Source organism: Aestuariimicrobium sp. p3-SID1156, from assembly GCF_025144225.1.
In the GTDB taxonomy this organism is placed as follows: domain Bacteria; phylum Actinomycetota; class Actinomycetes; order Propionibacteriales; family Propionibacteriaceae; genus Aestuariimicrobium.
Genome location: NZ_JALXXB010000003.1, coordinates 1 through 56,014, shown reverse-complemented (window position 1 = coordinate 56,014; position 56,014 = coordinate 1). Strand labels below are relative to the sequence as shown.

Annotated in this window: 55 protein-coding genes (1 of these 55 cut by a window edge); 27 read left to right on the top strand and 28 right to left on the bottom strand. The window is 66.7% G+C overall.

Annotated features, from left to right (window positions below):
- Positions 1-205: the final stretch of a DUF808 domain-containing protein gene (locus tag M3G03_RS05415; RefSeq protein WP_259808671.1), read on the top strand. It extends 746 nt beyond the left edge of the window; only the last 205 of its 951 coding nucleotides appear in the window; the start codon falls outside the window, past its left edge; it ends in the stop codon at positions 203-205.
- A 102-nt stretch (positions 206-307) separates the two neighbouring features.
- Positions 308-5,104, top strand: coding sequence for an NAD-glutamate dehydrogenase (locus tag M3G03_RS05410; protein ID WP_259808670.1), 4,797 nt, complete (start codon positions 308-310; stop codon positions 5,102-5,104).
- 145 nt (positions 5,105-5,249) lie between these two features.
- Here the strand turns inward: M3G03_RS05410 and M3G03_RS05405 are convergent, their stop codons facing one another.
- Positions 5,250-6,200 (bottom strand): hypothetical protein, encoded by a 951-nt coding sequence (locus tag M3G03_RS05405; protein WP_259808669.1) that lies wholly within the window; start codon positions 6,198-6,200, stop codon positions 5,250-5,252.
- Positions 6,201-6,286: 86 nt separating this feature from the next.
- Here M3G03_RS05405 and M3G03_RS05400 point away from each other — a divergent pair, with 86 nt between their 5' ends.
- From M3G03_RS05400 to M3G03_RS05390, 3 genes are read left to right on the top strand one after another with little or no spacing between them, the layout of a single operon-like run.
- Entirely contained in the window at positions 6,287-6,718 is a 432-nt protein-coding gene (locus M3G03_RS05400; protein ID WP_259808668.1) for a CrcB family protein, read from the top strand.
- On the top strand, positions 6,715-7,065 hold the full coding sequence (locus M3G03_RS05395; protein ID WP_259808667.1) for a CrcB family protein: 351 nt from the start codon (positions 6,715-6,717) through the stop codon (positions 7,063-7,065). The genes M3G03_RS05400 and M3G03_RS05395 overlap by 4 nt, the downstream gene beginning before the upstream one ends.
- A 57-nt stretch (positions 7,066-7,122) precedes the next feature.
- A complete protein-coding gene (locus M3G03_RS05390; protein ID WP_259808666.1) occupies positions 7,123-8,388 on the top strand; it encodes a cytochrome P450 in 1,266 nt (421 codons plus the stop codon).
- Here M3G03_RS05390 and M3G03_RS05385 read toward each other — a convergent pair.
- A complete protein-coding gene (locus tag M3G03_RS05385) occupies positions 8,385-9,152 on the bottom strand; it encodes an NAD(P)-dependent oxidoreductase (protein WP_259808665.1) in 768 nt (255 codons plus the stop codon). The genes M3G03_RS05390 and M3G03_RS05385 overlap by 4 nt on opposite strands.
- The gene (locus tag M3G03_RS05380; protein ID WP_259808664.1) at positions 9,149-9,436 is read right to left on the bottom strand and encodes a hypothetical protein; all 288 of its coding nucleotides are present in this window, start codon (positions 9,434-9,436) and stop codon (positions 9,149-9,151) included. Before M3G03_RS05380 ends, M3G03_RS05385 begins: the two co-directional genes overlap by 4 nt.
- Before the next feature lie 121 nt (positions 9,437-9,557).
- Here M3G03_RS05380 and M3G03_RS05375 point away from each other — a divergent pair, with 121 nt between their 5' ends.
- The 3 genes from M3G03_RS05375 to M3G03_RS05365 are packed head-to-tail and all read left to right on the top strand — an operon-like array spanning position 9,558 to position 11,790.
- Complete coding sequence (locus M3G03_RS05375) at positions 9,558-10,103, top strand: type 1 glutamine amidotransferase domain-containing protein (protein ID WP_259808663.1); 546 nt, start codon at positions 9,558-9,560, stop codon at positions 10,101-10,103.
- Positions 10,104-10,121: 18 nt separating this feature from the next.
- Entirely contained in the window at positions 10,122-10,865 is a 744-nt protein-coding gene (locus tag M3G03_RS05370) for a histidine phosphatase family protein (RefSeq protein ID WP_259808662.1), read from the top strand.
- Positions 10,858-11,790 carry an NAD(P)H-hydrate dehydratase gene (locus M3G03_RS05365; protein WP_259808661.1) on the top strand — a complete coding sequence of 311 codons (933 nt, stop codon included), beginning with the start codon at positions 10,858-10,860 and terminating at the stop codon, positions 11,788-11,790. The genes M3G03_RS05370 and M3G03_RS05365 overlap by 8 nt, the downstream gene beginning before the upstream one ends.
- Positions 11,791-11,889: 99 nt before the next feature.
- Here the strand turns inward: M3G03_RS05365 and M3G03_RS05360 are convergent, their stop codons facing one another.
- The 3 genes from M3G03_RS05360 to M3G03_RS05350 all read right to left on the bottom strand — a co-directional run bounded on the left by M3G03_RS05360 (position 11,890) and on the right by M3G03_RS05350 (position 14,011).
- Positions 11,890-12,894, bottom strand: coding sequence for an MFS transporter (locus tag M3G03_RS05360; protein ID WP_259808660.1), 1,005 nt, complete (start codon positions 12,892-12,894; stop codon positions 11,890-11,892).
- 81 nt (positions 12,895-12,975) lie between these two features.
- Entirely contained in the window at positions 12,976-13,440 is a 465-nt protein-coding gene (locus M3G03_RS05355; RefSeq protein ID WP_259808659.1) for an MFS transporter, read from the bottom strand.
- Between the two features lie 85 nt (positions 13,441-13,525).
- On the bottom strand, positions 13,526-14,011 hold the full coding sequence (locus M3G03_RS05350) for a MarR family winged helix-turn-helix transcriptional regulator (protein ID WP_259808658.1): 486 nt from the start codon (positions 14,009-14,011) through the stop codon (positions 13,526-13,528).
- A 69-nt stretch (positions 14,012-14,080) separates the two neighbouring features.
- Between M3G03_RS05350 and M3G03_RS05345 the strand changes: the two genes are divergently transcribed.
- Positions 14,081-14,398 carry a multidrug efflux SMR transporter gene (locus tag M3G03_RS05345; protein ID WP_259808657.1) on the top strand — a complete coding sequence of 106 codons (318 nt, stop codon included), beginning with the start codon at positions 14,081-14,083 and terminating at the stop codon, positions 14,396-14,398.
- A gap of 69 nt (positions 14,399-14,467) precedes the next feature.
- Here M3G03_RS05345 and fmdA read toward each other — a convergent pair whose 3' ends face one another.
- Positions 14,468-15,724 carry a formamidase gene (fmdA, locus tag M3G03_RS05340; protein ID WP_259808656.1) on the bottom strand — a complete coding sequence of 419 codons (1,257 nt, stop codon included), beginning with the start codon at positions 15,722-15,724 and terminating at the stop codon, positions 14,468-14,470.
- A gap of 117 nt (positions 15,725-15,841) precedes the next feature.
- Here fmdA and M3G03_RS05335 point away from each other — a divergent pair, with 117 nt between their 5' ends.
- Positions 15,842-16,129, top strand: a complete 288-nt coding sequence (locus M3G03_RS05335; protein WP_259808655.1) for a zinc ribbon domain-containing protein — start codon at positions 15,842-15,844, stop codon at positions 16,127-16,129.
- An 85-nt stretch (positions 16,130-16,214) separates the two neighbouring features.
- Here M3G03_RS05335 and M3G03_RS05330 read toward each other — a convergent pair whose 3' ends face one another.
- Positions 16,215-16,604 (bottom strand): four-helix bundle copper-binding protein, encoded by a 390-nt coding sequence (locus tag M3G03_RS05330; RefSeq protein WP_259808654.1) that lies wholly within the window; start codon positions 16,602-16,604, stop codon positions 16,215-16,217.
- A gap of 130 nt (positions 16,605-16,734) precedes the next feature.
- Positions 16,735-17,199: an SRPBCC family protein gene (locus tag M3G03_RS05325; protein ID WP_259808653.1), complete on the bottom strand. Its 465-nt coding sequence runs from the start codon at positions 17,197-17,199 to the stop codon at positions 16,735-16,737.
- 164 nt (positions 17,200-17,363) lie between these two features.
- Here M3G03_RS05325 and M3G03_RS05320 point away from each other — a divergent pair, with 164 nt between their 5' ends.
- From M3G03_RS05320 to M3G03_RS05310, 4 genes are read left to right on the top strand one after another with little or no spacing between them, the layout of a single operon-like run.
- The gene (locus M3G03_RS05320; RefSeq protein WP_259808652.1) at positions 17,364-17,603 is read left to right on the top strand and encodes a FitA-like ribbon-helix-helix domain-containing protein; all 240 of its coding nucleotides are present in this window, start codon (positions 17,364-17,366) and stop codon (positions 17,601-17,603) included.
- On the top strand, positions 17,600-18,115 hold the full coding sequence (locus M3G03_RS12925; RefSeq protein ID WP_396121897.1) for a type II toxin-antitoxin system VapC family toxin: 516 nt from the start codon (positions 17,600-17,602) through the stop codon (positions 18,113-18,115). Before M3G03_RS05320 ends, M3G03_RS12925 begins: the two co-directional genes overlap by 4 nt.
- A 35-nt stretch (positions 18,116-18,150) precedes the next feature.
- Complete coding sequence (locus M3G03_RS05315; protein WP_259808651.1) at positions 18,151-19,101, top strand: hypothetical protein; 951 nt, start codon at positions 18,151-18,153, stop codon at positions 19,099-19,101.
- Positions 19,082-19,894: a hypothetical protein gene (locus M3G03_RS05310; protein WP_259808650.1), complete on the top strand. Its 813-nt coding sequence runs from the start codon at positions 19,082-19,084 to the stop codon at positions 19,892-19,894. The genes M3G03_RS05315 and M3G03_RS05310 overlap by 20 nt, the downstream gene beginning before the upstream one ends.
- Here the strand turns inward: M3G03_RS05310 and M3G03_RS05305 are convergent.
- The 5 genes from M3G03_RS05305 to M3G03_RS05290 all read right to left on the bottom strand — a co-directional run bounded on the left by M3G03_RS05305 (position 19,888) and on the right by M3G03_RS05290 (position 25,159).
- Positions 19,888-20,520, bottom strand: coding sequence for a ribonuclease D (locus tag M3G03_RS05305; RefSeq protein ID WP_259808649.1), 633 nt, complete (start codon positions 20,518-20,520; stop codon positions 19,888-19,890). The two genes, M3G03_RS05310 and M3G03_RS05305, sit on opposite strands and share 7 nt — an antisense overlap.
- Before the next feature lie 31 nt (positions 20,521-20,551).
- Complete coding sequence (locus M3G03_RS12920) at positions 20,552-20,734, bottom strand: type I restriction-modification system subunit M N-terminal domain-containing protein (RefSeq protein ID WP_396121896.1); 183 nt, start codon at positions 20,732-20,734, stop codon at positions 20,552-20,554.
- Between the two features lie 1,070 nt (positions 20,735-21,804).
- Positions 21,805-22,557 carry a succinate dehydrogenase/fumarate reductase iron-sulfur subunit gene (locus M3G03_RS05300; RefSeq protein WP_259808648.1) on the bottom strand — a complete coding sequence of 251 codons (753 nt, stop codon included), beginning with the start codon at positions 22,555-22,557 and terminating at the stop codon, positions 21,805-21,807.
- Positions 22,554-24,488: a fumarate reductase/succinate dehydrogenase flavoprotein subunit gene (locus tag M3G03_RS05295; protein ID WP_259808647.1), complete on the bottom strand. Its 1,935-nt coding sequence runs from the start codon at positions 24,486-24,488 to the stop codon at positions 22,554-22,556. Before M3G03_RS05295 ends, M3G03_RS05300 begins: the two co-directional genes overlap by 4 nt.
- A complete protein-coding gene (locus M3G03_RS05290; RefSeq protein ID WP_259808646.1) occupies positions 24,485-25,159 on the bottom strand; it encodes a succinate dehydrogenase cytochrome b subunit in 675 nt (224 codons plus the stop codon). Before M3G03_RS05290 ends, M3G03_RS05295 begins: the two co-directional genes overlap by 4 nt.
- Positions 25,160-25,279: 120 nt before the next feature.
- On the opposite strand from M3G03_RS05290, the gene M3G03_RS05285 reads away from it, so the two are divergent.
- Both M3G03_RS05285 and M3G03_RS05280 read left to right on the top strand, forming a co-directional pair.
- Positions 25,280-25,684, top strand: a complete 405-nt coding sequence (locus tag M3G03_RS05285; RefSeq protein WP_259808645.1) for an HTH domain-containing protein — start codon at positions 25,280-25,282, stop codon at positions 25,682-25,684.
- 15 nt (positions 25,685-25,699) lie between these two features.
- Positions 25,700-26,071 carry a PaaI family thioesterase gene (locus M3G03_RS05280; RefSeq protein WP_259808644.1) on the top strand — a complete coding sequence of 124 codons (372 nt, stop codon included), beginning with the start codon at positions 25,700-25,702 and terminating at the stop codon, positions 26,069-26,071.
- 58 nt (positions 26,072-26,129) lie between these two features.
- On the opposite strand, the gene M3G03_RS05275 is transcribed toward M3G03_RS05280, so the two are convergent.
- Positions 26,130-28,943 (bottom strand): cation-translocating P-type ATPase, encoded by a 2,814-nt coding sequence (locus M3G03_RS05275; RefSeq protein WP_259808643.1) that lies wholly within the window; start codon positions 28,941-28,943, stop codon positions 26,130-26,132.
- Positions 28,944-29,013: 70 nt separating this feature from the next.
- On the bottom strand, positions 29,014-30,336 hold the full coding sequence (locus tag M3G03_RS05270; RefSeq protein WP_259808642.1) for a DEAD/DEAH box helicase: 1,323 nt from the start codon (positions 30,334-30,336) through the stop codon (positions 29,014-29,016).
- 338 nt (positions 30,337-30,674) lie between these two features.
- Between M3G03_RS05270 and M3G03_RS05265 the strand changes: the two genes are divergently transcribed.
- Positions 30,675-34,277, top strand: coding sequence for a phosphodiester glycosidase family protein (locus M3G03_RS05265; RefSeq protein ID WP_259808641.1), 3,603 nt, complete (start codon positions 30,675-30,677; stop codon positions 34,275-34,277).
- A 100-nt stretch (positions 34,278-34,377) separates the two neighbouring features.
- On the opposite strand, the gene M3G03_RS05260 is transcribed toward M3G03_RS05265, so the two are convergent.
- The 3 genes from M3G03_RS05260 to M3G03_RS05250 all read right to left on the bottom strand — a co-directional run bounded on the left by M3G03_RS05260 (position 34,378) and on the right by M3G03_RS05250 (position 36,840).
- The gene (locus tag M3G03_RS05260; protein ID WP_259808640.1) at positions 34,378-35,628 is read right to left on the bottom strand and encodes a M23 family metallopeptidase; all 1,251 of its coding nucleotides are present in this window, start codon (positions 35,626-35,628) and stop codon (positions 34,378-34,380) included.
- A gap of 97 nt (positions 35,629-35,725) precedes the next feature.
- Positions 35,726-36,433, bottom strand: coding sequence for a DUF6882 domain-containing protein (locus M3G03_RS05255; protein ID WP_259808639.1), 708 nt, complete (start codon positions 36,431-36,433; stop codon positions 35,726-35,728).
- Positions 36,430-36,840, bottom strand: a complete 411-nt coding sequence (locus M3G03_RS05250) for a (deoxy)nucleoside triphosphate pyrophosphohydrolase (RefSeq protein ID WP_259808638.1) — start codon at positions 36,838-36,840, stop codon at positions 36,430-36,432. Before M3G03_RS05250 ends, M3G03_RS05255 begins: the two co-directional genes overlap by 4 nt.
- 104 nt (positions 36,841-36,944) lie before the next feature.
- Between M3G03_RS05250 and M3G03_RS05245 the strand changes: the two genes are divergently transcribed.
- Entirely contained in the window at positions 36,945-37,385 is a 441-nt protein-coding gene (locus M3G03_RS05245; protein WP_259808637.1) for a DUF2871 domain-containing protein, read from the top strand.
- Here the strand turns inward: M3G03_RS05245 and M3G03_RS05240 are convergent.
- Positions 37,366-38,253, bottom strand: a complete 888-nt coding sequence (locus M3G03_RS05240; RefSeq protein ID WP_259808636.1) for an aldo/keto reductase — start codon at positions 38,251-38,253, stop codon at positions 37,366-37,368. The two genes, M3G03_RS05245 and M3G03_RS05240, sit on opposite strands and share 20 nt — an antisense overlap.
- Positions 38,254-38,391: 138 nt before the next feature.
- Between M3G03_RS05240 and M3G03_RS05235 the strand changes: the two genes are divergently transcribed.
- From M3G03_RS05235 to M3G03_RS05225, 3 genes are read left to right on the top strand one after another with little or no spacing between them, the layout of a single operon-like run.
- Positions 38,392-39,462: a hypothetical protein gene (locus M3G03_RS05235; protein WP_259808635.1), complete on the top strand. Its 1,071-nt coding sequence runs from the start codon at positions 38,392-38,394 to the stop codon at positions 39,460-39,462.
- On the top strand, positions 39,459-40,394 hold the full coding sequence (locus M3G03_RS05230) for an ABC transporter ATP-binding protein (RefSeq protein ID WP_259808634.1): 936 nt from the start codon (positions 39,459-39,461) through the stop codon (positions 40,392-40,394). Before M3G03_RS05235 ends, M3G03_RS05230 begins: the two co-directional genes overlap by 4 nt.
- Positions 40,384-41,193: an ABC transporter permease gene (locus M3G03_RS05225; protein WP_259808633.1), complete on the top strand. Its 810-nt coding sequence runs from the start codon at positions 40,384-40,386 to the stop codon at positions 41,191-41,193. Before M3G03_RS05230 ends, M3G03_RS05225 begins: the two co-directional genes overlap by 11 nt.
- A gap of 97 nt (positions 41,194-41,290) precedes the next feature.
- On the opposite strand, the gene lpdA is transcribed toward M3G03_RS05225, so the two are convergent.
- Positions 41,291-42,691: a dihydrolipoyl dehydrogenase gene (gene lpdA, locus M3G03_RS05220; protein ID WP_259808632.1), complete on the bottom strand. Its 1,401-nt coding sequence runs from the start codon at positions 42,689-42,691 to the stop codon at positions 41,291-41,293.
- Positions 42,692-42,816: 125 nt separating this feature from the next.
- Between lpdA and M3G03_RS05215 the strand changes: the two genes are divergently transcribed.
- Positions 42,817-44,346 (top strand): UDP-N-acetylglucosamine 1-carboxyvinyltransferase, encoded by a 1,530-nt coding sequence (locus M3G03_RS05215; protein ID WP_259808631.1) that lies wholly within the window; start codon positions 42,817-42,819, stop codon positions 44,344-44,346.
- 104 nt (positions 44,347-44,450) lie between these two features.
- On the opposite strand, the gene pdxY is transcribed toward M3G03_RS05215, so the two are convergent.
- Positions 44,451-45,305: a pyridoxal kinase PdxY gene (pdxY, locus tag M3G03_RS05210; RefSeq protein WP_259808630.1), complete on the bottom strand. Its 855-nt coding sequence runs from the start codon at positions 45,303-45,305 to the stop codon at positions 44,451-44,453.
- Positions 45,306-45,355: 50 nt separating this feature from the next.
- Between pdxY and M3G03_RS05205 the strand changes: the two genes are divergently transcribed.
- Positions 45,356-46,135, top strand: coding sequence for a glycerophosphodiester phosphodiesterase (locus M3G03_RS05205; protein WP_259808629.1), 780 nt, complete (start codon positions 45,356-45,358; stop codon positions 46,133-46,135).
- Positions 46,136-46,200: 65 nt separating this feature from the next.
- Positions 46,201-46,539, top strand: a complete 339-nt coding sequence (locus M3G03_RS05200; protein ID WP_259808628.1) for an RNA polymerase-binding protein RbpA — start codon at positions 46,201-46,203, stop codon at positions 46,537-46,539.
- Positions 46,540-46,541: 2 nt separating this feature from the next.
- On the opposite strand, the gene M3G03_RS05195 is transcribed toward M3G03_RS05200, so the two are convergent.
- Positions 46,542-47,012 (bottom strand): FxsA family protein, encoded by a 471-nt coding sequence (locus M3G03_RS05195; protein ID WP_259808627.1) that lies wholly within the window; start codon positions 47,010-47,012, stop codon positions 46,542-46,544.
- Positions 47,009-48,607, bottom strand: coding sequence for an apolipoprotein N-acyltransferase (lnt, locus tag M3G03_RS05190; RefSeq protein ID WP_259808626.1), 1,599 nt, complete (start codon positions 48,605-48,607; stop codon positions 47,009-47,011). The genes M3G03_RS05195 and lnt overlap by 4 nt, the downstream gene beginning before the upstream one ends.
- A 27-nt stretch (positions 48,608-48,634) precedes the next feature.
- On the opposite strand from lnt, the gene M3G03_RS05185 reads away from it, so the two are divergent.
- Complete coding sequence (locus M3G03_RS05185; RefSeq protein WP_259808625.1) at positions 48,635-49,612, top strand: 5'-3' exonuclease; 978 nt, start codon at positions 48,635-48,637, stop codon at positions 49,610-49,612.
- Here M3G03_RS05185 and metW read toward each other — a convergent pair.
- Together metW and M3G03_RS05175 are read right to left on the bottom strand one after the other, a co-directional pair.
- Complete coding sequence (gene metW, locus M3G03_RS05180; protein ID WP_259808624.1) at positions 49,576-50,184, bottom strand: methionine biosynthesis protein MetW; 609 nt, start codon at positions 50,182-50,184, stop codon at positions 49,576-49,578. The genes M3G03_RS05185 and metW overlap by 37 nt on opposite strands.
- Complete coding sequence (locus tag M3G03_RS05175; RefSeq protein WP_259808623.1) at positions 50,181-51,242, bottom strand: homoserine O-acetyltransferase; 1,062 nt, start codon at positions 51,240-51,242, stop codon at positions 50,181-50,183. Before M3G03_RS05175 ends, metW begins: the two co-directional genes overlap by 4 nt.
- 63 nt (positions 51,243-51,305) lie before the next feature.
- Between M3G03_RS05175 and M3G03_RS05170 the strand changes: the two genes are divergently transcribed.
- Positions 51,306-51,941 carry an alpha/beta hydrolase gene (locus M3G03_RS05170; RefSeq protein WP_259808622.1) on the top strand — a complete coding sequence of 212 codons (636 nt, stop codon included), beginning with the start codon at positions 51,306-51,308 and terminating at the stop codon, positions 51,939-51,941.
- 6 nt (positions 51,942-51,947) lie between these two features.
- On the opposite strand, the gene M3G03_RS05165 is transcribed toward M3G03_RS05170, so the two are convergent.
- Together M3G03_RS05165 and M3G03_RS05160 are read right to left on the bottom strand one after the other, a co-directional pair.
- Positions 51,948-52,403 carry a hypothetical protein gene (locus M3G03_RS05165; protein WP_259808621.1) on the bottom strand — a complete coding sequence of 152 codons (456 nt, stop codon included), beginning with the start codon at positions 52,401-52,403 and terminating at the stop codon, positions 51,948-51,950.
- Between the two features lie 7 nt (positions 52,404-52,410).
- Positions 52,411-54,630 carry a glycoside hydrolase family 3 N-terminal domain-containing protein gene (locus M3G03_RS05160; RefSeq protein WP_259808620.1) on the bottom strand — a complete coding sequence of 740 codons (2,220 nt, stop codon included), beginning with the start codon at positions 54,628-54,630 and terminating at the stop codon, positions 52,411-52,413.
- 26 nt (positions 54,631-54,656) lie between these two features.
- Between M3G03_RS05160 and M3G03_RS05155 the strand changes: the two genes are divergently transcribed.
- Positions 54,657-56,014: peptide-N4-asparagine amidase (locus M3G03_RS05155; protein ID WP_259808619.1), on the top strand; the 1,358-nt coding region annotated here is incomplete at its 3' end.

The following is a 56,014-nucleotide window of genomic DNA, read 5'->3' as shown; positions in this document are numbered from 1 at the left end:
CTATGAGCTGGTTCACCATCTTGCGGCGCCTGCACACCACGTGGCTGGCCTCGGCGGCTTCCTGGGCTGGCTGGTGGAGACCTTCTTCTCCGCCATCGTCGGTCTGATGGTCGGGGCGGTGCTGGTGCTGGTGATGCATCTGTTGCCGATCCATCGCCACGGAGTCCACACCACATCCGAGAAGACGTCGGGGGCCAGTCACTAAGGGGCAGCACATCGGTCGCTAGGCTCATCCCAGGCACGAGCGAGATGTGGCGAAGGGGGTACATCTCGTGACGAGGATGCACCGAAAGGACGATGAAGTCACATGAGCGCGGCGGCTGATCGCGAGGCTGTTTTCGAATCCATTCTCCAGCGTTCCCGATCGGCCGACCTGGGCGGCGACGGGACGGTCGTGGACGAGAATTTTCTCCGCAGCTACTACCAGTTGGTCCCCACCGACAGACTGCAGGCGCGGCGCGCCGAGGACCTGGTCGGCAGTGCCTCCAGCCACCGCGAACTGGCGCAGTGTCGCCAGCCGGGGGAGGATCTGGTGCGGATCTCGAATCCGACGGTCAGCCGTGACGGGTGGTCGGTGGGGGCCACCATCATCGAGACGGTCACCGACGACCGGGCCTTCCTGGTCGATGCCGTACGAGGGCTGCTCGAGTCCCGGGGTCACCGCGTCCAGGAGCTGATCCATCCGATCTTTTCCGTGGACCGGGACGAGGAGGGTGCACTGGTGTCAGTGACCCATGCCCCGACCGCGGCCCATGACGACGTTCCCGCGGCCCATGCTGACACCCAGGAGTCCTGGATGCATGTGGAGATTCCCCGCGTTCAGGACCCGGCAGCGATGTCCGCGCTGCAGGAGGCACTCAAGACCAGCCTGCAGGACATCAGGATGGCCGTGGCCGACTGGGGAGAGATGTCCTCACAGATGTGGCAGGTCGCCAACTCCGTCCAGGACCGTGAGGAAGCCCAACTCCTGCGCTGGCTGACCGATGAGGAGTTCACCTTCCTGGGTCGGATGCGCTACACGATCGAGAAGGACGCCTCCGGCCAGCCCCGACTCGAGCCGGACGCCGAGAGCGCTCGAGGCATCTGTCGACGGCACCCCGAGTTCGCCTTCCTGCCGCTGGACACCGAGGACCGCCTGGGCGCCTGGAGCTCCCGCCAGGTGATGGTCCTCGAGGGCTCCCATCGCTCCGAGGTGCAGCGGTCCATGTACCACGACGTGGTCAGTGTGAAGGAGGCCGACGAGCAGGGGGAGTGGGTCGCCGAGGAACGCTTCGTCGGTCTGCTCGCCTCCACGGTGAGCAGCGGGTCCACCGCCCGCATCCCGATGCTGCGCCGCGTGACGACCACCGTTCTCCAGGAGTTGGGAATCGCCCGCGAGTCGCACGCCGGCCGGGAGGTGATGCAGCTGATCGACGACTACCCCCGCCGGACGCTCTTCCAGGTCGACCCCCGTGCGATGGCAGCCAATGCGCTGGAAATCCGCCAGCTCCGTGAGCACCCCCGGGCGCGGCTGTTCGTTGACATCGATCCGTTGCAGCGATTCGTCACCTTCGTGGTCTACCTGCCCCGCGATCGCTACTCCACGCAGTCCCGTCTCGCCATCACCGAGCTGTTGAGGGACGCAGTGAACGGCGTCGACGTCGACTTCCAAACCCAGGTCTCCGGTTCCCCGCTGGCCGCCCTGCACTTCACGATCCGAGTGCCCGAGGGCACGTCGGTCCCCGAGATCGACCGGGAAGCCCTCGAGCGGCGCCTGGACGAGATCGGCAGGGACTGGCGCGAGGAATTCCGCCTGGCCGTCGACGCAGAGTTCGGTGAGGAGGAGGGGGAGGGGCTGTCGGCGCGGTACGCGGCCGCCTTCCCCAGCAGCTACACCGAGACCACCTCCCCGCGCGTGGGAGCCTGGGACACCCGCCAGCTTGATCGCATCCACCACGAGGGGATGCAACTGAGCCTCTACCGCCCCGCCGGGGCCGTGGCCGGGGCACGTCGTCTGAAGCTGTACCTGCCCGAGGCTGCCACCCTCAGCACGCTGTTGCCGCTGTTCAACGACCTGGGTGTGGTCGTCACCGACGAACATCCCTACGAGGTACAGCCACAGGGGGGGCCTTCCCAGTACCTGCTGGATTTGGGCCTGAAGACTTCGGAGAGCAACTGGACGCGTACCGGGGATGCGGCCGAGCGCTTCCAGGAGGCCGTCCGTGCCGCCTGGACCGACCAGATCGAGTCGGACCCCCTTCAGGCGTTGGTGCTCAGTGCCGACTTGACCGCGCGACAGGTCGTGATCCTGCGAGCGATCACCCTCTACCTGCGCCAGCTGGGCGTCCCCTACTCGCCGAGCCACCTCCAGCAGGTCCTCAATGCCTACCCGGCCACGGCCACGGCCCTGGTGGAACTGTTCGAGGCCCGCTTCACGCCGGAGGGGTTCAGCTCGGAGGAGGAGCGCCAGAAGGCATGCGATGGCATCATCGAGCGGATCGCCGGGCAGCTGGAGGAGGTGCCGCTGCTCGACCACGAGCGCATCCTGGGGGCCTGCCGAGACATCATCCTGGCCTGCCTGCGCACCAGCTTCTACCAGCCGGACGCCGAGGGCCGGGTGCGCGACACCATCGCATTCAAGCTCGATACCGAACAACTCTCCTTCGCGCCCCCGCCCCGGCCCCACCGTGAGATCTGGGTCTACGGACCCAGGGTGGAGGGAGTCCACCTGCGTTTCGGCAACGTCGCCCGCGGCGGCCTGCGTTGGTCTGATCGCCGGGAGGACTTCCGCACCGAGGTGCTCGGCCTGGTCAAGGCCCAGGTGGTGAAGAACGCCATCATCGTGCCAGCCGGCGCCAAGGGTGGTTTCTACGCGAAGAGGGCCGGCTCGCCCGCGGGCGACCGCGATGCCAGGTTCGCGGAGGGCACTCATGCCTACAGGTCCTTCATCGACGCCCTGCTGTCGGTGACCGACAACCGCGAAGGTGTCGAGATCGTTCCACCCGCTGCGGTGGTGCGCCACGACGAGGACGACCCCTATCTGGTGGTGGCGGCTGACAAGGGCACCGCGACCTTCAGTGACACCGCCAACGGGATCGCCCTTGACCGTGGGTTCTGGCTGGGTGATGCGTTCGCCTCCGGTGGTTCGGCCGGCTTCGACCACAAGGGCATGGGCATCACCGCCCGCGGCGCCTGGGAGTCGGTGAAGCGACATTTCCGCGAACGTGACCTGGACACCCAGTCCGAGGACTTCACCGTCGTTGGCATCGGCGACATGTCCGGTGACGTCTTCGGCAATGGCATGCTCTGCTCCGAACACATCAGGCTGGTGGCCGCCTTTGATCACCGTCACGTCTTCGTCGATCCCAACCCGGACGCGGCCAACGGCTTCCAGGAGCGCCAGCGCCTCTTCGACACGCCGCGTTCCACCTGGGACGACTATGACCGCTCGCTGATCTCGGAGGGTGGTGGTGTCTGGAGCAGGAGCAGCAAGTCCATCACGATCACCAGCCAGATGCGCGAGGCCCTCGGCATCGAGGCGACCAGCCTCAGCCCTGCGGAACTCATCAGGGCGATCCTCCGGGCTCCTGTTGACCTGCTGTGGAATGGTGGCATCGGCACGTACGTGAAGGGCTCTGCGGAGCAGCACTCCGAGGTGGGCGACCGCGCCAACGATGCCGTGCGCATCAATGGTGAGGACCTGCGCGTCAAGGTCGTCGGCGAGGGCGGCAACCTGGGATTCACCCAGCGAGGCCGCGTGGAGGCGGCCCTCAACGGGGTGGCCATCAACACTGACGCCATCGACAACTCCGCAGGCGTCGACACCTCCGACCACGAGGTCAATATCAAGATCGTGCTCAGTGAGGCTGTGCGGGCCGGTGACCTCACCGGCAAGCAGCGCGACACGATGCTGGCTGACATGGTCGACGAGGTTGCTGGCCTGGTGTTGCGCACCAATTACGAGCAGAACGTCCTGATCGGCAATGCCCGTACCCAGGGCGTGCGGATGGTCTCCCCGCACATTCGGCTCATGCACCACCTGGAGCAGACCGTCGGCCTCAACCGCGATCTGGAGGCTCTGCCCACGGATGAGGCGCTGCGTACGCGTGCCAAGCGCGACCACAAGGGTCTGACCTCCCCGGAGTTCTCGGTGTTGGTGGCCTGGACAAAGATCGGTCTCAAGCAGGCGCTGCTGCAGGGCACTCTGGTCGACGACCCCTGGTGCGAGCGACTCCTGATGGACTACTTCCCCAAGACGGTGGTCGATCGTTTCGCGGACCTGGTGCGGCAGCACCCCCTGCGCAGGGAAATCATCGCGAATGTCATCGCCAATGAGGTGGTGAACCGTGGCGGCGTCACCTTCGTCTTCCGCGCCATGGAGGAGTCCTCGCACTCGGTCGAGGACATCGTCCGAGGCTTCCTGGTGGCCAGAGAGGTCTTCGGACTCGGCGACTTCACCCGCGATGTGGAGGCGCTGGACACCAAGGTCGCCACAGCCGTCCAGGCCGATCTCTACCTCGGTTTCCGGAAACTGCTCGACCAGGCCGCGCGCCGCCTCGCAGCACGTCGTGCCGCAGAGCTCGAGCCGGAGATAGCACGCTACGCCGATGTCAAGGGCTATTTCGGGGGCATCGCGAAGTACCTCAACGGTTCTGAGATCGAGGAGTTCGAGCGGCGCCACAACGAGCTGCTGGGGGCAGGGGTACCGGAGAAACTGGCCGTCCACGCTGGGGAACTGCCAGCAGCATTCGCGCTGCTCGACGTCGTGGACCTGGCCGAGGAACACGAGGTTGGACGAGACGTGGTGGCTCGAACCTGGTTCGGCCTGGTCGACCTGTTGCAGGTGGGCGACCTGCTCAGCACCATCTCGGCCCTGGAGCACGCTGACCAGTGGGATGCGATGGCTCGCAATGCGGCTCGCTCGGACGCGTACCAGATCCTGATGGCCCTGACCGACGCGGTGCTGGCCATCAAGAGCGAGGACCGACTGGCAACCTGGGCCGAGCAGCATGCCGCTGCTCGGGAGCGAGCCGTGGCCACGGTCAGGGGAGCGGTGGAGCGTTCCCGCGCGGACCTGGCCCCCGTCTCGGTGGCCCTGCGTGCCCTCCGCGACCTGCGCCGCTGACCCGGATCAGCCGACCTGCGTCAACCGGCTTGCGGACCCTGCGGCGGACCCTGCGGCGGGAAACCGCCCGGGCGGTGGGGAGGCGGGCCGTACGGGGGTTGCACAGCACCGTAGGGGGGTTGCATGGGCTGGTGCCCCCAGCCCATCACCTGCTTGACCTCACCGCGGTTGCGTCGGTGGGTGTCCACGTAGAGCAGGTACTGGAAGACCTTGTTGTAGGCGTCCGCCACCAACGCGAAGATGAACAGCACGATGTACCCGAGGGCGAGCAGCACCGCTGTCGTGCTCGATACGGCAGCGCTTGGGTCTTCGGAATCCATGAGCTGTAGCGGTAACGCTCCGAGTCCGGCCACCTGCTGCAGCACCACCTGCCCCCTCCTATGGCGACGCCGAGGAGCAGTGTCATTCCCAGCAGCCGCCAGAAGTGCCCGCGCGTCATGGTCCAGGACGCCCGCACGACATTGTCGCTCTGGTGCTCGAGGGCAGCGATCGGCAGCGCGAACAGAAGCCGCACCTGGAACACGAGGGAGGCGAGGATGACCAAGAGCCACGGCAGGATGAAGACCAGCATGGCCACGATGAATCCTCCCGCCATGGTGCTGTCCGGCGCCTCCGGATCACCTCGAAGCGCGGTGGCGACGACGATGCCGATGGGGGCGACCATGAGGACCATCACTGCCAGCACGAAGACGATCACTGCGCCGAACATCGGAAGGTAGCGCCCGAAGGAACCCCGCGTCCTGTCGGTGAGTTCAGCCCAGCCCACGCGTCGTCCCTGTGCCTCCGCCTCGGCCAGGGCCATGGTCATGCCGCCGAACTTGATGGTGGCCACCAGGCCTGCGAGCGTGATGGCCAGGACCATCGCGATCAGCGTCAGGATGAACGGCGTCGCTGAATCGCCCTCACGCATCCTCCGGGCGACCAGGAACGCACCCACTGTGAGCAGGAGCGCGCTGACCAGGATGATCAGGCTGGGCAGCACCGACAGCAGGGTGAACGATCCCCAGCGACTCTTGAAGATCCTGAACGCCCCGCCGAAGACGTCGCCGACCTCGAGCGGACTCTGGGGAATTGCGGGATACGGAGGCTGCGACATGGCTCCCACCATAGGTCTCGGTGATCTGCGCCGCGCGGGGCTGTGGACAACTCCCGCCGGGGGAGACAGCGAGTAGCCTCGTTCGGGTGAGCCACTCGTCGAACCGGCCCTTGCACCTGCGCCCCAGGTACTGGGCACTGGTGGGTGCCGGGGGAGCGGTCGGCACCGCCCTGCGCGCCGGCATCGCACACGCTGTTCCGACCGATCCAGGCACCTGGCCGTGGGCCACGCTCACCGTGAATCTCGTGGGTGCCTTCGTGCTGCCAGCCCTGCTCGAGGTGATCGCCGGCCTCCAACACCGCTTCGTGGCCTGGCGGCTCACGCTGGGCACTGGTCTGTTGGGTGGCTTCACCACCTACTCCGCCTTCGCCGTGGAGAGCGTGGGATTGCTGCGCGCCGGGCGGGCCGGGCTGGCCCTGGCCTATGTGGCGCTCACGGTGCTCGGAGGCTTCATGCTGGCCATGCTTTCGGCCAGCGGCGCGGCGCGAGCGATCCACCACGCGAGGCAGGCACGATGATCCTGTTCCTCACGGCCCTCGCTGGCGGTCTGGGGGCCATCTGCCGTTTCATCGTGGACGGCGCAGTGAACGCCCGACGGGGGGACCACGTCCCTGGTGGGACCTTTGTCGTGAACGTCGTGGGCAGCTTCGTGCTCGGCTGGTGCGTGGCCGCGCTGGTACGCCAGCCCGAGCCTCACCTCATTCTGGGCACCGGTTTTTGCGGCGGCTTCACCACCTTCAGCACTGCCATGCTGGAGTCTGCCCGTCTGTGCTTGGCGGGGCGCCGCTGGGAGGCGATCGGCCTCACCCTTTCGGTGCTGGTCGGCTCGCTCCTGGCCGCCGCGGCGGGCTACTGGCTCGGCTAGGTTGGAGGCCAGACCAGCCCGACCCCGAGAAGTCCAGACGCGTAGAGGTGGAGATCCGTGACCCAGAAACGTACCGACGAGTCCCTGAAGGTCCTGCGCGACGGGTACCTGTTCGCCAGCAAACTGCGGCAGGAGCGGACCCGTGCCGACGACGACAGGCCCATCGCAACCCGGCTGCTCGGTCGCCCTACGCTGCTCGTGCGCGGCGTTGAGGGTGTCAAACTTTTCTACGACCGCGACCTCATCAAGCGTGAGGGCGCCATGCCCCTGCCGATCCGAGGTTCACTGTTCGGGCACGGATCGGTGCACGGCATGGATGGTGAAGAACACCTGCATCGCAAGGCCACGTTCGTCCGCGTCTGCTACGCAGACGAGCAGGTCGAACGAATCAAGCCGCTGGTCGAAGCCGAGGTGCGCGAGGCGATGCAGCGCTGGAAGAAACACCCCGAAAGCGTCTACGACAGCTCCGTGATTGCCTTCGGTCGCGCCGGGATGCGCTGGGCAGGCATTCAGGGTTCCGACTGGGAACTCGACGTCCAGGCTCGGCGCCTCGGGGAGATCGTGGAGGGTTTCGCCCACCTCAACCTCGACCACCCGCGGGCCTGGGTGAACCGCAAGTTGACCGACCGCTGGTGTGCGAAGGTCATCCGCGAGCAGCGCTCTGGGAAGCGCCATGCCCCCGAGGGCACCTCATTGTACGAATGGGCCCGCCACCGCGAGCTGGACGGGAAGCTGCTCGACGACAAGACCGCAGGCATCGAGCTCCAGAACACCTTCCGCCCCCACATCGCGGTGGCCCGTTTCGCGGCCTTCGCGGTCAAGGCGCTCTACGAGAATCCGGACTGGCGCGAACGCATCCAGGCCGAGACCGCCGAGCGCGGCACCCTGGTCGACGGCCGCCTGGCCACCGCCTTCGCGCAGGAGGTGCGCCGTGTCTACCCATTCGTCCCGATGCTGCCGGCCTTCGCCAGCAAGGACTTCGAGTTTCAGGGCGAGCAGGTCAAGGAGGGCCAGTGGGTGATGATCGACATCCTCAACACCGACACCGACCCCCAGGCCTGGGAGCGCCCCGACGAGTTCGACCCCACGCGCTTCCTGGACGTCGACTATGAGCAGATCGACGCGTTCATCCCCCAGGGCGGCGGGAAGGTCGAGACCGGGCATCGCTGCCCGGGGGAGAAGATCGCGGTCAGCTCCCTGGCCACGATGATCTCGGCCGTGTGCGAGCCGGGCGTCACGATCAGCCCCGAGGGCCTCGACTTCCCGTGGACCACGATGCCCACCAAGCCGCGCAGTGGCGGGATCGTCTCGATGGACTCCTAGGAGTCCTCGGGCCAATTCGCCGGGGTCGGTTCGTCAGGGTTCTCCGGGACGTCGGAGTGCTCGGTGAAGGTGTCCTTGGGGCGGTATCCCAGTTCCAGCATGGTGTTGGTCATGTCCCAGCGCCGGTTCGGGTTGTCGGAAATCGCGTAGTAGAGCCCGAAGGTCACCTCCGCCTCGATGGCGCATTTCACCACCTGCACGGTGTCATCGTGGCTGAGCCACATCGCGCGGAGCAGGTCGACATCGGCCCCCTTGCTGTCCTGCGCGCTCCAGCCGATGCGCAGGGCAATGAAATCGACGCCGTACTTGTCGTGGTAGAAGCGCCCCAGTGTCTCGCCGAAGACCTTCGAGACGCCGTACAGCGAGTCCGGACGCGGCAGCATGTGCGGGTAGACCGGCCATTCCTCGTCACGGTCGTACATGCCCATGGCGTGGTTCGAGGAGGCGTACACGAAGCGGCGGACGCCCTTGGCTCGGGCAGCCTCCAGGGTGTTGCGCAGGCCGATGATGTTGGCCTCGAGCACGTCCTCCCACGACGACTCCGGGGAGGCCGAGCCCGCCATGTGGACCACGGTGTCGACGCCGTCCATCAGTTTCTCCGCGTCCTCGTAGTGGGCGACGTCGGCGATCACGATGCCCTCGGGGTCGCTCTCATCAGGGTGCCTACCCTGCAGGACCAGCTCGTAGTCTTCGGCCAGTCCCTCGGCGAGCACATTGCCGATGTCGCCGGTGGCCCCGGTGATCAGGACCTTGCGCCGGCTCATGCGCCATCCTCCGCTCCACGTTCACGCAGCTGGTCGGGCACGACGTCGGAGCCCTCCTCGGGAACCTCCTGCCGGATCCGCTCCTCAATGGTGTCCTCGTGAGCGGGGTCCATCAGGTCGGCTTCGTACTCGCGCCGCCCCATGTTTCCATGCTCGAGGTCCTCGGGCAGAGCGCCATTGTTGAACAGGTCATCGGTCGAAAGGTCCTGGTCGGTCACCGCAGACTCGGTGGGGGAGATCTCCTCCTCCGCGCGGCGGATCTGGTCCTGGTAGTCATCAGTCATGCCCACCAGCCCAGCACACGAGGACGCCGGGCGCAGGCGATCGTGCAGTGCTGTACGCCCGCCCGGGTGGTTTCTCGTCCACACGCCCCGGACGCCCAGCAACTCGCCTAGCGTGGCGTTCATGACTGACAAGCACATCCGAATTGCTTTCCTGACGGCCAACGAGGGGATCGAGGCCAAGGAGCTGACCGAACCGTGGGCTGCGGTGGAGCAGCAGGGCTGGACCCCGGAACTGATCAGCCCCGAGTCCGGCGAGGCAACCCTGTTCGACCACCTGACCGAGAAGACCAGCCAGAAGGTCGACCGCACCGTGGCCGAGGCCAAGGTCGAGGACTACGACGCGCTCGTCCTGCCCGGCGGCGTGGCCAATCCCGACGCCCTGCGCACCGACAAGGACGCCGTCGCCTTTGTCAAGGAGTTCCTCAACTCCGGCAAGCCGGTCGCCGCCATCTGCCACGCCCCCTGGGTGCTGGTCGAGGCCGACGTCCTCAAGGGCCGCACCCTGGCCAGCTGGCCCTCCCTGCAGACCGACATCCGCAATGCCGGTGGCCAGTGGCAGGATTCGGAGGTCGTCGAGGACGACAACCTGATCACGAGCCGCAACCCTGACGACATTCCCGCCTTCAATGAAGCCCTTGTCCGCGCGGTCACCCGCGCCCAGGCCTGATGCCCCCAGCCAGAGGCCATGACCACGCAGATCATCCTGGTCCGACACGGGCAGTCCGAGGGCAATCTCGCGGCCGAACTCGCCCAGTCGGAGAAACTGGAACGCATCGACGTTCCCGCCCGCGACCCTGACGTGGTCCTGTCCGATCTGGGCCGTGAGCAGGCTGAAGCGGTGGGTCGCTGGCTCTCGGAACTCCCCGAGCCCCAGCGCCCCACCGCGGTGTGGACCAGCCCCTACCGCCGCGCCCGCGAGACCGGCGAGATCGCCCTCCGGACGGCGTCGGTGGAGCTCGCTTTCCGGGTCGATGAGCGCTTGCGTGACCGCGACATGGGCATCACCGACACGCTCACCGCCGCGGGCATCCGGGCGAAATACCCGGAGGAAACCGAGCGGCGGCAGTGGATCGGCAAGTTCTACTACCGCCCGCCGGGCGGGGAGTCCTGGGCCGACGTGGCCCAACGCGTGCGAGCCGTGATGACCGACATCCGCCACGGCAAGGACGAGGTCATTCTGGTCACCGCCCACGACGTGGTGAACCTGCTGTTCTGCTACGTCGCCGAGGGCCTGGAGGAGGAGTCCGTGCTCGAACGCGCGAAGACCAACGGCCTGAAGAATGCCTCGATCTGCAGGCTGCGTGCCGATGACGACTCGCCCACTGGCTGGGTCGTCACCGACTACAACATCGACAGCCACCTTCGCGACCAGGGCACGTCGATCACCGATCAGCCCGGCGCGTCCGATGAGGTGGGCGCAGATGCCTGAAGGCGTTGACCTGTCGTTGGTGCCCGACCAGGTCCGCGGGGGGTCGCTGACAGCCCCGAGGCTGGTCACTCCTGCGCTCCTTCGCCAGTGGCCGCTGCCTGAGCCCTCCGGAAGCAAGTACAGCCGGGGCCAGGTGCTGGTGATCGGCGGGGCGCGGCAGACCCCTGGGGCAGCCATGCTGGCCGGGGAGGCGGCCCTGCGCATGGGCGCGGGCCGGCTCAGCCTCGGGGTCGCCGAATCCGTCGCGCCCGCCATCGCCGTCGCGATGCCCGAGTCCGGGACGACCGGTCTCCCCGAGGATGCGGCGGGATCCGTGGAAGGTGTCGGCGTCGGCGAGCTGCTCTCCAAGGAGCTGGGGCGCTGTGATGCGCTGGTGATCGGGCCGGGTCTCGACGAGCCCCAGGGCACGCTTCACCTGATGGGCGAGGTGCTGCGCGAAGTGCCTGACCACGTGCCGGTGGTGCTCGACGCTTTTGGCGCCACCATCCTGCCTGACCTGGATGAGGCGGTACGTTCCAGCCTGCGAGGACGCCTCGCGCTCACCCCGAACACCGGGGAGCTGGCCCACCTGCTCGAACAGGATTCGCTGGAGGAGCACGACGTTCCCCGAGGCGTGGCCAATGCCGCCGAGAAGTTCGGTGCCGTCGTCGCCTGCAACGCCTGGGTGGTGGGCGATGGTGGCGTGTGGCAGCTGACCACCGGAGACACCGGGCTGGGCACCTCGGGCAGTGGTGATGTCGTGGCCGGTGCCGTGGGCGGGGTGCTGAGCCGTGGCGCCGGACTTGTGCAGGCCGTGCTCTGGGCCAAGTACGTCCATGCAGCCTCAGGGGACAGCCTTGCCGCTCGCTTCGGTCGGGTCGGCTACTTGGCCTCCGAGATCGGTCCCGAGCTCCCACGCGTCATGCGCACCCTCGGCGGCGACTGAGCACCCCTTCTCGCTACTACGCGCCGTAGATACACACTCGGACCAGCGTTGTCGCTGGTCCGAGTGTCAACTTACGGTGCGTAGTAGTGGAGTGGGGGGTCATTCGTCCAGGGCGTGACGGGGCCGCGGTGCAGGTCCGTCCTGGTCGGTCTCCATCAGGGAGGTGCCGCCGACAGCGCCAGCGGACGCCTCCAGGGCGAATGCCTCCGATGCCTCCTCCGCCGACTCCGCAGTGGTGGAGTTCAGGTGGGCACGCTCCGCGGAGGCGGAACGGTGTGACAGGGTCAGGTTGGGCAGGAAGAGCAGCACGACCAGACCGATGGCGCAGGCGATCGCGCCCATCAGGAAGATGGTGGACATCGAGTCGGCGAAGCCCTGCTTGAGGGGATGCGCCAGCCGGGGATCCAGCTGGTTCAGGATCGAGGAGTCCTTCTGAATCTGCTCGAAGAACTCGCTGCTGCGAGTGGTCAGCGCCTTGATGAAGCTCGCATTGGCCGGATTGGCCTGCACCTGCGGGTCACGCAGGGCCTGCTGGAAGGCGGGCTCCTTGGCCGCAGCGACCAGGTTGGAGCTGATGTTGCCGCCCAACCGGTTGAACAGCACCGACAGGAAGATCGCCACGCCGAATGTGCCACCGATCTGGCGGAAGAAGGTTGCAGCGGAAGTCGCCATGCCGATCTCCCGTGGCGAGGCAGCCGCCTGCACCGCCAGCGTCAGCGGCTGCATGGTGTTGCCCAGACCGAAACCGAACACGGCCATGACCACCATGACCTGCCACAGCGGGGTGTCGGCGGTGATCCGGGTGAACAGCAAGAGGGCGATGACCATGATCGCCACCCCCACGATGGGGAAGATCTTGACCCGGCCCGTCCGGCTCATCAGCACACCGGAACCGATCGAGGCCACCATGAGTCCCAGCACCATCGGCAGCATCTGCAAGCCGGCCATGGTGGGGGAGGAGCCATGGATGATCTGCAAGTAGAACTGCGGGATCGTCATCATGGCGCCGAACATCCCTGCACCCACGACGAAGCCGCCGGTCAGGGCGATCAGGATGGTGCGGTTGCGGAAGATGCGTAGCGGGATCAGGGCCGAGTCACCCATGATCCCCTCCGTGACGACGAAACCGATCAGGCCAACCAGACCAATGCCGTAGCAGGTCCAGGCGCGTCCTGAGGTCCAGCCTCAGGCCTGCCCCTGTTCCGCGATCACCAATAGCGGGACCAGGCCGACGACCAGCGCCGCGGCCCCGCCCCAGTCGATGGTGGCGTGTTGACGGACGTGGTGCAGGTGCAGGGTGGCGTTGACGGTGAGCAGGGCGATGATGCCCAGCGGCACGTTGATCAGGCTCATCAGGCCACCGGCGCCCAGGCCCTGGACAGCGCGGAAAGCGGCCAGATGGTACATGGTGGTGGCGATCGTGCAGAGCAGGGAGCCGATCACGAAGAGGACGATGGCCAGCAGGAAAAACTTCTTGCGTCCATAGATGTCGGACAGCTTGCCGTAGATGGGCGTGGAGATCGTGCTGGTGATCAGATACGCGGTCGAGACCCAGGCCTGGATGTCGAGACCTTTGAGGTCGTCGGAGATGGTGCGGATCGCCGTGCTGACCACACTCTGGTCCAGGGATGCCAGGAACATTCCTGTCATCAGACCGAGAATGATGGTGACGATCTGTCGGTGCGTCAACTCACCGGTGCGTTGTGCCTCCAAGGAGCAGCAGAAGCAGTGGACATCAGTGGTTTCCTTGCTGGTTTTCGTCCCTGTGGGGAGAGTGCACATGGCGTTCGACGTCGTTGACGAACCTGGCGAGGTAGGCGTCGAAACGCCTGAGATCCTCCTCCTCCCAGTCGGCGAGGATCTGTGCGAAGAGCAGACCCCGCTGCCGGCGGATGGACTCGGAGAGTTCTGTGCCCTCGGGGGTGAGGGTCAGTAGTTGGGCACGTCGGTCCTCCGGGTCAGGCACCTTGGTGATGAGCCCTTGCTGGGTGAGGGAGCTGGCGTGGCGACTCGCGGTGGAGAGGTCCAAGTGGCAGAGCTCAGCGAGCTCACCGACGCGGACCTCCCTGCCCGACAACTTCATGAGCAGGACGAGCGCCGCCCTGTCGAGCCCCGGGACGCCGACGGGGGACTCACTCCTCAGGCGCCTGCCGGAGGCGAACACCTGGGTGAACCGCTGCACCAAGCTGGCGGCGAGTGTTGCGTGGGGGTTCGAATTCATTGGTTGCAGCATACAAGTGTTGAGCCTTCAACGACAACAGCCCTTGTGGTGGCCCGTTACTCTGGCGCCATGCTTGCCTGGGTGGTGCTGGTCGTGTCCGGTCTGTTCGAGGCCGTCTGGGCGACAGCCCTTGGACGCTCGGAGGGGTTCACCCGCCCCGGTCCTGTGCTCGTCTTCGCCCTGGGCCTGCTGGTCAGCATGGGCGGGCTCGCCTACGCGATGCGCACCCTGCCGACCGGCACCTCGTATGCGATCTGGGTGGGTATCGGTGCCGTCGCCACCGTGGCCTACGCCTTCGCAGTGGGGGAGGAGTCGATCTCCCTGGGCAAGGTGGTTTTCCTGTCGATGATCGTGGGTGGGGTGATCGGGCTCAAGCTGGTCCACTGACCAGCATCCCCACGAACGAAGGGGCCGGACGCGACCGGCGCCCAGCCCCTTGCGTCCTCGGCGAAGCTGTCAGTTGGCAGCTGCCTTGGGGGCACCGATCCCCGGGTCGATCGTGACGGGACCACCAGCGCTGGGAGCGATGGGGAAGTCGAAGATCGCGGTGGGCAGGTAGACGGTGGCGCAGGAGTTCGGGATGTCCACCACGCCGGACAGCCGTCCCTCGATCGGGGCGGAACCGAGCAGCAGGTAGGCCTGCTCGGGGGAGTAGCCGAACTTGGTGAGGTAGTCGATGGCGTGCAGGCAGGCGCGCTGGTAGGCGAGATCGGAGTCGAGGTACTTCTGCTCGCCCTCGAGGGTGACCGAGGTGCCGGAGAAGGCGATCCACTCCGAGTACTGCGGATCGGTGTTTCCGGGCAGGAAGATGGCATTCTCCTTGACCCCGTAGGTCTCCATGCCGCCCTTGATCAGGTCCACATGGAGGTCCATGAAGCCGCCCATCTCGATCGCGCCGCAGAAGGTGATCTCACCGTCACCCTGGCTGAAGTGCAGGTCGCCGAAGGAGAGATTGGCACCCGGGACGAAGACCGGGTAGAAGACGCGCGAGCCCTTGGTGAGGTTCTTGATGTCCTGGTTGCCACCGTTCTCGCGTGGAGGAGCTGTGCGGGCGGCCTCGGAGGCGACACGGTCGAACTCGGCACCGGAGAGCGAGCCCAGAACAGCACCTTCGGGCTCGGGCGGGAGCGCCAGTGGCGGAACGCGCTCGGGATCGGTGGCGATCAGCGCCGCCTCACGCTGGTTCCACTTGCCCAGCAACTCCTTGGAGGGAGCGGTGCCCATCAGGCCGGGGTGGATCATGCCGGTGAACTTCACGTGCGGCACGTGGCGTGAGGTCGCCGACTGCCCGGAGAAGTCCCAGATCGCCTTGTAGGCATCAGGGAACTGGTCGGTGAGGAAGCCTCCGCCGTTCTTCTTGGCGAAGATGCCGGTGTAGCCCCAGCCCTGGCCGGCAAGCGGGCCGGAGTCCTCCTGCGGGATCGGGCCCACGTCCAGGATGTCGACGATCAACAGGTCGCCGGGCTCGGCGCCCTCGACCGCGAAGGGCCCGGAGAGGGTGTGCACGTTCTTCAACGGCGCGTTCAGGATGTCCTCGGCGGAGTCGTCGTTGTGGATGGCGCCGTCGAACCACTCACGACAGTCAGCTCGGAAGGTGGTTCCGGGCTTGACGGTGACGGCGGCGGGGATGTCGGGATGCCAGCGGTTGTGGCCAATGATCTTCTGGTCGGTGAACTTCTTGCTCGAATCCAGCGGGAACAGCAGCTCGGGCATGGCGGTGGTCCTTCCGTGGTGGGTGGAGCCTTGGCACTTGGCATGAGAGTAGGGCCGGAGTCGGGCGTGCTGCGGGTTTTCGACAAACTTCGCGCCCGGCCGCCTATCCTTCGATGCATGCCGACCTACGCCTTCGCCTGCCGGGCCTGCGGGAACGCCTTCGACCAGCGCCATTCGATGGCCGAGATTCCTGACCAGGTGGAATGCCCCGAGTGCTCCGAACCCGCTCCCCGCGCCATCTCCAATCCCCGGCTTGGTGTCGGCAACACCACGGCAATGAAGCTGCAGGATGCCACCCGCGCCACCGCAGATGCCCCGCAGGTTGTCACCCAGCTTCCAGGCAGGCCCCGCAAGCCGACGCCGGTGAGCAGAAACCCACTCCACCAGAAGCTGCCGCGTCCCTGAGCCCTCAGCACGTCGGCCGTGCAGGCCACGCGATGGATCGAGGGGACGCCCAGCTCTGGGCGTCCCCTCGATCAAGAGCAGACGGTCAGCTGGCTGCTAGCAGCAGAGCCTCGCACGCGTCGGCACAAGCGCCGCACGCCTCGGCACAGATCTGACAGTGATCCATGTTGGCGTGACCGGCGCACTCATCGGCGCACTCGCGACACATCGCGGCGCACGCCTTGACGACCTCGCGCCAGGCATCGCCGGCCGGACCCGGTCGGGACAGGATGTTGGCGGTGGCGAAGCAGATCGCTGCGCACTGGTTGTCCATGGCGATGCAGCGCACCATGTGGTCGGCGTGCCCGCTGTGCAGGCAGGCGTCGGCGCAGGTCGCGCAGGTGGAGGCGCACGTCAACAGGGCGTCAATGGCCGCGCGAAGCTTGGCCTGGTCGAAGGTTTCCTTGGACGGATGGGTCTTCAGAATGTCTTCCATGACCCCACGCTAGGTGGTCGGCGCGCGAGTCGGGCAGGTTGGTGTGGGAACCACCCGAAGGGTTGGTCGAATCAGCGTCAACGCCGCCGCCCGGGTGGGCGGCGGCGTTCGTGGCATTGGGTGCCTCAGATCAGGCGACAGCCTCGGCGAGCTTGCCCAGCGAGTCCTCCAGCTGGGACTCCACGGCGAACTTCTCCTTGGCCAGCTTTTGCACCTCGGGGTTGTCGATCTCGGTGGGATCGTAGGTGAGCGTCACCCTGGTGTTGTCGGCATCGATGGGCTCCAGTTCGTAGAGCCACTTGGCGCCGACCTTGACGCCGTTGGCCAGATTCTCCTGATTCTGCCAGCCGATGACGCGGTCCTGCTGGTAGGCAAAGACCTCGTTCTGGGTCTTGTAGGGGCCATCGGCGTTGACCATGTTCATGGTGAAGGTGTCGCCCACCTCGCGGATGCCCTGACCCTTGTCGACCGACTGCACCGAACCGGTGGCATCGGTCTCGGTATGGCGCTCCGGGTTGCGAAGCAGCTCGAAGATCGTGACGGCCGCCACCGGGATCTCACGGGTGGCGCTCACCTTGCTCAGTTCGTTAGTCATGCCTTCCACACAAGCACAGGACGGGGGAGTGCGCAGGTGTTCAGGAGGAACCCTGCTCAAAGAGGTAGCTGGCCCAGAGGCTCGCGGTACTGGTCAGCCTGCCTGTGGAGGTATGGCGACACCAGCGAATCAGGCGAGCTGTGCAGCATTGATATCATTGCTGTATGACGGCGATCACGATCAGGCAGCTCCCTGAGGGCCTCAAGGACAAGCTGCGACTCCGGGCAGCGGCCAAGGGACACTCGATGGAAGCGGAAGCGCGAGCGATCCTCACCGAGGCATTGGAGCGCCCGGCGGCCGTTGACCTGACGTGGGTGAACCAGGTGATCGAGGTGGGGGAGCAGTTCCAGCCTGTCCACCTTGCGATCCCCGACTCCGGACCTGCGACGAGCGCAGAACTATGATCGTGCTCGACACCTGCGTGGTGTCGGAGCTCATGAGAGGGCCGGACGCTGATGCCCGCGTGCTGGCGTGGGTTCGTGGCCTCGAGGAGCAGCCCGTGACCACCGTGGTGACCAGAGCAGAGATCCTCAGCGGAATTGCCCTGCTTCCTGCAGGACGCCGACGGGACAGCTTGGCCCAGGCAGCAGCGGCGGCCTTGTCGTCCATCGAGATGGTCCTGCCGATCACAGCAGCCGCAGCCGACCGCTATGCGGAAATTGTTGCCCAGCGAGCGCGCTCAGGGCGGCCGATAGGCGCGATGGACGCCCTGATTGCCGCGGTGGCGAGTTCAATCGGTGCATCCGTAGCCACCAGGGACATCGCGGGTTTCGAGGGCGTCGGGGTAAATCTGGTGGACCCTTGGCAGCGGACGGCAGGTCTCAGCCCGTTGGCGTCATCGGGCCCTAGAGAACCCAGAATTGGAAGGACACTCGGAATGACCGTGTCTGAGGCGAAGGCCAAAGGCCGACGGTGATGATGGGATCCTCTGCGCTTCCAGATGATCCCCTCGTGCGCATTGATGTCACGTCATGGGTGGTTGACCGGGTCGAAGCCACGGGGTCGACAGAGTCGCTGTGGCTGCTGGAGCCAGACATCGGTGACCGGACGGTCCGATGGCTGCACAAGGATGTAAAGGTCCACGCCTGGGGTTCTCAAGGAGAAGACTGGGCCGAGGTCATCAGTACGGCGATTGGACGGGGCATGAAGGTCCCCTGTGCGGAAACGCGCCTGTGCATCAGGGGAGGTCGGATGGGTTCCCTCTCACGTTCGCTCAAGGAGCCCGGCTACACCTTCAACGACGGCGGGTTGGCGCTGGAGGAGGCGCATGCGCCCGGCTATGTGCGGCAGACAGACACTCACAAGGCGGTCGATCCCCAGCGTCCGAACGTGCTGCGGCCGGGTCATAACCTGAGAAATATCTTCGAAACTCTCCAGGCCTACTCGCCGCCTCACGGCTTCGAGGGACCTGCAGGGAGCTCGGCTTTCGATGTCTTCGCAGGAATGATGCTGCTGGACGCGATCATCGCCAACCAGGATCGTCACGAACAGAATTGGGCGGTACTTCGGGCCGAACTCTTCGGCAAGCCAGACATGCTCGCAGGCTCGTTCGACCATGGTGGGTCGCTGGCCTACAACTTGCAGGACACGAGGAGGGTCTCCTTGATGGCGAAGACGGGTGGCATCCGTGACTTCGCTGAGAAGGGCAGGGCCAACCGCTTCGAACACAGCACTGTGGGAGGAGCTTCGACCCTGACAGCACATGCCGCCGAAGCGCTTGCTATGTGCAATCCCGACATTCAGCGCTGGTGGAAGGATCGGCTCGTGGAGTTGGACCTAGGGCCCCTGCGTGAGCGTCTGGCTACCGGTGTCGTTGGGGTGTCGAGTGTGGCCTTAGACTTTTCGATGTCCTTGGCGGAAGTCAATGTGGAAAGGTTGCGGCGTGCGCTCTACTGTGCTTGATCGACCCATCCGGGGACTTCCCCAGCGGGGGGTCTCAGACCTCTTGGTGCTGTGGCAACACCCGGGGACCCGCGAGATCGTTCCTATTGGAAGGTTCGCATTCGATGGCGAGGTATACAACTTTGGCTACACGCGGGCCGCAGCTGAGGTCGATAGTTTCAGGCCTCTGCTGGGCTTCAACTCCCTGACGCAAAGCTATTCCTCGCGTGCAATGCCCGCCGTATTCAACCAGCGCATCATGTCCGTAGATCGCCCCGACTTCGCCGATTACCTCGCGACACTGGGATTGCCAACAGATGCAAGTCCCTGGGAGCAGATTGTGGAATCCGGCGGAGGGCGAGCCGGCGACACGCTGCAGTTCCTGCCGATGCCCCACGTGAGTGATGGAAGGGCTAGGGCAAGATTCTTTGCAAACGGAGTTCGTCATGTCCCCGGGCACCGGGCTGAGCTCGAAAATGGCGAGGTGATCGTGACGGGGGAGGAACAGGAGAGAGCCATCCGGCAACTCCACACGGGATCTTCCCTCGCGCTCAGTCCAGAGCTCTCGAACCCGGTTGATCCGGATGCAACACTTCTGACCTGTGAGGGCGTACCGGTCGGTTGGGTACCGCGCGTGTTGTCATCCAGCGTTCGTGAGCTCCACCAGAATGGAGCGACGACTGTTCGCGTCCACAGGGTATCGGACTCACCTGAACCCTCCCACACGCGGCTTGTGCTTGAGCTCGATGTGCCCGCGCCACCAGGCTTCCTCTTCGACCGGCCTGGCAACTGGTCGCTCCTGGCGGATCAGTAGGCGAAGAGGTTGGGGATCCCAGAGGCCCGCAAGACTGCCTCCAAAGGCATGAAATTGCAGATCTCCAGATAGTCTTCCCATAGGCCTTGGGATTGCAATTGGAGCGTCTGACGGTCCGAAAGCATGAGCAGATGCTCCACATCGGCTGCGGCGTAGGCCACCTGTTCGTCACTGAGTTCCTTTGCACCCCAGTCGCTGACTCGGACTGGCCCCTTTGAAAGCTCGATACCGAGTGTTTGCCAGAGCAGATACTGCAGGCTCCACTCACGGGGAGGAGAAGTTGGGGATATCAACCGTGCAGCTGCCTTCGTGCACAGCACGGAGCGTGCCCGGACATGCCACGTCGCCGCGAGAAATCCCAGGTCGAACGGCGCAAAGTGAAACACCTTCGTGGTGTCTTGCGACTGTAGAACGCGAATGAGTTGCTTGGGCGGCGGGCCGTCACCGGGGCGGAGGAGAACGACCCCGAGGTCGGGAACGTAGAGCTGAATGAGCCTCAACTGGTCGCTTCGCGAGTCCAAGCCGCTGGTTTCCGTGTCCACACCCACCCTCGGGGCACGCAGCATCGCTTCCGCGAGATCGGGTGGCAGGTCACCCTCAACTCGCATCACCCTGGAGCCGCACATGCCTGCATGGTAACTCCGGCGACACAACTCATCATAGAGCCAATTCAATCCCTGCCGGCCTACTTGGTGAAGCCCTTAGTGAAGCCCACTCCCGAGTTGATGCGTCACTGGCGCAGACGAGCACGGTGAACGGGAGGATCACTGTGCCGTACTCCCTGGGCCGGTAGGGGCCACTGAGCAGGTCCGCGATGGACCAGATGAAAGTCCGGGTCAACCTTCGTCACGCTTCAACTTCCTTGCAGTCGGTCCACTGATCGTATTTGGTCAGGCTCGCCCCGGGCGCCAGGCGTGGCCCACCAAGGGGGCTATCCGCTTAGTCATGGTGTTCCTTCGATGAACAAGCTGATGGCCGCCATCGACCGCCCGCGACCAAGATCGGTGTTGGACGGGGTGGCTGCGGCCATGCGTCCCAGAGCCCGCCACGCAAGACGGATGTGACATAATGTCCATTATCGGACAAGGATCGGAGCCCAGACGCAAGGGTGTTTGAGCTGCCCTTTGACATTGTGTCAATCTCCGGATCTGATCGGTTCGACGCACACGAATTTGGAGTGGCTGGCCGGCTACCGTTTCACGCGATGTGCCCCCGACCGCGCGTCCGAGCGCGACCTGGTGGACGCCTTCAGGACGCCCACCAGCCTCCGCGCGGGACTACGTCGCCTCAGGCGCGGCACTGCACAACGTCCCGAACTTGCCAGCCAGGACCTGAACCTTCTGTGGCGTCACGTACTTAACTGCCCGAGCTCGCGGTTGGGGATGGACTCGGACCTAGCGGAAGATCCTCTGGCTGGGCACCGTTACATTCACCGACTCTTGCCATTCTTCCCCGTAAATGTCTGCGATGGGGACTCCCGGCATCCTGCGCAGACTGTGCGAACCGAGGTAGCTCGAGAACTTGTCGTAGGCCAAGTCGAACGGCTGGGACCTTGCGTTGTTGCAGGGGGCACACAGGGACTTGGGGAACTTCAGCACTCCGTAGCGATCTCGTTTCAACGCTCCGGGCCCACGCAGTTCGCGGGTGATGCCGGAGCGTTGATAGCCCCAGACCAACAAGGGCTGGTCATCCATTAGACGCGCCATGTCTGACCGCTTGAACTTGTGCTCACCGGTCGTCGCCGGCTCAGTCCCACACCACCAGCACAAGCCGCTCGGCGGCTGCCTCAGCTTTGCGTAGCGGTCGATACCCTCCTGGGCCTCTTCCGAGCCCGCCGAACCATTTGTGTCCCGGTTTCTCTGCAGGGCACCCGGCCGCTCATGCGCCATGATCCTCAAGCTCCTCCACGCTCAGTCGGCGCGTTCGCCACGCAGGGCTGCGCGCATCCCCTCGCGGTTGACCCAGGCGACGGCGTCCAGTGGGATGCTGGCGGGGCAGACCGTCACGCACTCGGCATAGGTGGAGCAGGCACCGAAGTGGTCGTCCAGTTCGGCGAGCACTCCCCGGGCTCGCGTGGACCGTTCTGGAAGACCTTGTGGGAGGGTCGCCAGATGAGCGAGCAGGGCTCCGCCGAACAGGTGGGCCGCACCATTGGGGCAGGCCGCCACGCAGGCACCGCATCCGATGCAGGCCGCGAAGTCGAGCGCATGTTCGGCGCGGTCTGTGCCGATCTGACGGCTCTCGGCGTCCGGTGCCGTGCCTGTGTCGACCGAGCAGTAGCCTCCGGCGCGCACCACCTCGTCCAACGCAGAACGGTCCACCACCAGGTCGCGGACGACGGGGAAGGCCGCTGAACGCAGGGGCTCCACCCGGATCCGGTCACCCTCACGGAAGTGACGTAGGTGTTGGCGGCAGGTGGGGGTGTTCGGCACTGGCCCGTGGGGGGTGCCGTCGACCGTCACACCACAGGCACCGCAGATCCCCTCGCGGCAGTCGGACTCGAAGGCAATCGGTTCACCACCGGACGCCACGATCTGCGCATTGAGCCGGTCCAACAGCTCGGGCAGCGACATCTCCGGGGTCGCGTCGGCAACCTCATGCGTTTCAAAAGCTCCAGGCGATCCGGGTCCTGCCTGGCGCCACACCTCCAGGGTGATCCTCATCGATAGTTCCTCCGCTGCAGGGGCACGGCGCTGAACGTCAGCGGTTCCAGATGGCGCACCGGGGGATGAGGGTGGGTGCCTTCTCCCCCGGTCCATTCCCAGGCCGACACCGAACACCAGTTGTCGTCATCGCGCAGCGCCTCGCCATCCGCCGTCTGGTGCTCGACGCGGAAGTGGGCTCCACAGGACTCGTCGCGGTCGAGGGCGTCCAGGCACATCAACTCGGCCAGTTCGAGGTAGTCGGCCACGCGGCCGGCCTTCTCAAGCTCCTGGTTCAGCTGCTCCCCCGTCCCCGGCACTCGCAGTTCCTGCCAGAAGCGGGCTCGGAGTTCACGAACCTGCCCCATGGCGCGTTCCAGGCCCTCGGCGCTGCGCGCCACGCCACAGCCGGCGTAGAGCACCTCCCCCAGCTCGCGGTGCAGTTCGTCAGCGCTGCGGTCCCCGCCGATGGAGAGCAGCCTCTCCACCCGGCTGCGGACCGCGTCCACGGTGGCCACCACCGCATCGTCGGTGTCGGTGAGCAAGGGCTCGCCCAGATGCTCCGCCAGGTAGTTCGGGATGCTGAGCGGCAGGGTGAACCAGCCGTCGACACACGCCGAGAGCAGCGAGTTCGCGCCCAGCCGATTGGCACCGTGGTACCCCCACCCGACCTCGCCACCCACGAAGAGGCCGGGGATGGTGGTCATCAGGTCGTAGTCGCTCCACAACCCTCCCATGGTGAAATGCGCCCCGGGTGCGATGCGCATCGGCACCTCGAAGGGGTCCTCGCCGGTGGCATCGCGGTACATCGTGAACAAGTTGCCGTAGCGCTCGTCGATGACCTTGCGCCCCAGCCGGGCAATGGCATCCCGGAAATCGAGGTAGACCGAGTTGCGCAACGGACCGACTCCGTGGCCGGCCTCGATCTGCTCCCGTGCTGCGCGGCTGGAAATGTCACGGGGGGCCAGGTTGCCGAAGGCCGGGTACCGACGCTCGAGATAGTAGTCGCGCTCATCCTCTGCGATCTGGGCCGGAGGACGGTCATCGCCCGCCCGCTTCGGCACCCAGATGCGACCGTCGTTGCGCAGCGACTCACTCATCAGCGTGGTCTTCGACTGCCACGCAGAGTTGATCGGGAGTGCTGTGGGGTGGAACTGGATGTAGCTGGGTGAGGCGAACCAGGCGCCGCGCCGGTGGGCGCGCCAAGCTGCGGTGACGTTGGAGTTGTGGGCCAGCGTGGAGTGGAAGAAGGCCTTGCCGTAGCCGCCGGTGGCCAGCACCACTGCGTGGGCAGGGATGTGCTCCAGCGCCCCGCTGTGCAGGTCGCGGGCAACGACACCTCGGACGCGTCCCCCGGTCACGACCAGGTCGAGCATTTCGCGGTGCGTACGCAGGTCGACCCGCCCGGACGCCACCTGTCGCTGCAACGCACGGGTCGCCGCCAGCTGGGCCTGCTGGCCGGTCTGACCACGGGTGTAATAGGTGCGCGAAACCTGCACCCCACCAAAGGAGCGCGTCCGCAACTGGCCGCCGTACTCGCGCGCGAAGGGAGCGCCGAGGGCGTCCAGGTGGTCGATGACCCGCACTGATTCCTCAGCGAGCCTGAAGACCTCGGCCTCCCGGGCACGGAAGTCGCCGCCCTTGATGGTGTCGACAACGAAACGAGTCAGGGAGTCCCCATCAACCTTGCGGCCCCGTGCGGCGTTGATGCCACCCTGGGCAGCGACCGAGTGGGCGCGACGAGCGGCGTCGTGGAAGGTCAACGAGACCACGCGGTAGCCCAACTCCCCCAACGCGGCCGCGCAGCCCGCCCCCGCCAGCCCGGTGCCGACCACGACGACGGTGAACCTGGATCGATTCAGTGGACTGACAAGGCGGTAGTCAGCCTTGCGGCGGCTCCAGGCGGTCGCGGGATCTCCCTCCGGGATCCGGGGATCGAACGGCGCGCTCATCGCAGTCCCCCTGCCAGCACAGTGATCGGAATGGCGAGGTTGCCCAGTGCTACCAGCAGACCGAAGCCCAGCGCGATGGCCGAGACGATGCGCCAGCCCCGGCGTCCTGCAGCGACACCGAAGTCGACCACCACACTGAGCAGGCCGTGGGCGAGGTGGGCACACAGCGCCAGCATCGCCACGATGTAGGCGGTGGCGATGGGCCAGCGACGCAGCGAGGCGACCAGGTTGTCGTAGGCCGCACCGGGAACGAATCCCTCGGGAGCGGCCGGACGCGCGCCGATCGTCAGGTCCAGAAGATGCAGCACGATGAAGGCCAGCAGCACCGCCCCGGTGGCGGGCATGGAGTGTGCAGCCCAGCTCCGCAGCGATGAAGGACGCCGTCGCACGCGGCCCCGGGCACGGCGTCCTCGGACCCGCACCACCCATCCGGCCCACAGGTGGGCCACCAGGCAGACCGCCATCACGATCCGGAAGGTCCACAGCAGGAAACCGGCGGGCAGCACAGGCTCGAACGCATGACGCAGCCAGTGGGCATAGCCGTCGAAGTGTTCAGCTCCGGTGAACACCTTGAGGTTGCCCAGCAGGTGGACCAGTACGAACAGGGCAAACACGGCTCCGGTGGCAGCCATCACGACCTTCACCGTGACATTGCTCGGACGGACAGTCATCCCACTCACCCTGCTCGGCGACCTCGGACGTCTCAACACTATCGAACCGTTCCTCCTTGGCTCCCCTCGGGGGGTGTGTCCGTCGATCTCCGAGGGTGTGTGCCTGACAGACTGGGGGGTGTGAGCCGCTCCCCTCGTCGACGCCCTGTGGGCAGCCACAGGTCGACCAGCTACTCCAGTCGACGGTTGGGACGCCAGCAGCGCGTCCTCCAGGTACTCCTGCAGGAACGTGGCCGTCCGCTCGCGGTCGACGCTGTCGCGCAGAAGGTCGGTGTGTCCGAGCGCACCGTCGAGCGTGACCTCGAGGCGATGCGGGCCGCCCGAATCCCGCTGCGCGGTCGCGGTGGCTTCGGCGGCGGTGTCTGGCTGGACGTCACCCGCGCCTCCACTCCCCTGCAGTTGTCCGATGACCAGGTGATGGCACTGCTTCTCGTCCTCGAGGACCTCGGAACCCAGCTCCCGGACGGCCTCAACGACACCCGCGAACAGCTGCGCCAGCACCTTGAGGACCCCCGCCTCTTCTGACCCCCAAGGAGCCCCATGATCGCCCCCTTCCGCTCCCACAACGGCATCGACTGGGTGGACGGCACCGTCGTCTGCACCACCGACGACCGCCACGCCAATGTCGGCGGTACCGTCCACGGTGGCGTCATCGCCACCATGCTCGACGCCGTGATGGGCGGATCGGTGATCCAGGCCCTCCCCGAGGACCGGACCGCGGTCACGTCCTCGTTGACCGTCAACTACCTCGACCCCGCGTTCATCGGCGACACCCTGGTCGCCACGGCGTCCATTCGTCGCATCGGTCGCACGCTGGCCTACGTCGATGGGACGCTCACGCGGCGAGACCAGGACGTTCCCCTGGCCACCGCCAGCGGGGTCTTCGCCGTCATCGCACGACCTGGCGCCTAGACCCCACGCTGGGACATCAGTTCTGACTCGTCAGCGGAAGGACCGTGGGCATGGTGTCTCAACGGGCCATCGCGCGACGCACGGCCTTGACGATCTCCTCATAGACCAGCACGGCAACACCGGCGCCGATCGCCAGGCCCCAGTGCGCGGCATCCAGTCTCACTGTGCTGAAGGCACGCTGCAGGAAGGGCACGTGCACCACCAGCACCTGCGAGAGCGCCACGAACCCGAGAGAGAGCCACAGCCAGCGGTTGGTGAACAGGTGGCTGAAGGCGCTGGCCGTGTCCGAACGACTGTTGAGCGCGTTGAACAACTGCATGAAGACCAGCGCGGTGAAGACCGTGGTCTGGGCGGTCGCCCATTGCAGTTCGGTGGGTGCGAGGTGTTCCAGGCCGCCGATCAGCCCGCCGGGGAGCATCAGGTCGTAGAGCACCATGTTGATCAGGCCGATGACCAGGCCGATGCTGAGGATCCGCTGCCACATGTGCCGGTCGATGACCCTGTCCGTGGTGGCGCGAGGCTTGCGGGCCATCACGTCATCGATCTCGGGATCCACCCCCATCGCCAGCGCCGGGCCGGAGTCGGTCACCAGGTTCACCCACAGGATCTGGGTCGCCAACAGCGGCAGCACTGCGGCACCCGGGTTCGCCGGGTCCGCCAGGCCAATCACGCTGCCGAGCAGCACACCCAGGAAGATGGTGGCCACCTCGCCCATGTTGGAGCTGAGCAGGAAGCGCATGAACTTCTTGATGTTGTCGAAGATGACCCTGCCCTGCCGCACTGCGGTGACGATGGTGGCGTAGTTGTCATCGCCCAGGATCATGGTCCCGGCCTGCTTGGTCACCTCGGTGCCGGTGATGCCCATGGCGATGCCGATGTCGGCGGCCTTCAGGGCGGGCGCGTCGTTGACGCCGTCGCCGGTCATGGCGACGATGTGGCCGTTCCCTTGCAGGGCATGGACGATTTCGAGCTTGTTCTCCGGCGCAACGCGGGCATAGACCGAGGTCTCCTCCACGGCAGACTTGCGCTGCTCGGGGCTCAGGGCGTCCAGTTCGCGACCGGTCATGGCGGAGGTCTTCTCACCCTCCTGCACGATGCCCAGGTCGGCGGCGATTCGGGCTGCGGTGACGGGGTGGTCGCCGGTGATCATCATGGTGCGGATGCCAGCTCGGTGCGCCTCGCTGATGGCCTGGGCAGCCTCCTCGCGCGGCGGGTCGATGATCCCCACAATGCCCAGGAAGACCAGGTCCTCCTCGCTGGACTCGTCGATCTGCTCATCGTCGGCCGCACGCCACGCGGTCGCCAGAGTGCGATAGCCCTCACGGCTCAACCGCTCCACCTCGCCCAGGATCTGCTCCCGGCGCTCCTCGGTTAGCGGTCGCTGTTCCTGGCCACCGACCTCCTCGGACACGCAATGGCCGAGCAGCACGTCCGGTGCGCCCTTGGCGAAGACCAGCCGTTCCTCGGGGCTCTGGTCGAGCACGGACATCATCTTGCGTTCGGAGGTGAACGGCACCTCGTCCGCGCGGTCGAACTGGTCGGCCCGTTGGGGCACGTCCTCGCCGAGCTTGTGCTGAGCGACCAGGAAGGCAACCTCGGTGGGATCGCCCTGGGTCTCCCATTCGCCCTCGTTCTCCATCAACTGGGCATTGTTGGCCCGGACGCCGGCGACCACCAGCCGCCTCGCCTCCTCCAGGGCCACGTCCTCCTCGCCCTCGGCGTGGGCCTCCCCCACGGGCGCATAGCCGGTACCGCCCAGCTCGACGCGCCCCGAGGCGGTGACGATCTCGCGCAGGGTCATCTCGTTGCGGGTCAGGGTGCCGGTCTTGTCGGACGCGATGACGCTCACCGACCCCAGGGTCTCCACCGAGGGCAAGTTCTTCATCACCGCATTCCGCTTCGCCAGCACGCGCACGCCCATGGCGAGCACCAACGACAGGATCGCCGGAAGCCCCTCGGGCACCGCCGCGACGGCCAGGGCAACGCCCATCAGCAGGATCTCGACGGCGTCCTCGAAGGAGTTGACCCCGTTCACCACGGCCAGGACGATCATCACCGCGACGGCGATGGCGATCACCAGCCCGCCGAGCATGGTGGTGATCTGGCGGATCTCCTTCTCCAGTGGAGTCGTGGTTGCCCTGGTTTCGCCCAGCATGGTGGCGATGCGACCCATCTCGGTCGACATGCCGGTGCTCACCACGACGGCGCGGCCGACGCCACGCGCGACATCGGTGCCGCGGTAGACCATGTCGAGTCGGTCACCCAGCGGGGCAGCTTCCGCCAGGGTGCTGGGGTCCTTTTCCGCCGGGGTCGACTCACCGGTCAGCGAGGCCTCCAGCACCTGCAAGGAGTTCGAGGACAACAAGCGCGCATCGGCGCCGACAGCGTCGCCCTCGGAGAGCGCCAGGATGTCGCCAGGCACCAGTTCCGTGGCCGGGATGTCGGTGAGACGTCCATCGCGGACAACTGTGACGTGGGTGGCAGTCATCTCCGACAGCGCGGCCACCGCGTCCTCGGCCTGGTTCTCCTGGACGAAACCGATGATCGCGTTCGCCACCACGATGATGACGATGACCACCGCGTCGATGGGGACACCGTGGGCACCTTCAGCCGCCCACGCCGCCAGGGAAATGCCGATCGCAGCCAGCAACAGGTAGACCAGTGGGTCCTTGAACTGGCGCACGAAGCGCAACCAGGCAGGATCGCGGGGCGCCCCCTGGAGCTCGTTGGGCCCGTGATGTTCGAGCCGCTGCGCCGCCTCCTGGTGGCTCAACCCGTGGTCAGCGTCAACGCCGAGCGCGGACAGCACATCCGCGCTCGGCACGATCGAGACGTCGTCGGGAAGTTTCGTGGCGCGCGAGGAGTTGGACATGTCCGCTCTCTTGGTCGAGGTGGGTTCACTCCGACACTAACAAGCGGCCCCAGCCCCCGGAGCCAAGGCGTCAGGCCGCGCGGCCACGCCCCCGCTGCGTGCGGCTGCGGGGTGGACGGCCACTGGCGCCGGACTTCGTGGTGCGCTGCCGAGCCCTGGGCTGCTGCGCCGGCGTCTGCGGCTGCTGGGCGGTCTTGGTGGGGTAGGCGACCTGCTCGGCCTCCTCCGCGCTCAAGAAGACCCGCTCCCCCGGGGCCAGCCCGTCGAGGACCGCACGATCCGCACCTGTGGCGGTTGGGGTGATCTTGGCGGCACGCATCAAGCCGCGAACCTCCTGACGCTGGTCAGAGGTGGCGACGGTGACCACGGTGCCCGCCTTGCCGGCGCGAGCGGTACGACCCGAGCGGTGCAGGTAGGCCTTGTGCTCCGCCGGCGGATCGGCGTGCACCACGAGCTCGACGTCGTCGACGTGGATGCCGCGAGCCGCGATATCGGTGGCCACGAGCGTCTTCACCCTCCCGGAGTGGAAGGCGTCCATGTTGCGGGTGCGCGCGTTCTGGGCGAGGTTGCCGTGCAGCTCGACTGCGGGGACGCCACGTGCCAGCAGCACCTTGGTCAGCTTCTTCGCACCGTGCTTGGTGCGGGTGAAGAGGATGGTCTTGCCGGGCGCGGCCGCCAGGTCAGCCAGAACATTGGTCTTCTCCCCCGCCGCGACCTCGAGGACGTGGTGGTCCATGGTCGTCACCGGCGACTGGGCAGAGTCGGCCTGGTGGACGACCGGGTTGTGCAGGTAGCGCTTCACGAGCACGTCGATGCCGTTGTCAAGGGTGGCCGAGAACAGCATCTTCTGCGCCTCGGCCGGCACCTTGTCCAGGATGCGCTTGACCATCGGAAGGAAGCCCATGTCCGCCATGTGGTCGGCCTCGTCGAGCACGGCAATGCGCACCTGGCTGAGGTCGACGGCACCCTGGCCCATCAGGTCCAGCAGGCGGCCCGGGCAGGCGACCAGCACGTCAACGCCCGCAGCCAGGCCGCGGATCTGGGGGTTCTGGTTGACGCCACCGAAGATCGTCAGCGACTTCAGGCGGGTGGCGGACGCCAGCGGGGTCAGCGACTCCTCGATCTGGCTGGCCAGCTCACGGGTCGGCGCCAGCACCAGGGCGCGCGGACGCTTCGGGGCCCGGCGCGAACGTTCTGCGTCCAGACGTGCGACCAGCGGCAGCAGGAAGGCATAGGTCTTGCCCGAGCCGGTGCGGCCGCGTCCGAGGACATCACGACCGGCCAGCGAGTCGGGCAGGGTTGCCCGCTGGATGGGGGTGGGGTTGGTGATGCCTCGGGGTGCGAGGGCATCGACGAGCGGCTGGGGAACGCCCAGCGAAACAAAATCAGACAAAAGAAACCAATCAATCGGCGTCTTGCACGGCGCGCCCATGGCATCCACCGGGTGGCGGTGCGGCGCGGCCAGCGGAGGTATTTCACATCTCCGATCACCGAGGTCCCGAGGCAAGACTCAGCGGGACAACAGGGCAATCATATGTGCGCCACAGCCTTCATCCAAGTCGAAGCGATCACCGCCCGTGAGCGTTCGGCCAGGGAAACCACCCCATGACACTGCTTTTTGCACGAGTTCACCGGGAATTTCCCCGGGGTTGGTGTGGATGTCCCCCGCCATCCCTAGCGTGAGCCTGCTTCTCGAAGCATCCCCCTTTCCATGAGACCACTGGACGGACGATGACAACCACCCGAACTCGGGTAGCGCACCCGAGACACTTCCTGACGATCCTGGCCCTGGCACTCAGCCTCTGCCTCCCAAGCCTTCCACGCGCGCTTGCCGCGACTCCCGAGCTGACCGGTAGCGATTCGGTCTTCCTGACCAGGACCAGCGGAGCTCTGGCTCCCGGACTCAACCTGACCAGCTTCCAGCGACTCCAGCCCGGCGGCTGGGTCACTGGCCACGTCATGGTCGCCGACCTCAGCGAACCCACCCTGTCCCTTGACGTGGTGGATGCCGGTAGCGTCTCCGGCACCGGAACCACCGTGTCGGAGTTGGCCCGCACCTCGGGTGCGGTCGCAGCCATCAACGGCGACTTCTTTGACATGAACCGTTCCGGGGCGCCGGTGTCGACCAATGTTTCGTCCTCACAGGGGGTACGCACGGCGTCCACCCCGGGCCGGGATGCCCTGACCATCGCCCGTGGTCTGGCAGCGATCCAACGCCTCAGCTCCGGCTCCACGGTGACCGTGAAGGGCACCAAGCAGCCGATCGAGGCAGTCAACTCCCCCACCGTGCCGGCCAATGGCCTGAGCCTGTTCACTCCGGCCTGGGGATCCCATGACCTGGGCCGGCTGGTGCCGAGTGGGGCTGCCTTCACCCTGGTCCTGGTGAAGGACGGCAAGGTCACGCAGGTCTCGGCACGACGCGCTGACCTCACCGCTGCCGCCCCGCTCCCCACCGGCACCTCCGCGCTGCTCGCGCTGGGCGCCGCTCGCGCTCGTCTGTCGGGTGTGGCAGTGGGCACCAGCGCAGACATCGAGGTGCGCACCAGCGCAGAGGTGGACCTGGCGGTGAGCGGCGCGCAGCGCCTGGTCACCAACGGTGTCGCCACCGCTGAGGAGAACATCACCGCCGCTCGCACCGCTGTGGGCGTCAGCAAGGACGGGTCCAAGCTCTACGTCGCCTCCATTGACGGCCGTCTGGGAGATGCGCACGGCATGACGCTCACCGAGCTCACCGCCCTGATGCTGGAGCTCGGGGCCTGGAATGCGGTCAACCTCGACGGTGGCGGCTCGACCACTCTGGTCGGACGCCTCCCGGGCTCCGCCGGAGTGGAGGTCATCAACCGGCCCTCGGATGGCAATGAACGCCTGGTGGCCAACGCCTTGGTCTTCAAGACCTCCGCCCCTGCGACCCTGAACTCGGTGCAGGTCAAGCCGTCCATCCGCGATGGCCGCACGCTGGTGCCCGGACTGACGCGCACCCTGGAGGCCACCGGACTGTCCACGGCGCTGGGTCCAGTGCGTACCGCTGGAGAGTTCTCCACCCACGACAGCCGTGTGCGCGTCCAGAAGTTCGACGGGCAGCATGCCATCGCTACCGGTGTGCAGACCGGACGCGCCACCGTCACGTACTCCGCCGGCGGGTACAGCGCATCCACCGAACTTGACGTGCTCGGCCCGCTGGAGCGACTGCAGCCGAGCAAACCGCTCATCTCACTGCCCAATGCAGAGCACCAGGGAACGGTCGAGTTGTCCGGTGTGGATGCCGACGGGCGACGCGCACCTGTGGAGACGCGCGACGTCACGGTCGACGTCTCCGGTCCGGTCCGCGTTGAGGCGTCCGACCTGGACACCTTCACGGTCACACCGACCGCAGGCTCCGGCTCTGCCGTGGTGACGTTCACGGTCGCAGGCCGGAAGACCACCGTCCCGGTGACGATCGGTACCACACCGGTCGAGCTCGGCAACTTCGGCGACCTTGACCTGTGGAAGACGGGGGTCTCCCGAGCAACCGGCACGATCAGCAGTGCAGCCGGCCCTGAGGGTGAACCCGCGCTTCGCGCCCAGTATGACTTCACCACCTCCACGGCCACCCGCGGCTTCTACGTCATGCCCAAGACGCCCATCCCGGTGCCTGGCCAGCCCCAGAAGCTGACCCTGTGGGTCAACGGTGACGGCAAGGGCTCCTGGCTGCGACTGGAGGTCACCAAGGGCGATGGTGTGGTGACCAACCTCAACGGTCCCGAGATCACCTTCACCGGGTGGCGGCAGGTCGAGATTCCTGTGCCCATCGGCACCTCCTACCCCCTCACGCTGAAAGCCATCAGGTTCATGGAAACAAGATCGACGGCCTCCTACCGCGGCGACCTGGCCATCGCCCGGCTTGCTGCCCAGGTGCCGGCTTCGGTGGACCTTCCGCCCAGCCAGACGCTGCCCGATCCGGTGATCGTCGCCAATGGCAGCGTCGATGGACGCCCACAGCGGATCGCCGTGATGAGCGATGCCCAGTTCATCGCCGCTGCTCCCCACAGCGACCTGGTGGCGGCGGCCCGTCGAACCCTTCGTGAGATTGTGGCAGCCAAGCCGGACTTCCTGTTCGTAGTGGGTGACCTGGTGGATCTCGGCTCCCCGGCGGACATGGCGCTGGCCAAGAAGGTGCTTGACGAGGAGCTGGCCGGAAAGGTCGGGTACCAGTACATCCCCGGCAACCACGAGATCTACGGCACGGACAGCACCGCCAACTTCAGTGATGTCTTCGGCGCCACGCACACCAGCCGAGACCTCGCAGGCACGCGGTTCATCACGTTGGATTCCTCCAGCGGCACTCTGCACCCCAAGGGATCGACCGCTCAGCTGGCCTTCCTGGAGAAGCAGCTTGCCGATGCCCGGACCAACCCCGCCATCACCGGCGTGGTGGTGATGCACCACCACCCGATCAATGACCCTCTGGACTCCAAGAACTCCCAGCTGTCCGACCGTTACGAGGCAGCAGCCCTGTTGCGGACCCTGGCGGATTTCCGTCGCGACTCCGGCAAGTCTGTGGCCGAGGTGAGCGCACACGTGGGGGTCTTCCACGCCTCCACCGCTGAGGGCGTCTCCTTCATCATCAACGGCAACTCCGGCAAGGGTCCGGCGTCCTCTCCCGACAAGGGAGGCTTCACCGGCTGGACGATGCTCGGGATCGATCCCGCCAAGGGGCTGCTCCCCTCCATCCCGACACCGGCTGATCGACTGGCCTGGCTGCGCGCAGAAACCCACGCCCGGGTTGATGAGCTGTCCCTTGATGTCCCGAGCACCTTGTCGGTGGGAGAGAGCACTCCAGTAGCCGCCCAGCTGACCCAGGACGACGGACGAGTCGTTCCCGTCGTCTGGCCGGTGAGCGCGCAGTGGGGCGGGCAGGGCGTGCGGATTGATGCCGCTCAGGATCGGCCGGCGATTGGCACCGCGCTCTCCCCCCTGGTCTTCGACCCGGCCACTCGCCAGCTGAAGGCCGTCGGGGCAGGAACGGCCACCCTGACACTCACCGTCAACGGTGTGCGTCGATCGGCAACCGTGACTGTGACCGGCGCGACTGCCCAGACCGGCAAGGCCTGCTACAAGAAGGGAACTGTGGTCCGAGTCACCGGGACCGGCTTCGTGCCGGGCGCCACGGTGACGGCCCGTCTTTCACCCGAGGACGCGGTCCTCGGAACGGGGGTGGCCGGTCCTGACGGCACCATCACGATCAACGGTTCCACCCTGCCGCGGTGGAAGAAGGGTCCGCGTGAGGTGGAGCTGTGGGTGGGTTCCCACCATGCCGCCACGACCTCGATGATGCTGCAGTCGGGCAACTGCTGACATCCCAGCGGTGGCGGGGCCGTCATGGCTCCGCCACCCTCGCGCGGACGGCCCTGATGGCGATCAGCCTGGCCCTCCTCTGACCAAGCCAGCAGCTGGTTCAGCTGGGAGTCGGATCCTCGGAGAGGGACGGCTCGGGCTCGGTCGAAGCGCTCGCCGATCCACCCGGCCGTGGCTCACTGGGCGTATCACTGGGCGTATCACTGGGGGGAGCGCTTGCCGAGCTGGAGGGACTCGTCCCCGTGGAGCCGGACGTGGAGGTCGGCGCGGACGGGCTTGGTGGCGAGGCGGAGGCCGACGGCTTCGGCACAGAGGGCGTTCCGGTCTCAGAGGTCGTGCTGGGCGGGGCGGTCGACAGCTCCGACGATTCCGGTGACGTGGAGTCATCCCGGGTGGGTGCGCTGGTCGGCTGTTGAGAACTCTGGGGGGTGCTCGGCGAGGTCGACGGTCGAGTGCTCGGCGACGTCGAGGCCGATGCAGAGGCCGATCCTGAAGGGGACGGCGAGCCGCCCCGAAGTCCACCTCCCGGGACGTGGGAGGAAAACCTGGACAGGTCCACGACCACTGCGCGTCCGTTCAGCCACGGCTCGGGATCGGTGAACTGGCCGTCGACGATGACCTCGAAATGCAGGTGGCAGCCGGTGGAGTAGCCGGTGTTGCCGGTCAGGCCGAGGCCATCGCCGGTCTCAACCTTCTGGCCGGCGTGCACACCGAGCTTCTCCAGATGGTTGTAGCTGGTCTGGACGTGGTGGCCCTTGATCATGCCGTGGTCGACGACCACGCGAATGCCGTAGCCACCGCCCCACCCGGCGAAGGTCACCGTGCCGGGGGCGGATGCCCCGACGGGGGTTCCGCAGGGCGAGCCGAAGTCGGTGCCGGTGTGGAGCTTGTAGACCCTGAGCACCGGGTGGAAGCGCATGCCAAAACGGGAGGTGATAGCTCCCTGCGAGGGGATGGCCAACAGCTCGCTGACCGTGTGCTTGACCTTGTCGACCTTGACCTTTTCGATCTTCTTCGGCTTGTTGAGGACCTCTGTGTCCTCGTGCAGCGTTTCGTCCGGCGGTGCCACCATGCCAAGGGCTTGGGCGGGCAGGCGGTGGTTGAGGCTGACGCGTTCGGCCGCACCACCGGTGGCGGGGGGCGGTGTGGAGGTGCCGGTCGCGCCGGGTGCGCTCTCGGTGGGGGACGCGGAGGTACTCGGCGAGTGCGGCGCAATGGGCTCGGGCGCGGGAACCGCCCGGGTCGCGACAGGGTGGCTGGCCGCCATTGTCGCAGTGACCGCAGCGGATCCCAGGGTCAGGGCGGACAGTGTCGACGCTGCCGCCACCACAGCAGCTCTGGCTCGCCTCATCGTGCAGTCCCCCCGGTCTGTCAACCCCCCACAGTGTGCCTGATGAGAGGGGCAGATTCCCAGTTCCAGAGGAAACTTCTCAAAATGGCCACGACCCTCAGATCAGGATGTGCGGCTCGCCCTTCTCATCGAAGGTCACCTGGGCCTCCCCGACCTGGAAGAAGAGGCGGATGCTGGCGAACTCGGGGCCCCATTCGTACCGCAGCCCCCGGGCCTGGGCGTAGCCCTGGACGGCGCGGCGGGCGTCCTGCATGAGACCTGACGTGCGGCCGTTCTCGATCAGCCCCAGGAAGCCCTCACGTGAGGGCGTGGGCGGGTAGAAGCCGGCCGGGTCCAGCAGGAGAACGGCTGTGCGTCCGTTGAGGGGCATGAGATGCGCCACGGGCATGCCGGTGATACGGCAGCCGGTGGCGCCCAGGGCGAGGGCAAAGTTCTCCGGGCCCGGGGCGGTGCCCCTGCTGGGGACCGGCTGTTCGGGCTGGGTGAACGTGGCGATGTGCTGGGAGTCGCCGAACGCGCGCATCCGCGCGGACATCGTCGAGACGGGCAGGCCGGAGTATTCGGGGATGGCCCAGGCCCAGATGGCCTCGTCCTGGGAGACAGTGGCGGCGAGGTGGGCCGGGACGACGACCTCGTTGCGCTTGACGAGCCTGGGCAGGAAGGTCACCTGACGCATGCCGAGATCGAGTTTGACCTGCCCGCTACCACCGCCGGTCTGCTCGTGGATCCAGGCGTGGAAGGCAGCCCAGTTCTCCAGGAAGAGCAGCAGGGCATCGTCCAGGACGTTCTCGAAGGTCAGGCTCACAGCCCCACCCTAACCCGGTCGGCGACCAGGGCGGCCAGGATGATGTCGGCCGGTAACCAGTCCAGGCTGGGCACGTCCTGCCAGGGCACCCACGCCAGCCGGTCATGCGCGATCCCGTGGGACGCAGTGACCTCCCCGCGGCACCAGTACGCCCGCATGTCCAGGGCGTCATTGATTGGCCAGACCCCATTCTGGGGGCCGGGAAGCTCCTCGCCGACGATGACGCGGACACCGAGTTCCTCGAGCAACTCCCGCGCTAGTGCGGCTTCAGGCGACTCCCCCGGTTCGGCCTTGCCGCCGGGGAACTCCCATTTGCCGGCCAGCGCCGGCGGGTAGCGGCGACGAGCCGCCAGTACCTTGCCCCCGCGGACGAGGACACCGGCGACGACGAGGGTTCGGGCAGCCATGGCTCCAACCTAGGGTGTCAACCCAACGACTGACAGGCGGCGATGGCCATCGCGCACCCTCTTTCCTAGCGTGGAGGCATCACGTTCGACAGAAAGGGCGACGCATGACTCGCATCCTCTACCGCCTCGCCGCCAGCTGGACCGGCGTCGGCCTGGTCGCAGGCCTCTACTACCGCACCCTGACCAACTCCCGCGACTTCAGCGGGCAGACCCAGCTGTCGGTGAGTCACACCCACTCGCTGGCCCTGGGCATGCTGATGATGCTGGTCCTGTTCGCCATCTCGATGGTGCTCCACCTGGACCGCAAGCTGTTCAGTTACGGCATCTGGACCTACACCGCCTCGCTGGTCGTCACCGTCGGCACCATGATCGCTCGCGGCACCATGCAGGTGCTCGGCACCGGTAACCCCGAGAGTGCCGCACTGGCCGGTGTCTCCGGTCTGGGCCACATGGGCATCACGGCGGCCCTGGCGATGATCTTCCTCGCCATCGGTCAGGCGCTGAAGGAACACCACGCGGCAGAGGTCACCCCAGCAGTGCGTTGAGCCGCTGCAGGTCGTGCTCGCTGAGCTCCAGATCCATGGCCTTCGCCGAGTCGATGATCGAGGCCGGGCGGGATGCGCCCGGGATCGGGATGACGTGATCGCCCTGGGCGAGTTCCCAGGCCAGAACGACCTGCTGGGGGCTGACCCCTCGCTCGGACGCCACCTCAGCAACTGACGGGTACTTCTCGCCAACCTTCTTGGCGTCCCCACCGGTACCGCCCAGCGGTGAGAAGGGCAGGAAGGCAACCCCGCGCTCCCCACACCACGTCAGCTCCGGCAGCGAGGTGTGGTGGAAGCGGGGCGAGAACTCGTTCTGCACGGCGGCGAGTTCACCCTCACCGAGCACTTCGACCGTGAGGTCGAGCTCTTCCACATTGGCGTTGGACACCCCGATCTCCTTGATCTTGCCCTCCTGCTTCAGCTCCTTGAAGACCTGGATGCAGTCGGCGTAGAGCAGGTGACGGTCGGGGCGATGCCAGTAGTAGAGGTCGATGGCATCGACCTTCAGGTTGCGCAGCGACTTCTCGACCGCAGAACGGAGATACTCCGGCGATCCGTCACGTCCCCACTTCTCGCCCTCACTGCGCGTGATACCGCCCTTGGTGGCGACGACGATGCTGTCGCGGTCCCCGCCCCAGGTCTCCAGCGCGCGGGCGACGATGCGCTCGTTGTGACCCATCGTGTCCCAACTGGGGGCGTAGATGTCGGCGGTGTCGATCAAGGTGATGCCGGCGTCCAGGGCGGCGTGGATTGTGGTGACTGCGTCGTCCTCCAGCGGACGCGGCTCCCGCGCCATTGAGACGGGCATCGCTCCCAGACCGATCGGGGAGACGGAGAACTGGCCAATCCTGCGCTGCTGAATGCTCATGGATCCGAGACTACGCGTCGGGAGTACGGCACAGGGACTCGCGGGTGCCGCCGGTCGCCCGCCCACTCACCCCATGGTCCCCGACAAGCCAGACCCGGGTCTGATGTGCGAAGTGGACGCGAGGAGCACAATGGGGGCATGAATCTGCTGCAGCGCCGCCCGTCCCTGCGTTGGATCGCTCCCCTGCTCACCCTGGGCCTGGTGGTCACGGCTCCGGGTGTGGTGCAGCGTGTCGCCTCCGCCGATCCCGGCCTGGAGCCCCGTACCGCAGAACAACTGCTGGCCGACCTGGCCGGAGCGGAGCCGCGGGCGCTGTCCGGCACCGTCACCCAGACCATGAATCTCGGCCTGCCCAGCCTCCCTGACCTGGGACAGGGCACTGGAGGCGATCCCCTGTCGATGCTGACCGGCACCCATACCTGGCGAGTGTGGACAGACGCCAAGCAGTCCTTCCGCATCGCCAAGGTGCAGGGCCACCAGGAGATGACGCTGGTGCACAACCCCACCGACTCCTGGCTTTGGGACAGCGCCACGCGCGAAGCCGTTCACGTCTCCCACAGGGGCGCCAAGGGTTCGCGGAGGGAAGTGCCCGTACCTGAAGCCCCAACCCCCGAGACCATCGCGAAGCGCGTGCTGGCCGCTGTGGAGCCCAGCACGGTCGTGACCACCGAGGCCTCCACCACGGTCGCCGGGCGCCCCGCCCACCAGCTGGTGCTCAGCCCCACATCCGCGAACACGAAGATCGGGCAAATCAAGCTGGCGATTGATCACACCACCAAGCTGCCCCTGCGGGTCCTGATCACTGCACGTGGCGCCTCGGCTCCTGCGGTCACTGTCGGCTACACCTCGCTGACCCTGGGCACCCCGGATCCGAAGCTGTTCCGCTTCACCCCTGGCAAGCGCGTGACGGTCACCGAGGCCGACAACCTCCCGATGCCGGGCATGCCCACCCCTGCACAGCGGTACCACAAGGACGTCACGATCGTTGGCCAGGATTGGGAACGCGTCCTGGTGGTCACGACCGGCTCACCCGTACCCACCGACGATGCTGCGGTCACCGAGCTGCTCGGCCAGTTCCCCGTCGTCAGCGGCGACTGGGGTCGGGGACATCTGGTGAATACCGCGCTGGTGTCGATCCTCATCACCGACGACGGACGCATGGCTGTGGGCGCTGTGCAGCCCTCTCTGCTCTACGCCGCCCTGACGTGACGGACCCACTGGCTGTCCGCAGTACCGGTCTGACGAAGAGGTTCGGTTCCAGGACTGCTGTTGACGGCATCGATCTGGTCGTTCCCGCTGGCGCCGTCTACGGCTTCCTGGGCCCCAACGGCTCGGGCAAGACCACGACGATCCGAATGTTGCTCGGTCTGGTCAAGCCGACCGCAGGGGCTGCCCAGGTGCTCGGTCACGAGGTGCCCGGGGAGCTGCAGCTCGCACTCCCCCGCGTCGGCGCGCTGATCGAGGGTCCGGCGATGCACGGTCATCTCAGCGGACGCGCCAACCTGGCGCGCCTCGACGCCGCCGACCGCACCGCTGATCCCCGTACCCGTGGCCGGCGGATGGGCGAGGCACTCGAACGGGTCGGGCTGACCGCGGCCGCGTCCAAGAAGTTCAAGAACTATTCGCTGGGGATGAAGCAGAGGCTCGGCATTGCCGCCGCCCTGATGCAGCCCCACGACCTGCTGGTGCTCGACGAGCCCACCAATGGCCTCGATCCACAGGGCACGCGCGAGGTCCGCCACCTGGTCTCCTCGCTCGCCCAGGACGGGACGACAGTGCTGGTGAGCAGCCACCTGCTGAGCGAGGTTGAGCAGATGTGCAGCCATGTCGGCGTGATGAGCCGTGGTCGCTTGATCGCGCAGGACACATTGTCAGGGCTCAAGCAGCAGGCCACCGCACGGCTGCGCGTCGAGACGCCCGACCCCGAGCTGGCTCTCGGCGTCCTCACGTCGCTGGGCCTCGGTGACGCCACCAGTGAGGGCCCGATCGTCACCGGCCCGATGCCGGCCGATCCCGCTCCCGAGCGGCTGGTCGCCGCCCTCGTGGAGGCAGGCGTCAGAGTGCGCGGCTTCGCCGTGGAGGGGCAGGGGCTCGAGGACCTGTTCGTCCAGCTCACCGGGGAGGGCTTCGATGTGGCGTGACCTGGGGCTGTTGAGGTCCGAGCTCGGCCTGATGCTCAGCCGATGGCGCAATCGCCTGGGTCTCGGCGTCCTGGCGCTGGTTCCCCTGATGGTGACGATCGGGATGTACCAGTCGTCGCGAGCCGGAGGTGGACCTGATATCGTCGGCGGCCTCACCAACGGCCTCGTCGTGCCGCTGACGGCCCTGTTCGCCGAGGCGGTGCTCTTCCTCCCGCTGGCCGTTGCGATGCTCTCGGGCGATGCGATCGCGGGCGAGGCCAACCAGGGGACGCTGCGCTACCTGCTGACCGTCCCCGTCGCCAGGACGCGGCTGCTGGTCGTGAAGTACCTGTCCCTGATGATCGGCGCCGTGATGGGCGTGGGCATCGTTCTTCTGGTGGGGGGCATCCTCGGCGTGGCCGTGTTCGGTGCCGGTGAGACCGCCACCCTGTCCGGGTCCAGGATCGGCTTCTGGGACAGCCTCGGTCGACTGCTATTGGCAGGTGCCTACGTGAGCGTGATCCTCTGGGCGATCGCCGCCATCGGACTGTTCTTCTCCACGCTGGTGGACCAGCCCGTGGCCGTGAGTATCGGGGTGATGGTGGTCGTGGCGCTGATGGGCATCGCCCAGGCAGTACCCGAACTGGAGTGGTTGCGTCCCTGGTTGCTGACCACCCGTGTCCAGAGCTTCGTCGACCTGATGCGCGACCCGATCTACTGGACGCAGATGCGCAACGGCGTCCTGGTCGCCCTCGGCTGGATGGCCGTGTTCCTCGCAGCAGCCTGGGCGCGCTTCACCAGCAGGGACATCACCAGCTGAGCTCGCCAGCCGGCGACCATGGCCCACCGGCGATGCCGCCACCACACGAAGCCCGGCCCTCTGGGAGGAACCGGGCTTTGTCTGGCTACTGGCGTCCTCAGTAATTGATCATGTGCCCGCCGATGCCCTCGGCAGCCTCCTTGAGCGCCTCCGAGAGGGTGGGGTGGGCGTGGATGGCGCGGCCGACCTCTTCAGCGGTCAGGTCGTACTGCTGGGCGAGAACCAGCTCGGGCAGCAGCTCGGTGACGTCCGGTCCAATCATGGCGGCACCCAGGATCTCCCCGTACCTGGCGTCGGCGATGATCTTGACGAAACCGATGCCCTCGCCCAAGCCCCAGGCCTTGCCGTTGGCAGCGAAGGGGAACTTGGCGGTCTTGACCTCGTAGCCCTTGTCCTTGGCCTGCTGCTCGGAGTAGCCGAAGGAGGCGACCTGCGGCTGGCAGTAGGTGGCGCGCGGGATCATGTCGTAGTTGATCGGGTGGGTCTCCTCGCCGGCGATGGTCTCCGAGGCGACGACGCCCTGGGCCTCGGCGGTGTGGGCCAACATCAGCTTGCCGGTGACGTCGCCGATGGCGTAGATGCCCTCGACGTTGGTGCGCATGAAGTCGTCGATGGCGATGGCGCCGCGCTCGGTGGTGGCCACGCCGGTCTTGTCCAGGCCGTAGCCCTCCAGACGCGGCGCGAAACCGATGGCCGAGAGCAGCTTGTCGGCCTGGAGCACCTGCTGGTCGCCACCGCTGGCAGGGCTGACGGTCACCTTGACGCCATTGACGGTGTCCTCGACGGACTCGACCTTGGTGCTGGTCATGACCTTGATGCCCAGCTTCTTGTAGGCCTTGGCGAGCTCGGCGGAGATTTCCTTGTCCTCTGTGGGGACCATGCGGTCGAGGAACTCGACGATGGTGACGTCCACGCCGTAGGAATTGAGCACGTAGGCGAACTCGGTGCCGATGGCACCGGAGCCGGCGATGATGATCGAACCGGGCAGTTGCTCGGCCAGGATCTGCTCCTCGTAGGTCACGACGTTCTCGGAGACCTGGACGCCAGGCAGCATGCGGGTGGTGGCACCGGTGGCGATGATGCAGTTGTCGAAGGTGACCTCTTCGGTCTTGCCGCTGTCGTCGGTGACAACGATCTTCTTGGCGTCGACGAACTCGCCCCAGCCGTTGAACTCGGTGATCTTGTTCTTCTTCATGAGGTAGTGGACGCCATTGATCATGCGCTGGGCGACCTCACGGCTGCGACTGAACGCCTTGCCGTACGTGGGCGTCATCTCGCCCTCGAGGCCGAACTTGTCAGCTTCCTTGGTGACAATGTGCGCCAGTTCGGCATTGCGCAGCAGGGACTTGGTCGGGATGCAGCCCACGTTGAGGCAGACACCACCCCAGTACTTCTTCTCGATGATGGCGGTCTTCTTGCCAAGCTGGGCAGCACGAATGGCCGCTACGTAGCCGCCAGGACCAGCACCGAGGACAACGACGTCGAAATGAGCACTCATGGGCACCACTCTAGTGCCCGGCGCGGGCCGCCACCGACGGCTTCGGCACGCCGATTGGTGAGGACGCGAGACACTCCCCCCTCTGCCGATGCTGAAATATCTCACGTGTGAGTTATGGTGGAACCATGACTGATACCTCGGCGCCCAGCATCGGCCGAATGATTCGGGACGCGCGCAAGCAGCGCGGTTTGACCCAGCAGGAACTGGCCGATCTTCTCTCGACCTCCCAGAGCGCCATCGGACGCATCGAGGCCGGCGGCCAGAATCTGACCCTCGACATGGTCAACAAGATCGCCACCGCCCTGGACAGCCCCCTGATCTCCCCTGCGACTTCCAGCCGCGCCATGAACCTGCGTATCCAGGGTGAGACGAGGCTGAGCGGCTCGATTGAGGTGAGGTCGTCAAAGAACGCGGCTGTCGCGCTGCTGTGTGCGTCCCTGATCAACAGGGGCACGACCCGGTTGGTCGGGATTGCGCGCATCGAGGAGGTCAACCGGATCCTCGAGGTGCTGGAGAGCATCGGTGTGGAGGCGGAGTGGAGCGAGGACCGTCACGTCCTGACCCTGCGTCGCCCTGAGGAACTGCAGCTGGACGCCATGGACCTGGACGCCGCACGCCGTACCCGCTCGGTGATCATGTTCCTGGGTCCACTGCTGCACTACCACGCGAACTTCCAGCTCCCCTACGCGGGTGGCTGCGACCTGGGCTCGCGCACCGTCGAGCCGCACGTGCAGGTGCTCAAGCCCTTCGGCCTGGATGTCAAGGCCACCGAGGGCTTCTACAACGCCCATGTGGAGAAGGACCCCTCCCCCACCCGTCGCATCGTGCTCACCGAGCGCGGCGACACGGTGACCGAGAATGCGCTGCTGGCTGCCGCCATGGCGCCCGGCACGACGGTGTTGCGCAATGCCTCCCCCAACTACATGGTCCAGGACCTGTGCATCTTCCTGACCAAGCTCGGCGTGAAGATCGATGGCATCGGCAGCACCACGCTGACCGTGACCGGCGTGGACGAGATCAACGTTGACGTGGAGTACCACCCCTCCGAAGACCCGATCGAGGCGATGAGCCTGCTGACTGCCGCGATCGTGACCGACTCGGAGGTGACCATCACCCGTTGCCCGATCGAGTTCCTCGAGATCGAGCTGGCGATCCTGCAGTCGATGGGCCTGGACTTCACCCTGAGTGAGGAGTATCGCTCCGGCAACGGGGAGACCCGGTTGGTCGACGTCACTGTGCGGCCCTCGCATTTGGTGGCACCGGTGGACAAGATCCACCCGATGCCCTTCCCCGGCCTGAACATCGACAACCTGCCCTTCTTCGCAGTGATCGCCGCAGTGGCCGAGGGTGAGACGCTGATCCACGACTGGGTCTACGAGAACCGCGCCATCCACTTGCTGGACCTCAACAAGCTGGGCGCGAACGTGAAGCTGCTGGACCCTCACCGTCTCGAGGTGAAGGGCCCGACCCGTTGGCGTGGACGCGAGATGGTCTGCCCGCCAGCTCTTCGCCCCTCCGTCTGCCTGCTGCTGGCTGCGTTGGCCGCGAAGGGTGAGTCGGTGCTGCGCGACGTCTACATGATCAACCGTGGCTACGAGGACCTGCCTCGTCGCCTGAACGCCCTGGGCGCGAACATTGAGGTCTTCTACGAGTGACCTCTGTCGAGACGTGAGACTGCCGGCCACCTGAATGGTGGCCGGCAGTTTTGTGTGTGGTGTCAGTTGCCATTGTTAGGCAGCGACCCTACGCCGATGGAGAGTCATGTGGTGGGAATAGCCTCGAATTTATTGGTAGGAGCAACCAATTCATCCTGCGCCTGTACCAGCAGCAGCTCCGCGCTGCCGGCGTCATGGGTGGCCTTGAGGATGCCGTACACGGTGTCCGCAGTCATCTCCAGCGAGCGCTTGAGTCCGTCGCCAGCCAGCAGGTGGGCCAGGAAGGTTGCCGTGGTGAGATCACCCGACCCGGTGAAGGCACGGTCGATCATGGGGGTCTCCACCTGCCAGGCCTCGTTGCCATCCACCGCGACCATGCGCATGACCTGCTCCTGGTCGCTCTCGACCACCACGGAGGTGACCAGGACGGTCTTCGGGCCGCGGGCGCGAAGGGTGTGGGCAGCGGCCAGGACGTCGTCCATGGTCTTGACGGTGGCGCCGGCCAGGAACTCGAGCTCGAACAGGTTGGGGCTGAGGATGTCGGCCACCGGAACCACATGGTCCCGGAAGAACTCAGGAATGCCCGGGCGCGCGTAGAAGCCGCGTCCCACGTCGCCCATCACGGGGTCGCAGCAGTAGACGGCTTTGGGGTTGCGGTTCTTGACGAGCTCCACGGCCTCGAGGATGACCTGGCCGACCTCGGGGGCGCCCTGGTAGCCGGTGAGCACGGCGTCGCACTGGGTGAGGACCTCACGATCATCGATGCCGAGGATGACCTCGCGCACGTCGCTGGCAGGAATCAGCGGCCCTCGCCAGGCGCCGTAGCCGGTGTGGTTGGAGAAGGTGACCGTGTGGACCGGCCACACCTCCACACCCAGGCGTTGAAGGGGAAAGACTGCCGAGGAGTTGCCAGCGTGCCCGTAGGCTACGGCTGACTGGATCGAGAGAATGGTCGTCACGAACTTTGATTCTTGCACAGCCGGTCCAACGCCGTCCCCGAGGGAGAACCGTGAAAGCCAGCAGGTGGCCCTACTTCGATGCCCGCTTCATTGCCCTGGCCCACCGTGGCGGCGCCCTGCTGCCACTGAACGTTGGCCACGAGAACACCATGGTCGCCTTCCACAATGCGGTGAGCCTGGGCTACCGCTACCTGGAGACCGACGTCCACGTCACCAGCGACGGGCACCTGGTGGCCTTTCACGACAGCACCCTCGACCGGGTCACCGATCGCACCGGTCGCATCGCCGAGCTCACCCTCGACCAGGTTCGCGAGGCCAGCATCGGCACCGAGCAGGTTCCCACTCTCCAGGAGCTGCTGGAGGCCTTTCCCCAGGTCAACATCAACATCGACATCAAGGCCTCCGGGGCTGAGAAGCCGCTGGCGTCCCTGCTGCGACACCACGCCGCGGAGAAGCGGGTGTGCGTCGGTTCCTTCAGTCAGACGCGTCTCCACCGCTTCCGCCTTGCCAGCGGGGGACGCGTGGCCACCTCCTGTGGCCCGGTCGGCGTCTCGGCGGGCGTCCTGGCTGCCCGGCTGGGCCATGGCCCGGCACCGATCGGCGCCGCCTTCCAGGTGCCCATTCGCCACGAGCTCGCTGGACGCACGGTCCAGGTGGTCACGCCGGAGTTCATCCGGCGGGCGCATGCCTGGGGCAAGCAGGTCCATGTCTGGACCATTGATGACCCCCAGCAGATGGATGAGTTGATCGACTGGGGTGTCGACGGTCTGGTGAGTGACCGCCCCGACCTGCTCAAGGAGGTCCTCCAGCGTCGCGGTATGTGGGACTGATCGCAATTCCGCTCCGGGCTTGGTCCACCTCGCTAGATTGAGGGCACTGGCGAGGAGGAGGAATCATGGCTGATCGCGGACTTCGCGGAATGGGCCTCGGCTCGAAGAGCTTCGAAGACGAAGAGGGCATCGAGTTTGCTGAGCGTCGACAGATCGGTTTCGACTGCGAACAGGGCCATCACTTCGACCTGACTTTTTCCACCGAGGCTGAGCTGCCTCTGGAGTGGGAGTGCCCGCGCTGCGGTCGGGTGGCCAAGCGCAGCGACGGTTCGGTCCCGGAGGAGAAGAACGAGAAGCCGCCGCGAACCCACTGGGACATGCTCATCGAGCGTCGCAGCATCCCCGACCTGGAAGACCTGCTGGCCGAGCGGCTCGAACTGCACCGCAACGACCCCTTCGGCTGACCTCAGTCGATCACGCGACCCTCGAGCGCCGGCCCGGGGGTCGTGTCGTCGTCCCGGACGACCTCGCCCTCGATGATCGTGGCGTCACGACGGATTCGGCTCGACCGGCTGCCGATGGCCCTGGTGACAAGTGCGCGGGGAATGGACCGCGTGAACGGCAGCAGGAAAACCAGCCCGACGATGTCGGTCAGGAAGCCGGGCAGCAGCAGGAGGAGTCCGCCCACGAGCACCAGGGCCCCGTCGGTCACCTGACGGGTTGGCACCTCGCCGCGCGCCGCTGCCTCGGTGATGGCGCGCCAGCTGCGCAGCCCCTCATGCTGGGCCAGCCAGAAACCTGCGACCACCATCAGGACGAGCAGGCCGATCGTCGGCAGCACCCCGATCCAGTGGCCGACCCTGATGAGCAGCCACACCTCGAGGATCGGCAGTACGATGACCAGGCCCACCAGCAGGGGCACAATCCAGCGCTTCATGGTGCTTCATTGATAACACGGCGTGCCAAATGCCCCCGGCCCAGGCCGATCGCCACGGCGCCGGCGCCGAGCAGGGCCGCCAGACGGTCAACCCACGGGCCGACTGACACCGCCGGGGTGACACCCTCGCGCAACGGCACCGTGTAGGTCGCCGAGGCCGACGTCGACTCCTGCGTGCTGTGCACGACGCGTCCCTTCGGGTCGAAGAGCCCGGAGAACGAACTCGTCGTGGACACCACCACCTCCCGACGCAGTTCCATCGCCCGCACACGCGTGATCTGGAACTGCTGCCGGGGCTGTCCGGTGCCGGTGTAGGTGGCATTGTTCGACTGCACCACGGTGAGCTGGGCGTCATGGCGGGCGGTGTCGTAGACGGTGCTGTCCCATGCCAGCTCGAAGCAGATGATGTCGCCAAGGTTCAGGACTCCGCCGGGCAGCGGCACGGTCAGCACCCCCGGCGTGGTGCCGGGCACGGACTGGGCTCCGACCTGCTCCAGGATCGGCAACATCGGCAGCAGGGTCGACCGGAGGGGGATGTACTCCCCGAATGGGACCAGATTGCGCTTGTCGTAGCGGGCCAACAGGCCCTTCTCATGGTCCCACCACAGGCCGCTGGTCTGCCGCTCGTCCTTGCCCGGGCCGTCCATCACTGCGCCCACGAAGAGGGGGACGCCGGTCAGCGCGGCTGCCTGCCGCACGATCACCTCGGTCTCCGGGTCAGTGGTCGGGTCGATGTCGGTGGAGTTCTCCGGCCACAGCACGAAGTCGGGCTTGGGCACCTGGCCGGTCCGCGCCTTCGCCATCAGCGTGATCGTCTCGGACAGGTGGTTGTTGGTCACGGACCGCGCGTAACCCATGGCCTCGGAACCTGCGGTGCCATCCACATTCCCCTGCACCATGCCCACGTTGATCGCCCGTCCCGTCTCGGGCAATGCGGGGCGCAGGTGCGCCAGAGTCCCACTGCCGACCAGCAGGGCCACCAGCCCCAACGGCACGAGCGCCAGCACTCTTCGGGGACGCCCGGAGTCCGCGCCCGGGACGATCTGTTCGGCCGCCCGGGCCAGCAGCGTCCCCACCAGCGCGACGAGCAGGCTGACACCGGCCACGCCAAGCCATGGCAGCCAGCCTGACAGGGGCATGTCCGGGGTGGTGAACCCCAGCCGCATCCACCCGAAACCCCCCAGCGGTACCCGGCTGGAGGCAAACTCCACGAAGGACCAGACCAGCGCCGTCCACAGCGGCCAGCCCGGCAATCGCCTCACCGCGAGGGTCCCGATGCCGAGCACCATCCCCCAGCAGGCCATGAAGGCGCAGAGGACGACCGCCACATACCAGCCAAGCACGTCGATCCAGCCGACCAGCAGCCCCCACAGACCGAGTCCGAACAGCCAGCCCCACCAGATCGCCCGCCGCACTGGCCGGGCCGTGGGGCCACCGCCTCGTCGCACCAGCAGCGTGAACACGCCCACGCCCACCGGGGCCAGCGGCCACAGGTTGAAGGGGGCAAATGCCATCGCGACCATCAGCCCGGCGAGCACGGCGACGACCGGTCCGACGAGTCGGCCGGGCGCTGGTGCGTGGGAGGTCGTCGACACGTGCCCCATGATGACATCATTCCTCTCATGAGCCCCCATCCCACCCCCTCCCGGATGGTTTTCGACACCGCCACGATGTACTTCCGGTCCTACTTCGGGCTGCCCAGCTCCCTCAAGGCACCCGACGGGACGCAGGTGAATGCGGTCCGCGGCCTGTTGGACTCGCTGGCCCGGCTCATCGACCAGTACCGACCTACCGAGGTCGCCTGCGCCTGGGACAACGACTGGCGCCCCACCTGGCGGGTGGAGCTGATTCCCAGCTACAAGACCCACCGACTGGCCCCCGCCCCAGCCGTCGACGTCATCGGTGCTGGTGGCAGGGGCGCCGCCTCCGGCCAGACCGAGGAATCCCCGGACGCCCTCGCCCACCAGGTGCCGATCATCGTCGACGTGCTCGACGCCTTCGGCTTCCCGGTCATCGGCGTTGACGACCACGAGGCGGATGACGTCCTCGGTTCACTCGCGGCCACCTCAACCCTGCCCTGCCTGGTGGTGACCGGCGATCGTGACCTCTTCCAACTCGCCCACGACGGCACCCGGGTCGTCTACATCGGCAAGGGCGTGGCCAAGCATGAACTCGTCGACGACCAGTGGCTGTTGGACAAGTACGGCATCACCGCCAGCCAGTATGTCGACTTCTCCGTCCTGCGCGGGGACGCCTCCGACGGCCTGCCCGGGGTGAAGGGCATCGGTGAGCGGTCTGCCGCCCAGCTGGTCACCACCTATGGCGGTCTGGACGGTCTGGTCGCCGCCGCCTCGGATCCCGGTTCCACGATGAGCAAGGGGCTGCGGACCAAGCTCGCCGAGCACGTGGACTACGTGGCTGCTGCTCGAGAAGTGGTGCAGGTCGTCACCGACCTCCCGCTCCCCGCGACCAACCTCGCGGTCGCAGACATTCTCACCGACGATGCCCGCCTGGACCAGCTGGCGACCCGCTGGGGCATCGAGTCCCCGGTCGAGAGGCTGCGTCAGGCGCTGGCCGTGTCCGGGCAGCGCAACCGGTAGATCGCGGCACTCGCGAGCAGGTTGGGACGCCAGGAGGTCGCGCGACTCGTGCGTCCTGTCTCGTCGATCGGGATGCGCTGCTCGATCTCGAAGCCCTGGTCGAGCAGGAAGGCCTCGAGGTCGACCAGCGTCGCGTGGTGCACGTTGGGTGAGTTGAACCACTCATAGGGCAGGTCGCGCGACTGCGGCATGTGGCCCGAGAGCAGCCGCAGCCGGTGCTTCCACAACCCGAAGTTCGGTATCGAGATGATGGCGCGTCTCCCGATCCGGGAGATCTGGCGCAGCACCTCCACCGGTTCTCGCACCTGCTGCAGGGTGCGCGAGAGCACCACCACGTCATAGGAGTTGTCGGCGAACTCCCCCAGCTCGGTGTCGAGGTCCAGCTCAATGACCGGGACGCCGCGTCCGATGGCTGCCAACACCGCGTCATTCTCGATGTCGACCCCAGTCCCCCCACAACGTCGCGAGGCGGCGAGGTGGGCCAGCAGCGACCCATCTCCGCAACCCAGGTCAAGGACGCGCGAGTCATGCGGCACGAGATCGGCCAGCAGGGCCAGTTCGGGGCGAATCATCGTTCGGCTCCCAGGAAGGCGCGGATGGTGTCGTGGTACTCGGGGATGTCCAGCAGGAAGGAATCATGCCCCCATACCGAGGAGATCTCCCGGAAGGTCACCGGCAGCCTGGCCTGCTCCAGTTGGCGCACGATGCGGCGGGAATGGGCCGTGGAGAAGCGCCAGTCCGAGTCGAAACTCACCACCAGGTAGCGCACGGGACACGCCTGCACGGCGGCCAGCGACTCGTGCCGCGAGAAGGGGTCGAAGTAGTCCATCACCCGGGTCAGGTAGAGGTAGCTGAGCGCATCGAACCGGGTCAAGAACTTGTTGCCCTGGTATTGCAGATAGCTCTCGACGGCGAAGTCGACCCCGAACCCGCCGACGCTGTGTTCCTGCTGGAAGGTGCGTCCGAACTTCTCCTCGAACGCGTCCTCCGACAGGTAGGTGATGTGCGCCATCATCCGGGCCGTCGCCAGACCGGAATCGGGGGGGCTGGCCGGGTCGCGCAGGATCGCCTGGCGTCCGACAGCGGAGAAGCCGATGTTCTGGGCGGTCAGCCGGCTGGAGGCAGCGATGACCACGGCACGGTCGAGGGTCTCCGGGTGTCGCAGCGACCACTCCAGGACCTGCATGCCGCCCAGCGAACCGCCCACGATCGCCGCCCAGTGCTCCACGCCCAGTTCGTGGCCCAGCGCGAGGTGGACGGTGACGAAGTCGGACATGTCGAGCAGCGGGAAGTCCAGTCCCCAGGGCTCGCCGGTTGCCGGGTTGGTGGAGGTCGGGCCGGTGGTTCCCTGGCAGCCGCCCAGGATGTTGCTGCACACCACGAACCATCGGTCGGTGTCGATGGCCAGACCGGGCCCGATGAGATTGGACCACCAGCCTCCCTCGCCCGCAGCGTGCGCATCTCCGGTCAGGGCGTGGCAGATGTAGATCGCATTGGACGCCTCCGCGTTGAGGGTCCCATAGGTTTCGTACGCCACCACGACCTCGTCGAGGCGGCTGCCCCCCGCCATCTGCAGCGGGTTCTCCGGCGTGAAGAGCGTGGCGAACCTGGTCTGGGTGGAAGGGGGCATGTGTGCCAGTCTCTCGCATGGGAAGGTGTGCCGCGAATCCTGTCCGCATGACACCATGTAACCGTGAAGCTTGACGAATCCGCCGTGTTGTGGCGAGAGTCCCCGAACCCTGAGGCACCACTGGTGGTGCTGCTGCACGGCATCGGATCCCATGAGGGGGACCTGTTCGGCCTGGTCCCCGAGCTTCCCGAGAATGTCGCCGTGGCCTCGCTGCGGGCACCCCTGCCCTGGCCGAACGGTGGGCATGCCTGGTTCGAGCTGGGGACCACACCTGTTGGTGGCTTCACCTATGACGCCGATCAGGTGCAGGCGGCCGGCCAGGCCGTCATTGATTGGCTCAACTACCATGCGGCCCAGTACCGCAGGGTGGCGCTGGTCGGTTTCTCCCAGGGTGCAGCGACCGCGCTGCAGGTGGCGACGCTTGCGCCTGACCGGATCACCTGCCTGGCGATGCTGTCCGGCCTGCTCCCCTTCGAGGACCCGGCCACCGCTCACGGGCCGCGACAGCTTCCGGCCCTGATCGCCATCGGTGACTTCGACGAGGTCATCGGGGATCGCGCGATGGCCTTGGAAACCTGGGCTGAGGAAAACCTCGACGCCGCCATCTCGCACTACCCCATCGGCCACTGGGTCTCGGCGGAGGAGCTGGCCGACCTGCGCCGCTTCCTCGACCTGCACCTGAACGAGCAGCCGGTCTGAGGTCGCTCAGCGGGGGTCGCTGCTGCGGTGCACCCGTCGGGCGATGAGCAGCGAGCCGGCCAGACCGATGAGCATCCCCGGAAGATAGTCCGCCATCGCCTTCCAGGTGTAGGGGATGTTCAGGTCCACGTTCAGCCAGACCACCAGGACCACCGACCAGACTGCCCAGATGACAGCCGCCGGGCCGAGCGCCCACGGCAGGGAGCGTCGTGCACGGTGGCGAAGTGCTGCCGCCAGGAACCCACTGACCGGCGACACCACCAGCGCGATGGCCAGCCCGACAAGGACCCCGACGACGAGCAGACCGCCGGCATCACCCCATCCCTCGATGGTGGTGAAGGGCATGAAGACGGTCACGATGGCAGCCAGAACCACGGTCAGCAGCGACCAGAGCGCCACTTTGCCGAAGATGGCAACGGCCCCGTCGGAGGGGTTCATCTCCGCGGCGGAAGGGATGGGCATGGGGCCATTATCCCGTGATGGCGAACTTTGCCTGGATCAGGTCGACGTCGCGCGAGCTGTGCCCCACCAGGAGCTCGAACTCACCGGGCTCGACCACGCGCTCTTCGGCCGCATTCACGATCGAGAAGGCGGACGCGGGAAGCTCCAGCGCCACCTCGCGCGACTCTCCCGGCGCCAGGTCGACCTGGAGGAAATGCTTGAGTTCCTTGTCCGCCCAGGTGGCCGAGGTGACCAGGTCGCGCACGTACACCTGCACGGTCTCCCGGCCGGGACGCGCACCGGTATTGGTCACGCTGACCTTGGCGCGCAGGGTGTCGGCCGCCTCCAGGGCCGGGTTCTCGATGGTCAGGTCACTGAACTCGAACATGGTGTAGCCCCGGCCCTCGCCAAAGGCGTGCAGCGGGTCGAAGGTGAGGTCGGCGTAGCGTTCGCCATGCTGGCCTCGGATGGCGTTGTAGTGCACCGGCTGCTGGCCGACGTGCCGCGGGATGGTGATCGGCAGGCGACCGGAGGGCTCAATCTGTCCGTAGATGATCTCGGCGATCGCCTGGCCGCCGTGCATGCCCGGGTTGAAGGCCCACAGCAGGGCTGCGGCGCGACTCGCTGAGGGGGGAAGGACCAGCGGCTTGCCGCTGATCATCAGCAGCACCACTGGCGTTCCGGTCAGGGTGACCGCGTCCAGCAGCTCGCGCTGGCCGCCCATCAGTTCCAGGGTGGCAGTCGACCTGCCCTCGCCGGTGAGGTGGACATTGTCGCCCAGCACCACCACCGCCACATCGGAGGACGCTGCCAGTTCGACGGCTGTCCGCAGCTCGTCGGGGTCGATCTCCTCAGGCTCGAAGATGCCCGGTTGCGGCTGGCCGTCCTCCCCGACCCACGACTCCCCATTCGCCCCGATGCCCGCGCCACGCGCGTATTCGACGGTGACGCCCTCAGGCGCGAACTTTTTCATCCCGCTCAGGACGGTCTCGGTGAGCTCTCGGGGCTCGTAGGCGTTCATCCATTCGACCTGCCCGGACGCGGCAGCCCAGTCCCCGAGTTGGGCCTGCACGTCGTCGGCATTCGGCCCTATGACAGCGATCCTCGCGGGTTGCTGCTGCAGCGGCAGCAACCCGCCATTGCGCAACAGCACGACGCTGCGGCGGGACTGCTCCAAGGAGATCGCCCGGTGGTCGTTGTGGCCGATGACCTCGTCAAGGCGCGCCTGGTCGGGCAGGCGGGCGTCCTCGAACAAGCCCATGTCAACCTTGAGGGTGAGGATGCGGCGAACGGCATCGTCAATCTGCTGCTCAGTGATCAGACCACGCTCGACGGCCTCCTGCGCGCCCTCGAAGAAGCTCGGGGTGGTCATGATGAAGTCGTTGGCGCAGTTGACCGCGATCGCAGCCGCCTCAGCGATGTCGGCGGCGATTTTCTGGGTGCGGACCAACTGGCCCACATTGTCCCAGTCGGTCACTAGAGTGCCGGTGAAGCCCCATTCCTCGCGCAGCACCTCATTGAGCACCCACGAGTTGGCCGTGATCGGAACACCATCCACTGCGGAGTACCCCAGCATGAACGAACGGGCCCCCTCCTTGGCGACCCGCTCGAAGGGCGGGAGGAACCAGGCCCGCAGGGTACGTCGGGAAAGACCCGCCTCCGACGCGTCGCGTCCCCCGATCGTCTCGGAGTAGCCCGCGAAGTGCTTCGCGCAGGCCAGGATGTCGCGGTCCTGGTAGCCGCGGACCATCGCAGCGCCCAGTTCGCCGAGAAGGAACGGGTCCTCGCCGAAGGTTTCGTCGACGCGGCCCCAGCGCAGCTCGCGGGCGATGCAGAGCACAGGCGAGAAGGTCCAGTGGATGCCGCTGGGTGCCACCTCGGTGGCAGTCATGCGGGCCCCGGCCTCGACGAGCTCAGGGTTCCACGTGCACGCCATGCCCAACTGGCTGGGCAGGATGGTGGCGCCGGGCCAGAAGGAGTAGCCGTGGATGCAGTCATCGGCTACCAGCAGTGGGATGCCCAGTCGCGTACCCGCAGCCATCTGCTGGGCGGGTCCGATCTGGTCCGGCGGCGTGTGCAGGATCGACCCGGCATGCCGCTGCAGGATCGGTTCCTCGAGGCCGTCCTCGGCGGTCAGCTGCAGCATCTGGCCGACCTTCTCCGGGAGCGTCATCCGTCCCAGCAGGTCCTCGACCCGCTCAGCGGTGCTCAGGGTGCTGTCCAGGTAGGCGGGGGTCGTCTCAACCATGTCCTCCATTCCACCACGCGGCTGTTGTGTCTGCAGCAGCCGGGGAGGGTCTCCGGCTCCGGAAGACTCGGCCCCTCCTTCGCAGAGTTCCGCCCGAGCCGAGCGCCGAGGGCATCACCTGGCATGTCGAGAAGGACATCACCGCCCAGCAGGCCGTGCTGCGGTCTGCGGGCACCACGGAGATGTTCCTGGGCAACACCGTGAACGAGACCTACACCGGTGTGCTGGACGTCACGGTGCGGCTGGACTTCTACATGGCCGAGCGCTCGGTGAAGGTCCCGGACGTGGCTGACCAGGTCATTCCCCTGACCGATGCGCAACGGGTCCAGGGTGACCTCGTTGGCCGTGTGAGCATCCCCCGCAGCACGGAGAAGCTGATCGCCGATGTCTATGCCACAGGCTCCGGCGGTGGCTGCGAGGAGTTCTGGGACCTCTCGACGCCTGCGGAGACCGGATATTCCTGCGCCGACGGACTGCCGTACCGCGAGGTCAACCTCTACATCGACGGGCAGCTGGCGGGCGTGGCGCTGCCAATGGCCTATGTCTACACCGGCGGCTGGTCGAACCCCTTCCTCTGGTACAACATCCCCTCCCCCGGCGCCTTCGACATTCGCGCCCTCACCTACGACCTCACTCCCCTCATAGGACTGTTGAATGATGGGAAGGACCATGAGCTCCGAGTGACCGTGGTGGGAGGACCTGAGGACGGTTCCAGCTGGACGCTCTCGCCGTCGCTGCGGGCTTGGACCGACCACTTGAACCGTCCGCTGAAGGCTGGGCTCAACTCGGTGACGAGTCCGTCGGCGGCGATCACCTCCGCGGTGGAAGGCCGGCCCGGCACTGCCGGATCGGTGGACATGAAGGCCTCCCGCAGCTTCACCGCCGAGGGATGGGTGGAGACAGCCCGCGGCCGCGTGGTGACCACCGTCACCCGCAGCCTGGCCAACCAGTCCCACCACACCTGGACCCAGGGTGAGGGAGTGGACACCCTCACGGCCACCTGGTCGGACCGTGAGGTGGTCACCAGTCGGGAGAAGAATCGCAAGCCCTCGATCACCGACACCCGGCGGCAGTGGTCGAAGGACGGAGAGCTGTCCTTCCTCCCCAACACCTCCATCGCGGGCGCTCATGACGTGACGACCACCCTGGACATCGCGGAATCAGCGACGATCAGGAGGACTGTCTTCGGGCACAGCCTGGTGCCGGTGACCACCAGCCAGAAGTTCGACGGGACCGCGAGCTGGCTGTACGGCGTCCCTCGTGAGCAGCGCGTGGCAACCGCACGGGCATCGGAGGTCTACAGCACGAAGGGCGACCCCGAGCTCGGCTGCTACCGACATTCGCTCGTGGCCGTGAATGGCTTCTTCACCGAGGACGCGCTCAC

Coding starts and splice junctions, on each gene's coding strand:
- M3G03_RS05410 (WP_259808670.1), top strand. CDS start 308: ATGAGCGCGGCGGCTGATCGCGAGGCTGTTTTCGAATCCATTCTCCAG.
- M3G03_RS05405 (WP_259808669.1), bottom strand. CDS start 6,200: ATGTCGCAGCCTCCGTATCCCGCAATTCCCCAGAGTCCGCTCGAGGTC.
- M3G03_RS05395 (WP_259808667.1), top strand. CDS start 6,715: ATGATCCTGTTCCTCACGGCCCTCGCTGGCGGTCTGGGGGCCATCTGC.
- M3G03_RS05385 (WP_259808665.1), bottom strand. CDS start 9,152: ATGAGCCGGCGCAAGGTCCTGATCACCGGGGCCACCGGCGACATCGGC.
- M3G03_RS05380 (WP_259808664.1), bottom strand. CDS start 9,436: ATGACTGATGACTACCAGGACCAGATCCGCCGCGCGGAGGAGGAGATC.
- M3G03_RS05375 (WP_259808663.1), top strand. CDS start 9,558: ATGACTGACAAGCACATCCGAATTGCTTTCCTGACGGCCAACGAGGGG.
- M3G03_RS05370 (WP_259808662.1), top strand. CDS start 10,122: ATGACCACGCAGATCATCCTGGTCCGACACGGGCAGTCCGAGGGCAAT.
- M3G03_RS05365 (WP_259808661.1), top strand. CDS start 10,858: ATGCCTGAAGGCGTTGACCTGTCGTTGGTGCCCGACCAGGTCCGCGGG.
- M3G03_RS05360 (WP_259808660.1), bottom strand. CDS start 12,894: ATGGGTGACTCGGCCCTGATCCCGCTACGCATCTTCCGCAACCGCACC.
- M3G03_RS05355 (WP_259808659.1), bottom strand. CDS start 13,440: ATGACAGGAATGTTCCTGGCATCCCTGGACCAGAGTGTGGTCAGCACG.
- M3G03_RS05350 (WP_259808658.1), bottom strand. CDS start 14,011: ATGAATTCGAACCCCCACGCAACACTCGCCGCCAGCTTGGTGCAGCGG.
- M3G03_RS05345 (WP_259808657.1), top strand. CDS start 14,081: ATGCTTGCCTGGGTGGTGCTGGTCGTGTCCGGTCTGTTCGAGGCCGTC.
- fmdA (WP_259808656.1), bottom strand. CDS start 15,724: ATGCCCGAGCTGCTGTTCCCGCTGGATTCGAGCAAGAAGTTCACCGAC.
- M3G03_RS05335 (WP_259808655.1), top strand. CDS start 15,842: ATGCCGACCTACGCCTTCGCCTGCCGGGCCTGCGGGAACGCCTTCGAC.
- M3G03_RS05330 (WP_259808654.1), bottom strand. CDS start 16,604: ATGGAAGACATTCTGAAGACCCATCCGTCCAAGGAAACCTTCGACCAG.
- M3G03_RS05325 (WP_259808653.1), bottom strand. CDS start 17,199: ATGACTAACGAACTGAGCAAGGTGAGCGCCACCCGTGAGATCCCGGTG.
- M3G03_RS05320 (WP_259808652.1), top strand. CDS start 17,364: ATGACGGCGATCACGATCAGGCAGCTCCCTGAGGGCCTCAAGGACAAG.
- M3G03_RS12925 (WP_396121897.1), top strand. CDS start 17,600: ATGATCGTGCTCGACACCTGCGTGGTGTCGGAGCTCATGAGAGGGCCG.
- M3G03_RS05305 (WP_259808649.1), bottom strand. CDS start 20,520: ATGTGCGGCTCCAGGGTGATGCGAGTTGAGGGTGACCTGCCACCCGAT.
- M3G03_RS05300 (WP_259808648.1), bottom strand. CDS start 22,557: ATGAGGATCACCCTGGAGGTGTGGCGCCAGGCAGGACCCGGATCGCCT.
- M3G03_RS05295 (WP_259808647.1), bottom strand. CDS start 24,488: ATGAGCGCGCCGTTCGATCCCCGGATCCCGGAGGGAGATCCCGCGACC.
- M3G03_RS05290 (WP_259808646.1), bottom strand. CDS start 25,159: ATGACTGTCCGTCCGAGCAATGTCACGGTGAAGGTCGTGATGGCTGCC.
- M3G03_RS05280 (WP_259808644.1), top strand. CDS start 25,700: ATGATCGCCCCCTTCCGCTCCCACAACGGCATCGACTGGGTGGACGGC.
- M3G03_RS05275 (WP_259808643.1), bottom strand. CDS start 28,943: ATGTCCAACTCCTCGCGCGCCACGAAACTTCCCGACGACGTCTCGATC.
- M3G03_RS05265 (WP_259808641.1), top strand. CDS start 30,675: ATGACAACCACCCGAACTCGGGTAGCGCACCCGAGACACTTCCTGACG.
- M3G03_RS05260 (WP_259808640.1), bottom strand. CDS start 35,628: ATGAGGCGAGCCAGAGCTGCTGTGGTGGCGGCAGCGTCGACACTGTCC.
- M3G03_RS05250 (WP_259808638.1), bottom strand. CDS start 36,840: ATGGCTGCCCGAACCCTCGTCGTCGCCGGTGTCCTCGTCCGCGGGGGC.
- M3G03_RS05245 (WP_259808637.1), top strand. CDS start 36,945: ATGACTCGCATCCTCTACCGCCTCGCCGCCAGCTGGACCGGCGTCGGC.
- M3G03_RS05240 (WP_259808636.1), bottom strand. CDS start 38,253: ATGAGCATTCAGCAGCGCAGGATTGGCCAGTTCTCCGTCTCCCCGATC.
- M3G03_RS05235 (WP_259808635.1), top strand. CDS start 38,392: ATGAATCTGCTGCAGCGCCGCCCGTCCCTGCGTTGGATCGCTCCCCTG.
- M3G03_RS05225 (WP_259808633.1), top strand. CDS start 40,384: ATGTGGCGTGACCTGGGGCTGTTGAGGTCCGAGCTCGGCCTGATGCTC.
- lpdA (WP_259808632.1), bottom strand. CDS start 42,691: ATGAGTGCTCATTTCGACGTCGTTGTCCTCGGTGCTGGTCCTGGCGGC.
- M3G03_RS05215 (WP_259808631.1), top strand. CDS start 42,817: ATGACTGATACCTCGGCGCCCAGCATCGGCCGAATGATTCGGGACGCG.
- M3G03_RS05200 (WP_259808628.1), top strand. CDS start 46,201: ATGGCTGATCGCGGACTTCGCGGAATGGGCCTCGGCTCGAAGAGCTTC.
- M3G03_RS05195 (WP_259808627.1), bottom strand. CDS start 47,012: ATGAAGCGCTGGATTGTGCCCCTGCTGGTGGGCCTGGTCATCGTACTG.
- M3G03_RS05185 (WP_259808625.1), top strand. CDS start 48,635: ATGAGCCCCCATCCCACCCCCTCCCGGATGGTTTTCGACACCGCCACG.
- metW (WP_259808624.1), bottom strand. CDS start 50,184: ATGATTCGCCCCGAACTGGCCCTGCTGGCCGATCTCGTGCCGCATGAC.
- M3G03_RS05175 (WP_259808623.1), bottom strand. CDS start 51,242: ATGCCCCCTTCCACCCAGACCAGGTTCGCCACGCTCTTCACGCCGGAG.
- M3G03_RS05165 (WP_259808621.1), bottom strand. CDS start 52,403: ATGCCCATCCCTTCCGCCGCGGAGATGAACCCCTCCGACGGGGCCGTT.
- M3G03_RS05160 (WP_259808620.1), bottom strand. CDS start 54,630: ATGGTTGAGACGACCCCCGCCTACCTGGACAGCACCCTGAGCACCGCT.